The sequence below is a fragment of the Thermophilibacter provencensis genome (assembly GCF_900128445.1).
GTDB lineage: Bacteria > Actinomycetota > Coriobacteriia > Coriobacteriales > Atopobiaceae > Thermophilibacter > Thermophilibacter provencensis.
Map to the genome: position 1 here is coordinate 574,177 of NZ_LT671417.1, position 57,157 is coordinate 631,333.

Annotated in this window: 50 protein-coding genes, 2 tRNA genes and 1 other RNA gene (2 of these 53 running past the window's edge); 35 read left to right on the forward strand and 18 right to left on the reverse strand. The window is 65.1% G+C overall.

All coding sequences use genetic code 11. The annotated features are described in order from the left end of the window. The 3 genes from BQ7391_RS02520 to BQ7391_RS02530 all read right to left on the reverse strand — a co-directional run. Positions 1-745 carry the 5' portion of an alpha/beta hydrolase gene (locus BQ7391_RS02520; protein WP_075279161.1) on the reverse strand. Its footprint begins 119 nt before the window's first position, so the window shows 745 of its 864 coding nt (coding positions 1-745); its start codon is at positions 743-745; its stop codon lies off the left edge, out of view. Between the two features lie 57 nt (positions 746-802). After that, positions 803-1,657 carry an alpha/beta hydrolase gene (locus BQ7391_RS02525; RefSeq protein WP_075279162.1) on the reverse strand — a complete coding sequence of 285 codons (855 nt, stop codon included), beginning with the start codon at positions 1,655-1,657 and terminating at the stop codon, positions 803-805. Positions 1,658-1,858: 201 nt separating this feature from the next. After that, entirely contained in the window at positions 1,859-2,581 is a 723-nt protein-coding gene (locus tag BQ7391_RS02530; RefSeq protein WP_075279163.1) for a UTRA domain-containing protein, read from the reverse strand. 210 nt (positions 2,582-2,791) lie between these two features. Between BQ7391_RS02530 and treP the strand changes: the two genes are divergently transcribed. After that, positions 2,792-4,768: a PTS system trehalose-specific EIIBC component gene (gene treP / locus BQ7391_RS02535; protein ID WP_075279164.1), complete on the forward strand. Its 1,977-nt coding sequence runs from the start codon at positions 2,792-2,794 to the stop codon at positions 4,766-4,768. A gap of 46 nt (positions 4,769-4,814) precedes the next feature. Beyond that, the gene (locus BQ7391_RS02540) at positions 4,815-6,500 is read left to right on the forward strand and encodes an alpha,alpha-phosphotrehalase (protein WP_075279165.1); all 1,686 of its coding nucleotides are present in this window, start codon (positions 4,815-4,817) and stop codon (positions 6,498-6,500) included. A 119-nt stretch (positions 6,501-6,619) separates the two neighbouring features. Here the strand turns inward: BQ7391_RS02540 and BQ7391_RS02545 are convergent, their stop codons facing one another. Further along, positions 6,620-7,177, reverse strand: coding sequence for a YcxB family protein (locus tag BQ7391_RS02545; RefSeq protein WP_075279166.1), 558 nt, complete (start codon positions 7,175-7,177; stop codon positions 6,620-6,622). A gap of 316 nt (positions 7,178-7,493) precedes the next feature. Continuing rightward, positions 7,494-9,308 carry an adenine deaminase gene (ade, locus tag BQ7391_RS02550; protein ID WP_075279167.1) on the reverse strand — a complete coding sequence of 605 codons (1,815 nt, stop codon included), beginning with the start codon at positions 9,306-9,308 and terminating at the stop codon, positions 7,494-7,496. 287 nt (positions 9,309-9,595) lie between these two features. Here ade and ffs point away from each other — a divergent pair. Continuing rightward, an RNA gene (gene ffs, locus BQ7391_RS02555) (signal recognition particle sRNA small type) lies at positions 9,596-9,691 on the forward strand. A gap of 80 nt (positions 9,692-9,771) precedes the next feature. Here the strand turns inward: ffs and BQ7391_RS02560 are convergent. Further along, positions 9,772-9,861: transfer RNA gene (locus BQ7391_RS02560), tRNA-Ser, on the reverse strand. A gap of 61 nt (positions 9,862-9,922) precedes the next feature. Here BQ7391_RS02560 and tadA point away from each other — a divergent pair. After that, positions 9,923-10,408: a tRNA adenosine(34) deaminase TadA gene (tadA, locus tag BQ7391_RS02565; protein WP_075279168.1), complete on the forward strand. Its 486-nt coding sequence runs from the start codon at positions 9,923-9,925 to the stop codon at positions 10,406-10,408. Here the strand turns inward: tadA and BQ7391_RS02570 are convergent. Beyond that, positions 10,405-11,196, reverse strand: a complete 792-nt coding sequence (locus tag BQ7391_RS02570; protein ID WP_075279169.1) for a DeoR/GlpR family DNA-binding transcription regulator — start codon at positions 11,194-11,196, stop codon at positions 10,405-10,407. The two genes, tadA and BQ7391_RS02570, sit on opposite strands and share 4 nt — an antisense overlap. Before the next feature lie 226 nt (positions 11,197-11,422). On the opposite strand from BQ7391_RS02570, the gene BQ7391_RS02575 reads away from it, so the two are divergent. The 6 genes from BQ7391_RS02575 to BQ7391_RS02600 all read left to right on the forward strand — a co-directional run bounded on the left by BQ7391_RS02575 (position 11,423) and on the right by BQ7391_RS02600 (position 15,818). Further along, entirely contained in the window at positions 11,423-12,151 is a 729-nt protein-coding gene (locus tag BQ7391_RS02575; RefSeq protein WP_075279170.1) for a class II aldolase/adducin family protein, read from the forward strand. Further along, positions 12,152-12,610, forward strand: coding sequence for a PTS sugar transporter subunit IIA (locus BQ7391_RS02580; RefSeq protein ID WP_075279171.1), 459 nt, complete (start codon positions 12,152-12,154; stop codon positions 12,608-12,610). It abuts the gene before it with no gap. Positions 12,611-12,663: 53 nt separating this feature from the next. After that, on the forward strand, positions 12,664-12,966 hold the full coding sequence (locus BQ7391_RS02585) for a PTS sugar transporter subunit IIB (RefSeq protein WP_075279172.1): 303 nt from the start codon (positions 12,664-12,666) through the stop codon (positions 12,964-12,966). Between the two features lie 79 nt (positions 12,967-13,045). Further along, positions 13,046-14,482 (forward strand): PTS galactitol transporter subunit IIC, encoded by a 1,437-nt coding sequence (locus BQ7391_RS02590; protein ID WP_083662054.1) that lies wholly within the window; start codon positions 13,046-13,048, stop codon positions 14,480-14,482. 116 nt (positions 14,483-14,598) lie between these two features. Next, positions 14,599-15,273, forward strand: coding sequence for a class II aldolase/adducin family protein (locus BQ7391_RS02595; RefSeq protein ID WP_075279173.1), 675 nt, complete (start codon positions 14,599-14,601; stop codon positions 15,271-15,273). 23 nt (positions 15,274-15,296) lie between these two features. After that, positions 15,297-15,818, forward strand: a complete 522-nt coding sequence (locus BQ7391_RS02600) for a YcxB family protein (RefSeq protein WP_159437342.1) — start codon at positions 15,297-15,299, stop codon at positions 15,816-15,818. 75 nt (positions 15,819-15,893) lie between these two features. Here BQ7391_RS02600 and BQ7391_RS02605 read toward each other — a convergent pair whose 3' ends face one another. The 3 genes from BQ7391_RS02605 to BQ7391_RS02615 all read right to left on the reverse strand — a co-directional run bounded on the left by BQ7391_RS02605 (position 15,894) and on the right by BQ7391_RS02615 (position 20,156). Beyond that, complete coding sequence (locus tag BQ7391_RS02605; RefSeq protein ID WP_075279175.1) at positions 15,894-17,444, reverse strand: L-lactate permease; 1,551 nt, start codon at positions 17,442-17,444, stop codon at positions 15,894-15,896. Positions 17,445-17,546: 102 nt separating this feature from the next. Then, entirely contained in the window at positions 17,547-18,809 is a 1,263-nt protein-coding gene (locus BQ7391_RS02610; protein WP_075279176.1) for a class I SAM-dependent rRNA methyltransferase, read from the reverse strand. 84 nt (positions 18,810-18,893) lie between these two features. Then, complete coding sequence (locus BQ7391_RS02615; protein WP_075279177.1) at positions 18,894-20,156, reverse strand: DEAD/DEAH box helicase; 1,263 nt, start codon at positions 20,154-20,156, stop codon at positions 18,894-18,896. Between the two features lie 73 nt (positions 20,157-20,229). Here BQ7391_RS02615 and BQ7391_RS02620 point away from each other — a divergent pair, with 73 nt between their 5' ends. The 5 genes from BQ7391_RS02620 (at position 20,230) to BQ7391_RS02640 (ending at position 25,387) form a co-directional block, all read left to right on the forward strand. Continuing rightward, a complete protein-coding gene (locus tag BQ7391_RS02620) occupies positions 20,230-21,204 on the forward strand; it encodes a homoserine O-succinyltransferase (RefSeq protein ID WP_075279178.1) in 975 nt (324 codons plus the stop codon). Between the two features lie 315 nt (positions 21,205-21,519). Then, positions 21,520-21,960, forward strand: a complete 441-nt coding sequence (locus tag BQ7391_RS02625; RefSeq protein ID WP_075279179.1) for a helix-turn-helix domain-containing protein — start codon at positions 21,520-21,522, stop codon at positions 21,958-21,960. Positions 21,961-22,077: 117 nt separating this feature from the next. Next, positions 22,078-23,661 (forward strand): serine/threonine protein kinase, encoded by a 1,584-nt coding sequence (locus tag BQ7391_RS02630; protein WP_075279180.1) that lies wholly within the window; start codon positions 22,078-22,080, stop codon positions 23,659-23,661. A 109-nt stretch (positions 23,662-23,770) separates the two neighbouring features. Further along, complete coding sequence (locus BQ7391_RS02635; RefSeq protein ID WP_075279181.1) at positions 23,771-24,304, forward strand: hypothetical protein; 534 nt, start codon at positions 23,771-23,773, stop codon at positions 24,302-24,304. Between the two features lie 27 nt (positions 24,305-24,331). Further along, entirely contained in the window at positions 24,332-25,387 is a 1,056-nt protein-coding gene (locus tag BQ7391_RS02640; protein WP_075279182.1) for a DUF6591 domain-containing protein, read from the forward strand. Positions 25,388-25,389: 2 nt separating this feature from the next. On the opposite strand, the gene BQ7391_RS02645 is transcribed toward BQ7391_RS02640, so the two are convergent. Continuing rightward, complete coding sequence (locus tag BQ7391_RS02645; RefSeq protein WP_075279183.1) at positions 25,390-25,605, reverse strand: helix-turn-helix domain-containing protein; 216 nt, start codon at positions 25,603-25,605, stop codon at positions 25,390-25,392. 246 nt (positions 25,606-25,851) lie between these two features. On the opposite strand from BQ7391_RS02645, the gene BQ7391_RS02650 reads away from it, so the two are divergent. Next, on the forward strand, positions 25,852-26,958 hold the full coding sequence (locus BQ7391_RS02650; RefSeq protein WP_159437343.1) for a DUF4839 domain-containing protein: 1,107 nt from the start codon (positions 25,852-25,854) through the stop codon (positions 26,956-26,958). Between the two features lie 477 nt (positions 26,959-27,435). On the opposite strand, the gene BQ7391_RS02655 is transcribed toward BQ7391_RS02650, so the two are convergent. Further along, positions 27,436-30,015 (reverse strand): FAD-dependent oxidoreductase, encoded by a 2,580-nt coding sequence (locus tag BQ7391_RS02655; protein ID WP_075279185.1) that lies wholly within the window; start codon positions 30,013-30,015, stop codon positions 27,436-27,438. 142 nt (positions 30,016-30,157) lie between these two features. Between BQ7391_RS02655 and BQ7391_RS02660 the strand changes: the two genes are divergently transcribed. The 11 genes from BQ7391_RS02660 (at position 30,158) to BQ7391_RS12315 (ending at position 42,045) form a co-directional block, all read left to right on the forward strand. Beyond that, complete coding sequence (locus BQ7391_RS02660; RefSeq protein WP_075279186.1) at positions 30,158-30,955, forward strand: Cof-type HAD-IIB family hydrolase; 798 nt, start codon at positions 30,158-30,160, stop codon at positions 30,953-30,955. 43 nt (positions 30,956-30,998) lie between these two features. After that, positions 30,999-31,361, forward strand: coding sequence for a NifB/NifX family molybdenum-iron cluster-binding protein (locus BQ7391_RS02665; protein ID WP_075279187.1), 363 nt, complete (start codon positions 30,999-31,001; stop codon positions 31,359-31,361). 1 nt (position 31,362) lies between these two features. Continuing rightward, a complete protein-coding gene (locus tag BQ7391_RS02670; RefSeq protein WP_075279188.1) occupies positions 31,363-32,046 on the forward strand; it encodes a hypothetical protein in 684 nt (227 codons plus the stop codon). 77 nt (positions 32,047-32,123) lie between these two features. Further along, the gene (yfcE, locus tag BQ7391_RS02675) at positions 32,124-32,672 is read left to right on the forward strand and encodes a phosphodiesterase (RefSeq protein ID WP_075279189.1); all 549 of its coding nucleotides are present in this window, start codon (positions 32,124-32,126) and stop codon (positions 32,670-32,672) included. Positions 32,673-32,847: 175 nt separating this feature from the next. Next, on the forward strand, positions 32,848-34,749 hold the full coding sequence (gene dnaK, locus BQ7391_RS02680; RefSeq protein ID WP_075279190.1) for a molecular chaperone DnaK: 1,902 nt from the start codon (positions 32,848-32,850) through the stop codon (positions 34,747-34,749). A 75-nt stretch (positions 34,750-34,824) separates the two neighbouring features. Further along, positions 34,825-35,607, forward strand: coding sequence for a nucleotide exchange factor GrpE (grpE, locus tag BQ7391_RS02685; protein WP_235858606.1), 783 nt, complete (start codon positions 34,825-34,827; stop codon positions 35,605-35,607). A gap of 114 nt (positions 35,608-35,721) precedes the next feature. Beyond that, complete coding sequence (locus BQ7391_RS02690) at positions 35,722-36,687, forward strand: DnaJ C-terminal domain-containing protein (RefSeq protein WP_075279191.1); 966 nt, start codon at positions 35,722-35,724, stop codon at positions 36,685-36,687. A 70-nt stretch (positions 36,688-36,757) separates the two neighbouring features. Next, on the forward strand, positions 36,758-37,150 hold the full coding sequence (locus BQ7391_RS02695; protein ID WP_075280845.1) for a heat shock protein transcriptional repressor HspR: 393 nt from the start codon (positions 36,758-36,760) through the stop codon (positions 37,148-37,150). Positions 37,151-37,444: 294 nt separating this feature from the next. Next, entirely contained in the window at positions 37,445-40,081 is a 2,637-nt protein-coding gene (clpB, locus tag BQ7391_RS02700; protein ID WP_075279192.1) for an ATP-dependent chaperone ClpB, read from the forward strand. Positions 40,082-40,251: 170 nt separating this feature from the next. Then, positions 40,252-41,895: a PASTA domain-containing protein gene (locus BQ7391_RS02705; protein WP_075279193.1), complete on the forward strand. Its 1,644-nt coding sequence runs from the start codon at positions 40,252-40,254 to the stop codon at positions 41,893-41,895. A 6-nt stretch (positions 41,896-41,901) separates the two neighbouring features. After that, positions 41,902-42,045, forward strand: coding sequence for a hypothetical protein (locus BQ7391_RS12315; protein WP_159437344.1), 144 nt, complete (start codon positions 41,902-41,904; stop codon positions 42,043-42,045). 107 nt (positions 42,046-42,152) lie between these two features. Here the strand turns inward: BQ7391_RS12315 and BQ7391_RS02710 are convergent, their stop codons facing one another. Then, entirely contained in the window at positions 42,153-42,599 is a 447-nt protein-coding gene (locus tag BQ7391_RS02710; RefSeq protein ID WP_075279194.1) for a hypothetical protein, read from the reverse strand. 269 nt (positions 42,600-42,868) lie between these two features. Between BQ7391_RS02710 and BQ7391_RS02715 the strand changes: the two genes are divergently transcribed. Next, on the forward strand, positions 42,869-43,297 hold the full coding sequence (locus BQ7391_RS02715) for an Hsp20/alpha crystallin family protein (protein ID WP_075279195.1): 429 nt from the start codon (positions 42,869-42,871) through the stop codon (positions 43,295-43,297). 170 nt (positions 43,298-43,467) lie between these two features. On the opposite strand, the gene BQ7391_RS02720 is transcribed toward BQ7391_RS02715, so the two are convergent. Further along, complete coding sequence (locus BQ7391_RS02720; RefSeq protein WP_075279196.1) at positions 43,468-44,544, reverse strand: M24 family metallopeptidase; 1,077 nt, start codon at positions 44,542-44,544, stop codon at positions 43,468-43,470. A 164-nt stretch (positions 44,545-44,708) separates the two neighbouring features. Between BQ7391_RS02720 and BQ7391_RS02725 the strand changes: the two genes are divergently transcribed. The 3 genes from BQ7391_RS02725 (at position 44,709) to BQ7391_RS02735 (ending at position 45,989) form a co-directional block, all read left to right on the forward strand. Next, positions 44,709-45,005, forward strand: a complete 297-nt coding sequence (locus BQ7391_RS02725) for a Veg family protein (RefSeq protein ID WP_075279197.1) — start codon at positions 44,709-44,711, stop codon at positions 45,003-45,005. A 12-nt stretch (positions 45,006-45,017) separates the two neighbouring features. Then, on the forward strand, positions 45,018-45,935 hold the full coding sequence (locus tag BQ7391_RS02730) for a 4-(cytidine 5'-diphospho)-2-C-methyl-D-erythritol kinase (protein ID WP_083662057.1): 918 nt from the start codon (positions 45,018-45,020) through the stop codon (positions 45,933-45,935). Then, positions 45,913-45,989, forward strand: a tRNA-Pro gene (locus BQ7391_RS02735). The genes BQ7391_RS02730 and BQ7391_RS02735 overlap by 23 nt, the downstream gene beginning before the upstream one ends. A 226-nt stretch (positions 45,990-46,215) precedes the next feature. On the opposite strand, the gene BQ7391_RS02740 is transcribed toward BQ7391_RS02735, so the two are convergent. From BQ7391_RS02740 to BQ7391_RS02750, 3 genes are all read right to left on the reverse strand, one after another. Beyond that, a complete protein-coding gene (locus BQ7391_RS02740) occupies positions 46,216-48,228 on the reverse strand; it encodes an InlB B-repeat-containing protein (RefSeq protein ID WP_075279198.1) in 2,013 nt (670 codons plus the stop codon). 89 nt (positions 48,229-48,317) lie between these two features. Next, positions 48,318-49,184 (reverse strand): HAD family hydrolase, encoded by an 867-nt coding sequence (locus BQ7391_RS02745; protein WP_235858607.1) that lies wholly within the window; start codon positions 49,182-49,184, stop codon positions 48,318-48,320. 235 nt (positions 49,185-49,419) lie between these two features. Further along, positions 49,420-50,268: a spermidine synthase gene (locus BQ7391_RS02750; protein WP_159437345.1), complete on the reverse strand. Its 849-nt coding sequence runs from the start codon at positions 50,266-50,268 to the stop codon at positions 49,420-49,422. A gap of 118 nt (positions 50,269-50,386) precedes the next feature. Here BQ7391_RS02750 and tatA point away from each other — a divergent pair, with 118 nt between their 5' ends. The 3 genes from tatA to lysS all read left to right on the forward strand — a co-directional run bounded on the left by tatA (position 50,387) and on the right by lysS (position 53,526). Next, positions 50,387-50,710 carry a twin-arginine translocase TatA/TatE family subunit gene (gene tatA / locus BQ7391_RS02755; protein WP_075279199.1) on the forward strand — a complete coding sequence of 108 codons (324 nt, stop codon included), beginning with the start codon at positions 50,387-50,389 and terminating at the stop codon, positions 50,708-50,710. 27 nt (positions 50,711-50,737) lie between these two features. Further along, the gene (greA, locus tag BQ7391_RS02760) at positions 50,738-51,217 is read left to right on the forward strand and encodes a transcription elongation factor GreA (protein ID WP_075279200.1); all 480 of its coding nucleotides are present in this window, start codon (positions 50,738-50,740) and stop codon (positions 51,215-51,217) included. 89 nt (positions 51,218-51,306) lie between these two features. Continuing rightward, entirely contained in the window at positions 51,307-53,526 is a 2,220-nt protein-coding gene (gene lysS / locus BQ7391_RS02765) for a lysine--tRNA ligase (protein WP_075279201.1), read from the forward strand. Between the two features lie 240 nt (positions 53,527-53,766). Here the strand turns inward: lysS and BQ7391_RS02770 are convergent, their stop codons facing one another. Next, entirely contained in the window at positions 53,767-54,873 is a 1,107-nt protein-coding gene (locus BQ7391_RS02770) for a hypothetical protein (protein ID WP_075279202.1), read from the reverse strand. 605 nt (positions 54,874-55,478) lie between these two features. Between BQ7391_RS02770 and BQ7391_RS02775 the strand changes: the two genes are divergently transcribed. Then, a protein-coding gene (locus tag BQ7391_RS02775) for an ATP-dependent Clp protease ATP-binding subunit (protein WP_075279203.1) crosses the window boundary here: on the forward strand, positions 55,479-57,157 show its 5' portion. It continues 901 nt past the right edge of the window; only the first 1,679 of its 2,580 coding nucleotides appear in the window; the start codon lies at positions 55,479-55,481; its stop codon lies beyond the right edge, outside the window.

A 57,157-nucleotide genomic window follows, 5' to 3' on the forward strand; every position in this document is an offset into this window, starting at 1 on the left:
ACGGCCACTCGTGCGCGCCTATCTCCGGCTCCCAGTAGGTGACGTCAAAGTTGGCGTCACGCAGCAGGTGAACGAGGTCGCGGTTGTTCTGGCAGAGGTTGTCGTGCAGGCCGCACGCGGCGTAGAAGCGCGGCTTGGGCAGCTCGGGGTCTTGCCGGAACTTGTCGATGAGCGCCACGTAGTCCTTGTCAGACCCGATCACGGTGTCGAGGTCGCCGAAGAAGCGCTCGTAGTACTTGCGCTTGCGCGGGGAGTGCGAGTCCACGGCCTCGAGCACGCGGTCGCGCATGAACGCGCCGGAGAGGATGACGATGTTGCCAAACCGGTCGGGGCGCAGCAGGCCGTTGATGAGCGCGGTGTAGGCGCCGATTGAGATGCCTGCGAGCGCGGTGTCCTCGCGCTTGGTGGAGAGCGGGAAGAGACGGCGCGTAAAGTCCACCAGCTCCTCGCTGATGAACTTGCCGTGCCACTCGTTTATCTCGGGCTTGTTGAGATAAAGCCCGTCCTCGCCCGAGGGGAGGATGAGGGCGACGTCGCGCGCCTCGGCCGTCTCGACCACGTGCGTGCGGTCAATCCAGTCGACGTCCTGTCCGAAGAGCCCGTGCAGCAGATACATTGTCCGGTATGGCCCACGACGCTTCTTCGCGAGCTTGTCGCCGTCCATCTTGTCGGCGGGAATCACCGCCGTGAGCACGACGTTGCGCTGAAGATAGTGAGAGTAGAAGTCGACTCTGAGCAGTGCCATCCCGAGTCCCTCCCTGCGCGGTCGGATTAGATGGAGTCCCGACTCCGCCGCATGACGCTAGAGGAGCCAGTCGAGCGCCTGCGGCAGGGCTGCGTTCCAGAAGTCCCAGTCGTGGCCGCCCGCCATCTCATGATACGTGACCTCAAGACCGGTGTCGCGCATGCGACCTGCCAGCATCCGGTTAGCTTCGGCGAGCGGGTCCTGGTTGCCGCAGGACATGTAGATGCGCGGGCGGGGACGATCGCAGTAGACGAGGTCCGCCGCCAGGCGCGCCGGGTCCTTGTCGCTTCCGCGCACCTCGTCGAGCTTGCCGAAGGTGTGCTCGAGGAAGGGGCGGGACAGGAAGAAGAGGTCGTCGGAGATGATCTGGTCGAACCCGTCGATGATCATTGCGGAGGAGAGGGCCACGATGGAGCCGAAGGTCTCGCAGTACCTAAGGCCGTTGCGCAGGGCGCCGTACGCGCCCATCGAGATGCCGCCGATGAAGGTGTCCTCGCGGCGGTCTGAGAGCGGGAACATCCGCCGCGCCACCTCGACGAGCTCCTGACCAACAAAGCGACCGTAGTAGTCATGCGTCTCGGGCTGGTCCAGGTAGAACGCGTTGTATCCGGAGGGCATGACCACGGCGATGCCGTGGCTCTCGGCCCAGTGGCGGATGCGCGTCTCTGAGATCCAGTCGGCGTGGTTGCCGGAGATGCCATGAAGCAGGAAGAGCGTCTTGAAGGGCTCCTTCTTGGGCGGGTAGGGCATGCGCTCCCACGCGCCGTCCTGAGCCTCGACCGTCTTCTCGGCGTGGCGCAGGTTGGAGTTGACGGCGTAGGCGGCGCCCTGGTCGTCGAAGGGAAGGATGACCTCAAGCGTGGTGGTGCGCATGAGGCTCGAGGAGAAGTAGTCAACGCTGATGAGGGCCATGGGGCCTCCTTGTTGTGGGTTAGCGTAACCACGCAAGTATAGCGTGCCGACGGCCGTGTGGGCGGTGCAGGGGGGCGTGCGAAGGGGACGGCGTGCAAAGGGGACAGGCACTTTTGCACGGAACCGTGCAAAAGTGCCTGTCCCCTTTGCACGCCGTCCCCTTCGCACGCCGCCTGTCCCCCTTGCACGCGACTGCGGTGGTCACACCCGCTGGCGGACGGCGGTGTCGCGGAAGCAGAAGTGGTCCGGCCGGTGCCTGGACTGCGTCCACTCGATGAGGACCCCCTGGGAGTCAAAGGTCTGGCTCGAGACAACGGCGAGGTAGTCGATGTCGTCGAGGTCGAGGAGCGCACGGTCCTTCTCGCTGGCGCGCTCCACGGTGATGGTTCGCTTGCTCATGGCGATCGCTATCCCGAGGGTCTTCTCGATGTGGTCGTAGATCGACCTGCGCGCGACCTCGACGGTGATGCCCGGAATCGAGGAGGTGCGGAAGTAGCTGTGGTCGAGGATGAGCGCCTCGCCGCCGATATGGCGCACGCGGATGACGTAGGTGAGCTCGTCGCCCGCGGAGAAGCCCGTGAGCCCGGCCAGCCGGTCGTCGACGACGACCTGCTCCACGCGCGCCACCTCCGTCCGCGTGTCAAGGTGAGCGCGTTCCCCCGCCTCGCGGAAGGACTCTATCCCTCCCACCGTGAATGAGGTTCGCTCCTGCGGCTGGTAGACGACGCGCACCCCCTTGCCGTGGACCGGCTGTACGTAGCCCTGCTCGCGAAGCAGTCCCAGGGAGCGGCGCAGCGTATTGTGCGAGCAGCCGAAGGCCGCCGTGAGCTCCGCCTCTGACGGGAGGAACGACTGAAAGGGGAACTCCCCTCGCTCGATGCTGTCCCGAATCTCCCGGAATATGACGTCATAGCGCGCCTTCATAACCCCTCCTCCTCATGTGCTGTACATCTTATTCAAATAAGAATTCTGTCGCAAAACGAGCCGTTTACGGACATTCTTCAACCGTTCACCGTCGATGTCAAACTTATTCAAATAAGTAGTGAGACACTGACCATGAACTTATTCAAATAAGTTTATGCGCCTGGGGGCGCACGCGGAAGGTCGGGTAAGGTTACCAAGAGGAGGTAGCTTATGGGCAAGTACACAGAGGACGCCGGGAGGCTCCTCGACCTCGTGGGAGGCAAGGGGAACATCTCCGCCGTCACCCACTGCATGACGCGCATGCGCTTCGTGCTGGTGGACCCGGGCAAGGCCGACGCCGAGGCCATTGAGGAGCTGCCGAGCGCGAAGGGCACCTTCACACAGGCGGGGCAGTTCCAAGTCATCATCGGGAACGACGTCGCCGACTTCTACCAGGAGTTCACCGCGATCTCCGGCATCGAGGGGGTCTCCAAGGAGGCCGCGGGCGCCAACCAGAACCCGCTCCAGCGCGCCATGGGCATCCTCGGCGAGATTTTTGCCCCCATCATCCCTGTCCTCATCTGTGGCGGTCTCATCCTCGGCTTCCGCAACATCATCGGCGAGGTCAACTTCTTCACCGACGCGGGGGCCTTCGACCTCCAGCACGGCACCAAGTCGATCGCCGACATGTGGACGTTCTGGAACGGCATGTACAACTTCCTGTGGGTCATCGGCGAGGCCGTCTTCCACATGCTGCCCGTGGGGATCTGCTGGTCGGTCACGCGCAAGATGGGAACCACCCAGATCCTCGGCATCGTCCTCGGACTGACGCTCGTCTCGCCGCAGCTGCTCAACGGCTTCTCCGTGGCCACCGCCACCGCCGAGGACATCGCGGCGCACACCTATGACTTCGGCTTCCACTCCTTCCTCGGGACCGGCTACCAGGGCCAGGTCATCGCCTCGCTCATGGCGGCCTTCGTGCTGGTGTGGCTCGAGAAGTTCTTCACCCGGGTCACGCCTGAGATCGTCCGCATGATCGTCGTGCCGTTCATGTCGCTCGTGCCGGCCGTCTTCATCGCGCACCTGGTCGTGGGCCCCATCGGCTGGGCCATCGGCAACGCGATCGCCGAGGTGGTCAACTGGGGCCTCTCCTCTGACGTCCGCGTGCTCTTTGCCGCGCTCTTCGGCGCCGTGTACGCCCCGCTCGTCATGACCGGCCTGCACCACATGACAAACGCCATCGACACCCAGCTCGTGAACCAGCTCGGCTACACCACGCTCTGGCCCATGATCGCGCTCTCCAACATCGCGCAGGGCTCCGCGGTCCTTGCCATGACGGTGCTCCAGCGCCGCAACGAGCGCGCCGAGCAGGTCAACATTCCCGCCTGCATCTCGTGCTACCTCGGCGTCACCGAGCCCGCGCTCTTCGGCGTCAACCTCAAGTACAAGTTCCCGCTGGTCTGCGGCATGATCGGCTCGGCCTGCGCCGCCATGGTCTGCACGGGCTTCGGCGTCCAGGCGCTCTCCATCGGCGTCGGCGGCCTGCCGGGCATCCTCTCGATCGTCTTCAACTTCTGGGGGATCTTCGCGGCGTGCATGCTCATCGCCATCGTGGTCCCGTTCGCGCTCACCTACTTCGTGGGGATGCGCCAGCTTGGCGAGAAGGACCGCGGCGTTGTGACCGCGGCCGCCCCCGCCAAGGCTCCCGAGGCCGCCGCGCCCGCCCCGTCTGCCGCCGCCACTGACCGCGTCCTTCTCGCCCCGCTCTCCGGGACGGTGCGCCCCATCACCGAGATGCCCGACCCGGTCTTCTCCAGCAAGGCCATGGGCGACGGCCTGGCCATCGAGCCCGCCGCCGGGGCGGATACCGTTGTCGGGCCCGCCGACGCCACCGTTGTCGCCACGATGCCCGGCTCCAACCATGCGATCGGCCTCGTGCTCGATGACGGCATGGAGCTTCTTGTCCACGTGGGCGTGGACACTGTCGAGATGGGCGGAGACGGCTTTGCCTGTCTCGTTGAGCAGGGCCAGCGCGTGAGCGCCGGCCAGCCGCTCATGACCTTCTCCGCCGAGAAGATACGCGCGGCGGGGTATCCCACCGCCGTCGCCTTCGTGGTGACGGGCGAGGGCTCCGCTACCGGCCTTGCGCTGCTCGACGGCATGGATGCCGAGGCCGGCGTTACGACCGTCGCCACCTATCGCGCCTGACGCGGCGCGCCACCGTTCAGGCCCTACGTTGAGAGGAGGCTGCCGGATGGCAGCGATCGAGAAGGACTTCCGCAGGAGCGTGGTCTACCAGATCTACGTTAAGAGCTTCTGTGACAGCGACGGCGACGGCGTGGGTGACCTGCCTGGCATTACGGGCAAGCTCGACTACCTGGCTCGGCTGGGCGTGGACTACCTGTGGCTGACGCCGTTCTACCCCTCGCCCCAGCGTGACGGCGGCTACGACATCTCGGACTATCGCGCCGTCGATCCCGTGTATGGCACGATGGACGACTTTGACGAGCTCGTCGCACAGGCCCACAAGCGCGAGATCGGCATCATGCTCGATATGGTGCTCTGCCACACCTCCTGCGATCACGAGTGGTTCCAGCATGCCCTTGCCGGGGACGAGCGGTATCGCGCGTACTACATCCTGCGCGACGGGCGGGGCTCCTCCGGCCCGGGCGACCCCGGGCAGCCACCCACCAACTGGGACTGCGCCTTCGGGGGCAGCGCCTGGAAGTGGGAGCCGCGCCTCGGCAAGTGGTACCTCCACCTGCACGACGTGAGCCAGCCCGATCTTGACTGGACCAATCCCGAGGTGCGCGAGGCGTGCGCCGCCGTGGTGCGCTTCTGGAAGGAGCGCGGCGTGGACGGGTTCCGCTTCGACGTGGTGAACCTCATATCCAAGCCGGAGGTCTTTGAGGACGACCTCTCCGGCCGGGGGCGGAGCCTCTTCTCAGACGGGCCCCACGTGCACGAGTATCTGCGCGAGCTCGTGGCGCGCGCGGGGATTGACGGCATGATGACCGTGGGGGAGATGGCCTCGACCACGCTGGAGAACTGCGTGCGCTACACGCGGCCGGAGGACCACGAGCTCTCCATGAGCTTCAGCTTCCACCATCTTAAGGTCGACTACGCCGCCGGCAAGAAGTGGGAGCTCGCAGAGCCCGACATCGGGCAGCTGCGCTCGATTTTCCGCACGTGGCAGGAGGGCATGCAGGCCGGGGGCGGCTGGAACGCGCTTTTCTGGGACAACCATGACCAGCCGCGCGCGGTGACACGTTTCGGCGGTCGCGCGGGCGTGGGAGAGCGTGGGGGCAGCTGGGAGCGCGTGGGGAAGATGCTTGCCGTCTGCGACTTCCTCATGAAGGGGACTCCCTACGTCTATCAGGGGGACGAGCTCGGAATGGTCAACCCCGGCTACGACTCCATCGAGCAGCTCCGCGACGTGGAGAGCCGCAACTACTACCAGATCATGCTCGAGATGGGAAAGGGCCCCGCAGAGGCGCTGCACGTGGTGAACGAGCGCTCGCGCGACAACGGCCGCACGCCCATGCAGTGGAGCTCCGCCCCGGCCGCGGGCTTCACCTCGGGGGAGCCGTGGATTGGGATCCCGGCGTCGGCGAGGCTCGTAAACGCCGAGGCCGAGGTGGGCGTCGAGGGGTCGATGTTCGAGTTCTACCGCTCGCTCGTCAAGCTGCGGCACGCGTCCGACGTGATCGCGACGGGGGAGGTTCGCTTCCTCGATGCCGGGGAGGAGGCGCCCAAGGTCATCGCGTACGAGCGCACGCTCGGCGACGAGCGGCTGGTGGTGGCGTGCTCCTTCTCCGACGCGCCGTGCCGGCTCGCGGACCTAGGGGTCGAGAAGTACGAGGTTGTTCTCGGCAACTACGACGATGCGCCCGCGCCCGGCGCGCTGCGCCCCTATGAGGCCGTTGTCTGGCGCAGCTAAATCGTGTAGGCGCGCGAGGCGTGCAAAGGCGTGCAAAGGGGACAGGCACTTTAGCACGGTGTGCCGTGCGAAAGTGCCTGTCCCCTTTGCACGCCTCGTGCGCCCCTGCCAGGTCGTGCTTATCGCTGGTCTTCGAGGAAGCGGATGAGGTCGCGATAGCGGTTCTCGCTCAGGCAGCGACGGGGGATGTAGACGTAGCGCCTGCGGCCGAAGCTCGCGAGGAGGCACTCATCGGTGGCGCTCACCCACTTGAGGTCGGAGAGCGGGTAGGTTGTCGAGCTGCCGAGGTTGGTCTGCACGTGGACCGCGTCGTCGCAGACGACCACGTGCCTGCGCTCGTTGGGGCCCTCGAGCGCGAGGCTGCCCCGGCGGGCGAGGCGCAGCTGGATGGTGTTCCAGTTGGCCCAGACGTAAAGCAGGGCAAACGCGATGACGGCCAGCACGATGAGCAGAGCGTTGTTGTCCCGGAAGTTCCAGGCGCAGAACACGAGGATCAGCAGGGACGCAAGGTTGACGAAGGTCAGGTACTGCTTGGTGCGCGGGTGGATGCGCTCGGCGGCGCGCGCCAGGACAAGCTCGTTGTAGTCGTACGTCATGGAGGCTCGGACGTTCTCAAAGGCGTCGTCGCTGAACTCGCTTTGCTCACTCCGGCGCCGAACGGCGGACTTCTTTGCCATGCTCACTCCTTTGGGTCGGTGCACCCGATACATCCTATCGCGGCTGTGGAGGTCTTGTCGGCGAGATGTGCTTCGTCGGTGAATATGACCGTTCACCGCAATGTTGCCTCGGTGACGCAACGCATTGGGAATGATATACGCCGTGCAGGGAGCGACGGCACGACGGATTGACGTCCGTGCCGACGCACTGTGTGAGCGTAATTGCTAGGCAGCTGCCAAAAGTGGGGGCCCGGGGCGCGTACGATGCGCCGACGGGCCCTCGTCTATGTGTGTCGGCGGGGCGACATGACGGTTGACCCTGTCACCTTTGTCAGGTCTACTCCACGAGCAGGCTCTCCATCTCGAAGGTGAGGCAGTTCACGTAGCCGCGGTTGGTGAGGCGCAGCTCGGGGACGCACGCGAGCGACATCACGCCCATCGTCATGAAGGGCGAGGGCATCGTGCAGCCCATCTGCTCCCATGCCCTTCTCGCCCCCGCGACCTTCTCGGCGACGACCTCGACGCGCTCGGTGCTCATGAGGCCGCACACGGGCAGCTCCACGAGGGCGAGCACCTTTCCGTCCGCCACCGCGACCTCGCCCCCGCCGCACTCCGCGAGCGTGCGCGCCGCAAGCGCCATGTCCTCGTCGTTGTCGCCCATGACGAGCAGGTTGTGAGCGTCGTGGGAGACGGTCTGCGCGAGCGCCCCGTGGATGCCAAAGCCCGTGACGAAGCCCTGGGAGCGCGTTCCCGCCTCTCCGTGGTGGCGGTCGAAGACGCAGACCTTGAGGATGTCGTGCCCGGGGTCTGCGAGCAGCGCCCCGTCGCGCACGGGCACCTCCACGACGATGTCGCGTGTGAGGGTGTCGCCTGGCTCGATGCCCATGGCGCGCACGCGCGCGGTGCCGTCCGCGCGGCCGCAGGCGTCAAAGCGGAACGTCTCGGGCGTGGGAACGAAGCCGAGTCTCATGGTGTGCGTCATGAAGTCGGGCCACTCGTAGGGCGAGGGCGAGAAGAGGGCGCGGCCGTCCTCGGCCACCAGCTCGCCGTCAATGAAGACCTTACGCGCATGGAAGCCCTCGAGGTCGTCGAGAAGAACGATGTCGGCGCACTTGCCCGGCGTGATCGAGCCCATATCGTGCGCAAGCCCGAAGTACTGCGCGCAGTTGATCGTGGCCATCTGGAGGGCGGTAACCGGGTCGAGCCCAAGCTCGACGGCCGTCCGCAGGATGCGGTCCATGTGGCCCTCGTCCACGAGGGTGTGCGGGTGGTTGTCGTCGGAACAGAGCAGGCACAGGCGCGTGTCAACGCCGCTCGCCACGAGCTGCGGGAGATAGCCGGGCAGGTTGAGCCAGGCCGAGCCCTGGCGCAGCTGCACGTACATGCCCAGGCGGAGCTTTGCGAGCACCTCGTCAAAGCCACCGGACTCGTGACAGGAGGAGACGCCGGCGGCGACGTAGGCGTTGAGGCCGCGGTCTCGGTCGGGGGAGGGGAAGTGCCCGGTGACAACGCGGTCAGCCTTGAGCGTCTCACGCACTTCATCAATCGCGTTCTTCTCGCCCGCAAGGATGCCGGGGAAGTTCATCATCTCCCCGAGGCCGACGACGTTATCCCACGCCATGCTGTCCGCGATGTCCGCCGCGGTGATCTCGGCGCCGGTGTCCTCCACGCCCGTCACGGCCGGCACGCAGGACGGCGGGGTCATCATGGCCTTGAGCGGCGTGCGGCGGGCGTCATCGAACATAGCGCGGACGCCCTCCATGCCGGCAACGTTTCCGACCTCGTGCGGGTCGCAGAAGATGCCGGTGGTCCCGTGCGGCACGACGGCGCGCGCGTATTCGGCCGGGCCGATCATGGCACTCTCGATGTGGATGTGGCTGTCCATGAGGCCGGGGGCGGCGTAGAGGCCGCGCGCGTCCACGACCTGCGTGTCGGGACCGATGCAGTGCTCGGCCGTGTGCTCGCCCAGGCCGAGGTAGGCCACGCGTCCGCGCGCGATGGCAATGTCGGTGTCCGGAAGAACCTCGTGCGTGGTTACGCTCACGAGGTTAGCGTGGCGAATCACGAGGTCGGCGGGACGTGCGCCCTGCGCTACGCGTACGAGCTCGTCGTTGCACTCCCAGAGAGGGGTCTTGCAGAAGTTGTTGCGCATGGGGCCTCCTTGCGATCGGGTTGTGACAAGGGTAGCGCGCCGTCGGGCGGGGATGGCGGCCCATCGGCGGGCGGTTATGGGTCTGGTACCCCGGTCAGCTGCGCATAACCCGACAAATCGGAGGATTATTCCGGTGAAATAGTCAGGTTATGCGCAGCCTGGGACTGCGTGGGTGGCGCCAGGGGAGGGTGTGACGGCGGTGGGCAAACGCGGAGAGCGTTTGCGGCGGGCGAGGCGGCCGCCCTCATGCGCCGCGCGAGCTTCTGCTACACTCATGGGGAGCGCGTTCGATGGGTTCGGGTGACGCAACACCTCGAACCTGGTCAGGGCCGGGAGGCAGCAGCCATAAGGGGCCTCTGGCGGGCACCCGTTCCCATCGAGCGCGCTTGGGCGCCTTGGGCTGCGGCCCGGGGCGCCTTTTGCGTTTCTGAACGTGTGGAAGGCTCGTCAGGGAGAAAGAAGGCGGAGGAGGAGGGATTCGAACCCTCGGAACGGGGGTTACCCGCTCGACGGTTTTCAAGACCGCTGCAATCAACCACTCTGCCACTCCTCCGAGTGTGCGAGCACTAGTATCCTACCCCATGTGGGGAAGATGCGGACGCGAGGGACAAAAGATGGGCGCTGGCGAGAAGGACCTGGGGCCGGATGAGTCCTATATGGGCATGGCCCTCGAGGAGGCCGAGCTGGCCGCTGCCGAGGGCGAGGTGCCCATCGGCGCCGTGGTGGTGTGCGATGGGCGCGTGGTGGCGCGTGCGCACAACCGGCGAGAGGCCGACGCCGACCCGTCTGCCCATGCCGAGTTCTCCGCGATGGTCGCCGCCGCGCGCGAGCTGGGCCGTTGGCGCCTCACGGGCTGCACCGTCTACGTGACGCTTGAGCCATGCCTCATGTGCGCGGGGCTCATGGTGAATGCCCGAATCGACCGCTGCGTGTACGGCGCTTCGGACCCCAAGGGGGGAGCGCTCGGCACGCTTTACGACGTGAGCCATGACCCGCGGCTCAACCATGAGTTCGAGGTTACGGGCGGAGTGCGTGCGGAGGAGGCGGCCAGTCAGCTGAGGGGCTTCTTCCGCGCCCGTCGCGCGGCATCTAAACGCTAGTGCATCGCCGGTGCTGGGCCATTAACTGCGTTGCCGCAGATGATGTCACAGCCGACCTGCTCGACTTTCTCATACCACGCATCGTCGAGCGGGCGGTCGGTAACGATGGCCGTGAGCTCGTCGAACCCGCTGATTCTGACGAACGAGGTCTGGCCGAATTTCGTGTGGTCTGCGACGAGGTAGCGGCGATCGGAGTGCTCGATCATAAGGTGTCGAATGAGCGCCCACTGGTCGGTGGACTCAGTGACTCCGTTGGTCAGGGAGAGCGAGCGGCACGAGATGAACGCCTTGTCCACAAAGTACTCGCGCAGCGTCTTGAGAGCGATGGTCCCATAGAAGGACTGCTCGGTTACCGAGAACTCACCGCCCACGCTTACGAGCCGTATGTTCTCGCTCTTTGAGAACAGGCTTATGATCATGAGGTTGTTGGTGACTACGGTTACGTGCATGTCTGCGATGGCGCGTGCGATGTAGTAGCAGGTGGTCGAGTTGTCCAGGAAGATGGCGTCGCCATTGCTGATGAGTTGCTCGCAGAGCGCGGCGATCTCCTCTTTTTCCTGCTTGTAGGCATTTTTTCTGATCTCGGCGTCGACGAGGTTCTCAACGCCGGACTGGATGAAGGCGCCGCCGTAGGTGCGGATGAGGACCCCCTCCTTCTCCAGGTACTTGAGGTCGCGTCGGATTGTCTCGTCGGTGACCGAGAAGAGCTTGGCAAGAGCTGCGACCGACGCGCTCTTCTTCTCGAGGATGATCTCGCGAATTCTCTGCTTGCGCTCAGCTGCCAGCATAGCGTCTCCAACCTTCTAGCAACTCGATGCTCTGCCTATCATATCCGACGTCTATCGCCTTCTGTCCGGTTTCTTGCAGAACAGCGTTAAACCGCTCACAAGTCAAATGCTACCACTCAAACAATCAACACGATTATAGACACAATCCAAATTGACACAGTAAAAATCAACGATATAGTCAGACAAACCAACACGAACTAATGAAAAACAACAAAGCGAGGTATTCATGAGAGAGGGCGAAGCCGGCGAGGCAATTGTCGGCGCGGGGCGACGTCTGTGCGACGGGGGCTATGTGGTCTCCAACGACGGCAACATCAGCGTGCGACTTGATGACGGGAGCATTCTTATCACGCCATCCGGCGTCTCGAAGGGCGCGCTCAGCCCTGACGAGCTAGTCAGGTTGAGCCTGGAGGGCGAGGTGCTCGCACGAGGGGTCCGTGTCCCCAGCAGCGAGTCAAAGATGCATCTTCGCGTTTACCGGGAGGACCCGTCGGTGGGCGCGGTGGTCCACGCTCATCCTATCTATGCGACATCTTACGCCATAGCGGGCATTCCCCTTGACGACCCGATTCTTTCGGAGGCGATGATTCAGGTGGGCGCTGTCCCTGTTGCAGGGTACGCAAAACCTGGGACGGAGGGCGTACCAGAAAGTGTCGCCCCCTTCGTGCGCGACTACGGAGCGGTTCTTCTTGCCAACCACGGTGCCCTCACATGGGGAGCGTCACTCGATGAGGCGCTGGCCCACATGGAGGTGCTCGAGAACTATGCCCACATCAGCTACATCGTTCGGCAGCTCGGAGGGGGCCGGGGCCTGAGTGAGGCCCAGGTCGCTGAGATGGCGGACGTGCGGGCGGGCTTTGGCCTGCCTCCCGTCAGGATGCCAAGGGGCTTGTCCGTGACGGGAAACGTTAGGCACGTGATGCCTAGGACCAGCGGCGCGGAAGAGGAGAGGTAGATGGTACTCAAGAAAGAGCTAATTGCGGTGGGGGAGTCCTTCTCGTCTCGGGAGGAGGCGCTGCTGACCATCGCCAACCGTTTTGTCGATGCGGGATACGCAAGGGGCAGCTACCCGCAGGCGATTATCGAGAGAGAGCGCGTGTTTCCTACGGGGCTTCCGGCAGAGGCATTTGACATTGCCATCTCGCACTGCGACAGCGAGCACGTACTTGAGAGCGCAATTGGTGTATCTGTGCTCGAGAGGCCCGTAGAGTTCTGCATGATGGGCAACCTGAGCGACGAGCCGCTTCACCCCATAATAATTTTTATGCTTGCAATTAAAGATCCAAAGTGTCAAGTTCCTACACTTCAAAAGATGATGGAAGTTATCCAAAACAAGCACCTGCTTGAGCAGCTGCGGGGCGCGGCGAGTGAGGAGGAGGTGTTTGACCTTCTGGCCCCAGCGCTCAAGAACTGACGCGACAAGTAAGGAAACGGAAGGCAAGCGGATAGAGGGCAAGGAGAGGAACAATGGCCACTAAGATACGGATTCTTTCGGTCTGTGGGTCGGGCGTGGTGACGAGCCACATGGTCGCCAACAAGCTCGTCGAGATGTTCGAGGACGAGGGCTACAGCGTGGACACTGACGAGTGCAACCCCAGTGAGCTCGACGGCTACCTCATGCGCGGTGACTATGACTTCATTGCGTACTCGAGCCCCATCGGTGACCCCAAGGGTACTCCCGCGTTCAGCGCCATGGGTCTCATTACTGGTCTTGGTGAGGATGAGTTCAAGGAAGAAGCTCTCGGGGCTCTCCGTCGAGCGGGCAAGTAGAACGGCGGCGGAAACCAGAATCTAGGGCGAGCGTCGCAACTAGCGAGAGGCGGCGCCGTTCATTAAAGAAGGAGATGACATGGAAGGGTTTCTCAGCGCGCTGAACATGTTCTTTACAACGTTCCAAGCAGCGGTTTTCGTACCGATCTTTATCTTCATTATTGCGGTGGCAATGGGAGTCAAGCCGAAGAAGGCGTTCTTTTCGGCGCTCTCTGCCGGAGTGGGACTCCAGGGCTTCTCTCTGGTAATTGGGTCGTATAGCCCGATTCTCTCGCCGATTATCGACAACATGATTAACAGCGTGGGGATCAATCTGCCCATTGTCGATCTTGGCTGGCAAACGACGTCGATTATCGCTTACTCTTACCAAGTAGGTATGATTTACATTGCCGTTGCTATCGCGCTTCAAGTTATCCTTTACTTGGTCAGATACACAACGGTTTTCCAGGCGGGCGATCTTTGGAATAACTACTCGTACTTTGCTTGGGGCTCTTGCCTCTTCGTCCTGACTGGCAACTTCTGGCTTTCAATGGCGTGCATGGTCGTTCAGCAGCTCTACACGCTCCTTTGTACGGAGATTATCGCCAAGCGCTGGTCGACGTACTACGGGTACCCCAACTGCACTATTGCCTCTCTGCACACGGCCACCGTAGGCATCTTTGCTGTGCCGCTCAACGTGCTGCTTGACAAACTCGGTCTCTATAAGATCAATGCTGATCCTGTGACGCTGCGCCAGAAGCTCGGCTTCATTGGTGAGCCGATGACCTTGGGCCTGTTCCTCGGTCTCTTCATCGGCATCATCGGTGACTTCAACAAGCTGGGCGAGCTCGCCACTTGGGGTGAGATTACTACTTGCGGCATTGCCACTGCTGCCGTCATGGCGGTTTTCCCCAAGGTGTCCGGCATCTTTGCCGGGTCCTTCTCGGCAATTACTGAGGCTGGCAAGAAGAAGATGAAGGCTGCCGGCACCGCCGACCGCGAGTGGTACCTTGCAGTAAACGACGCCACTGGTTACGGTGAGGCGGCAACGCTCATCACTGGCATCCTGCTCATGCCCACAACGCTCATCGTCTCTTTCATCCTTCCTGGCAACCTCGTCCTGCCCATGCTCGATCTTGTTGCAATCCCATATATCATTCAGCCCTTCGTTGCATGCTCCAACGGGAACATTCTCAAGTCGTTCATCGGCGGCCTGCTGTTTATGATTGCCAACCTCTACATGTGCACGCTCACGGGCGCGGCGTTCACTGAGGTTGCCGTCTCTACCGGCATTGACCTTCAGGGAGCGACGATGATCACCTCACTGGTCATTCTCGGCCAGCCGGTCGGCGCGGTGATTTTCCTCGCCTTTCTGACCCAAAATCCCATCGTGATTGGTGCGGTCATCGTTGTGTATGTCGTGGCATATGTCCTAGTGCACAAAAACATGGACGCCATTCACGAGTTCATCGAGAACAGCGCGCTCAACCATGCTGTGGGTAGGGTTGCATCGACTGAGGTCGAGCCCAGGGGCTAGGAGGAAGAATCGCGTGGCGGGACGCTGGGTTCTTGGGTCGAGCTGCGGTTTGCATTTCGATTCGGCGTCCCGCTCCGCGTAGAGCCGCTCACGCAAACGAAGAATGGAGAAGGATTATGGTGCGGGACGGAAGGGTGAGAAGCGACTATAAGACCCTCGTCAAGGAGGCGGGCGCCCGAATGCTGGACAGCGGGCTTACCGTTGCCACATGGGGTAACGTCAGCTTCTGTGACCGCGAGAACGGCCTGCTTTACATTACGCCAAGTGGGATGGACTACCACCAGATTGTCGAGGATGACATCTGCGTGTTCGATATGTCGGGAAATCATATCGAGGGCAATCGGCGCCCTTCGATTGAGCTCAAGATGCACTTGGGGGTTCTCAATGCACGGCAGGAGGCGGCGGCGTGCGTCCACACGCATCCAATCTTCTCGACGGTTTTTTCCACTGCAGGCGAGAATATTCCCATTGACGTGCACGATGAGGCTGCTCAAGCGCTCGGCGACACGATTAGGTGCTGTCGCACGTACGCGTTGCCCGGCACCGAGGAGTTGGCAGAGTGCGCGCGCGAGGCGCTCGGCGAGCATGCCAACGCCTGCATGTTGAGGAACCACGGCCTCGTGTGCATCGGTAAGGACATGGAGGCGGCATTCAAGGTGTCGACGGTGGTTGAGATGGTGAGTGAGATTCTTTGGCGAGTTAGGGCGATGGGGCGCGACTACGTTCCCATATCGATGGATAACGTCGTGGCCATGCAGGAGTTCGTCAAGACCGGTTACGGTCAGTATTAGACGTATGAGGTGACGAGCGGATGATGCCAGAGAGCTATGCGTTTTCGTTTAGGGTGGACGCTGAGACATTCAGAAGAGCGCTCTACTTTAATACGTTCTTTAAGCAGCGCCTGCAAGTGGTGCTTGTCGCCATTATGTGGCTGATCGGCGCCGGCATTGCTGTGGCTGGATTGGCGTTGCACCATGAGCTCTCTAATGTGATGTGGCTTTGTGGCACCGTACTTCTCGTTACCCTCCCGCTGCTGATCTTTTCCTGCGAACACGGCTATCGGCAGTATCGGGACTCTGGTCTGGCGTCCAAGTGCAGGCGTATGAGCCTGAGCGACTGCTGGCTCAAGCTTGGAGTTTCTGGCGTCCCCGATTCGGAAAAGCTCGAGTGGAGACAGGTCTCTTCGGCATTTGAGCTTTCCGACATGTTCATCATTTACCGCGACGCCAACCTTATGGTTGTGCTTCCAAAATCCAGCATGACCTCAGCTGAGGAAGATGGAGTCAGAGGGGTTCTTGCATACCGCCTTGGGAAAGCGTTCCACAACCGGACGTAGGCGAGGGGGTGAGGAGGGGCCGTTCCTTCCCCCCTCTGCCCGTCGCCCGGCGGAACGGCTTGCCGCTAGCTGACGCTACAGCACGAGTGACCCCACGTATACAAGAATCGCCATGGCGATGGCAAAGCCGAAGGCGTACTTGGCAATCTTGCCAAGGATTTCGCCGTCCTTGCCCACGAGCCCGCAGGCGGCGCAGCCGATGGCGATGTTCTGCGGGGAGAGCATCTTGCCCGCGGAGACGCCAAGAGAGTTGGAGGCGACGAGCCAGGTGGGGTCGACGCCGATGGACTGCGCGGCGCTGAGCTGCACGTTGCCGAAGAGGACCTCGCTCGAGGTGCCGGAGCCGGTGACAAAGGTTCCAAGCGCGCCGAGCAGCGGCGCGACGAGCGGGTAGAAGCCACCGAGCGTGCCCACGAAGAACGCCGCGATGCTTGCGATCATGCCGGAGTAGCCCATGATCTTGGCGCAGGCAAGCACGCCGAGCATGGTGAGGATGGTCTTGCCCATCTGCCTGCACGTGTCGAGGAGCACCTGCAGCAGCTCACGCACGCTGCATCCCTGAATGAGGCCGCCAACGATACCGCAGACGATGATGATCACGCCCGGGGTGTCGATCCAGGTGAAGGTGAGGGTTGCCGTGGGGTCGCCCGCGTAGATGTTGACCGTTGTGGCAATGGACGAAAGCGGCTCGTAGATGGCGGGAACGAGCTGGCTTGTGAGCAGGAGCGCGACGAGGATGAGGATGAACGGGGACCAGGCGAGAAGAATCTGCAGCGCCGGGCCGCCAAAGCCCTCGTAGTGATGAACGTTGGTGAGCCGGTACTCGTCGGGCGCCTCCCCGCCGCGCAGGGTGAGCGCAAAGAGGAACGTCGCCACGAGGGAGCATGTTGCCGCAACCACATCGGCGAGGGTGGGGCCCACGAACTGAGCGGCGGCGATCATGGGAAGCCCGAAGGAGAGGCCCGCGACAAGTGCGGCGGGCAGCGCGCCCCTGAGCGCCCTGGGTCCGCCCCCGACGAGCATGACCATGAGAATCGGGCAGGCGATGACGAAGGGGAGGACCTGGACCGCCTGCGTGAAGGCGAGCTGGAACGCGTCGATGCCCGTGATGGAGGCGAGCGTGGTGGTGGGGATGCCGATGGAGCCGAACATCGTTGGCACGCCGTTGGCGATCAGGCACGCGAGAATCGCGGTCACGGGCGAGACGCCGAGCGCCACAAGCATGCTCGCAGGGATGGCAACTGCGGTGCCGAAGCCCGCCATGCCCTCGAGAAATCCGCCGAAGCACCAGGCGATGAGCAGCGTGAGGATGCGCCTGTCGTCGGAGACCGAGCAAAGCATGGCCTTGATGGTCTCCATGCCGCTTGTGTGAACGGTAACGTTGTAGGTGAACACGGCGGCTATGATCACGATGACGATGGGCCAGATTGCCATAGCAAAGCCCTCGAGAGCTGCCGTCGCCATGTTGATGGGCGTCATCCCCCACCCGAGCATCGCGCAGGCGGCGGCGACGACGAGCGCGCCGAGGCTTGCCACGTATGCCTCCATGTGCAGCCCGCACAGCGCGATGACAAGCCAGATGATGGGGGCGAGTGCGAGGACAAACATGCCAAAGAGCTCGAGCATTGCAACTCCCGTGGTCGCGCGTCAGTCAATCAGCATATAAATGTAGCACTCGACGGGCGACGACCCGGGACCGATTTCAGATATGTTCGCCGACGGGGGGCCCTACACCACCTGAAAGACGAAGAAGTCCAGGTAGTGGCTTTCGGGGAAACCCCAGAGGATGGGGTGATCGGGCGCCTGCTGACGCTCCTCAACCTGCTTGAGCTGTACGTTTGCCTGATGTGCGGCCTCGGCGATCGCCTTGGCGAGAAGGTCGCGCGTCATGAAGTGGGAGCAGCTGCAGGTGGCGAGGTAGCCACCGCGGGGCAGCAGGCGCAGGGCCTCGAAATTGATCTCCCGGTAGCCGCGCGCAGCGTGCGAGACGGTGCCGCGGCTCTTGGTGAATGCCGGCGGGTCCAGCACGATGAGGTCGAACGGGCCGCCCTCCTCGCGCAGCCGGGCGCGGTTCCGGGCGAGCTCGGGCAGGTAGTCGAGGACGTTCGCGCAGGTGAAGTCCATGCGGCCATCTAGGCCGTTGAGGCGGGCGTTCTCGTGCGCGAGTTCGATCGCGGTCTCACTCACGTCGACGCACCGCACGAACTCCGCGCCACCCGCCGCCGCGTTCAGGCCAAAGGGGCCCACGTGGCAGAAGCAGTCGAGCACGCGCCGGCCGGCCGCAGCCTGGCGCACGGCGCGGCGGTTGTACTTCTGGTCGAGGAAGAAGCCGGTCTTTTGGCTGTTCTCCAGGTCAAGATTAAAGCGCAGACCGTTCTCGCGCACCATAAGGCGCGCGGTCTCCGGTGCGGGCAGCCCGTCCCACCAGCCCTTGTACTGCGGCAGCCCCTCCTTGGCGCGCGCGGCGCCATCGTTGCGCTCATAGACGGCGTCGATCTTCTCGCCGTCCGCGGCGAGGGCGTCTACGAGCGCGCGATACACGACGGGGCGCAGGCGCTCCATGCCCACGGTGCCCACCTGCGTTACCAGCACGTTCTCGTAGCGGTCGGCCACGAGGCCCGGCAGACCGTCGGCCTCGGAGAAGACCACGCGGCAGCAGGTGGTGTCCGGCTCGGCGCCGGGCAGGCCGCGACCTCCCAGGGTCGTGCGGCGGTGCTGCCAGGCCCACGCGATGCGGCGCGCCCAGAAGGCGTCGTCAAAGCGGTCGTTGGCGTTGCGGCTCACGATGCGCACGCGAATCTTTGACTCCTGGGAGAGCAGTCCAGCGCCCTGCCACGTGCCGTTCTCCTCGAAGACGTCCACGATCGAGCCGTTTTCCGCGCGCTCTGCGGTGATGACCTCGCCCTCGAAGACCCACGGGTGACCACCGGCGAGCGATCGCGCCGCCTTGCGGGTGACTGTGACGCGCGGGTACGGACGCGCCTGCTTCATACGTCCTCCTGTATGTGAATTGGGGACAGTCCCCAATTCACATAAATGATTTGTGCAAATTGGGGACTGTCCCCAATTTGCAGGCTAGTAGTGACGGCCGTAGCGGCCACCGGCGATGCCGCGGCCGCGGCTGCGCGAGCCGGCGAACATCGTGCGCGTGGACCGCTTGGTCGGGCGGTCTGCCTGCGGGACGATGCGTCCGGAGTCATAGGTGAAGCCGTCGAGGTCCCACACCGGCACGAGCTTCTTGGTGAAGTACTCGATCTCGCGCAGGGGGCTGATCTCGTCCGGCGCCACGAAGGTGTAGGCGTGGCCGGTGGCGCCCGCGCGGCCCGTGCGGCCGATGCGGTGGACGTAGTCCTCGGGGTCCATGGGGACGTCGAAGTTCACCACGGCGTCGATGCCGGAGACGTCGATGCCACGGCTCATGACGTCGGTTGCTACAAGGACCTGGACCTTGCCCTCGCGGAACCTCTCGAGCGCGCGCTCGCGGGCCTTCTGCGGACGGTCGGCGTGCATAACGTCGACCTTGACGCCGGCGGCCTTGAGCGTCTTGGAGACGTCGTCCACGCGGTGCTTGGTGCGGCAGAAGACCAGCACGCGCTCGGGCTTCTCCCCCGCTGCGCCGCCGGTGTCCAGGAGGGCGCGCAGAAGCTCGGTCTTCTGGCCCTGGGTGATTGGGCAGAGGTGCTCCTCCACGGTGTCCGCGGTCTCTCCGACGCGGGCGATCTCCACGGTGGCGGGGTCGGTGAGCAGCGCGTCGATGGTGGACTTGATCGACGGCGGGATGGTGGCCGAGAAGAGCAGCGTCTGGTGCTCGGCGGGCAGCGCGTGCATGATGCGGCGCACGCTCGGCCAGAAGCCCATGTCCAGCATGCGGTCCGCCTCGTCGAGCACAAGGACCTTGACCTGCCTCAGGCTCACGTGGTTGTGCTCCATCAGGTCGATGAGGCGTCCGGGGGTGGCGACGAGCAGGTCGCAGCCGCGCTCGAGCTCCTTGATCTGGCGGTCGAACTTGGCGCCGCCCATGACGATGACCGCACGCTGGCCGGTCTTCTCGCATACCACGGAGACGACCTTCTCGATCTGAGCCGCGAGCTCGCGCGTGGGCGTGACCACGAGCGCGTGCGGGCCCTTGCCCTTGGCGCCGGCCACGAGCTGCAGTGCGGGCAGCGCGAAGGCCGCGGTCTTGCCCGTGCCCGTCTGAGCGGAGGCCACGATGTCACGGCCTGTGAGGACCACGGGGATGGCCTGCTCTTGGACGGGGGTGGGGGTGGTGAAGCCGAGGGCGTCCACCCCGGCGAGAATCTGCTCGTTTAGCCCGAGCTCGGCGAATGTAGTAGTCATGGGGCTAAGTATAAAGCATGGGCGGCTTGGCGTGGGTATACTGGACAGGTTAAGCCGCAGAAACGGAGTCCGCATGCCCATCAACATCCCCGACGGCCTGCCCGCCAAGACCATCCTCCAGCAGGAGCGCATCTTTGCGCTTGAGGAGGAGGTGGCCAGCCACCAGGAGATCCGCCCGCTGCGCGTGGCGATCTTGAACCTCATGCCCACCAAGATCGAGACCGAGACCCAGATCCTGCGCCTCATCTCCAAGTCCCCGCTGCAGGTGAGCTGCGATTTCATGCGCGTCTCCACCCACGAGTCCACGCACGTCTCGCAGGACCACCTGGTCAAGTTCTACGACACGTTCGACTCTTTCCGCGATAAGAACTACGACGGCCTGATCATCACTGGCGCGCCCGTGGAGCACCTCGAGTACGAGGAGGTCGACTACTGGGACGAGTTCTGCAAGATCGTGGACTGGAGCCAGGAGCACGTGTTCTCGACGATGTTTTTGTGCTGGGGCGCGCTGGGCGCCCTCTGGCACCTCTACCAGATTCCCAAGCGCCAGCTCGGCGCCAAGCTCTTCGGCGTCTTCAAGCAGCGCCTCTGTGACGAGTACAGCTTCCTCACCAACGGCTTTGACGAGGTGCACTACATGCCGCACAGCCGTCACGCTGCCATCGACACCGGCGAGCTGGCCAAGCACCCCGAGCTCTGCACGCTCTCCGAGGGCTTCACGAGCGGCCCGTCACTGCTGGCTACGCGCGACTTCCACGAGGTCTATGTGACCGGCCACTTTGAGTACGGCCGTGACACCCTTGCCGATGAGTTCTGGCGCGACTTCCACAGGGGCCTCCCCATCCGCGTGCCTGAGAACTACTTCCCGGACGACGACCCCGAGAAGCAGCCGCTCTTCACCTGGCGCGCGCACGCCAACCTGCTGTATCGCAACTGGCTCAACTGGGTCTACCAGATGACGCCGTATGACCTGGACGAGATTCCGGCCGCGATTGCCGATCTGCGCGCGCGGAGCACGGCCGCGACCGGTCACGTGGACAAGTTTTAGGCGGCTTTTGGGGCCGCTCCTTCTGCAGTTGGCGGGATAGTGCGAAACAATCGGCGCTCCGTCTGCAATCAGCGGGATAGTGCGAAGGGTTTTCAGCGGGGTGCCGAGTAGGCGCCTCGCCGTTTCCTGCGAAAACGCGGATGTCGAGTGGCCGAAATCGCCTGCTTGAGCAAAAATGCCTTCACACTATCCCGCTGACTGCACGTCCGCTGGTCGATATTTCGCACTATCCCGCTCATTGCAAGCACACGCTCCGCGCATCATGATGGTGGACGGGGAGGGCCTCGTCCCGTCGTACGAGAAAGGTGATGCGCCATGTCCAATGAGCGTCTGACAGAGGAGCTGCTTGAGCGCCTGCTGGCGTCGTCGACGCCGGAGGCCTATCTCGACGAGGGCCTGACCGTCGACCGCGAGCTTCCCGACTACCTCTTCCAGCTGCTTGGCGAGAAGGGCATGAAGCGCTCCGAGGTGGTGCGCGCCTCGGGCCTCAACAGCACGTTCGTCTACGACGTCTTCAACGGCGACAGCCGCCTTGGGCGCGACAAGGCCATCATGCTGGCACTTGGCATGGGGTGTACCCTGCGGGAGGCCCAGCGGCTGCTGCGCCTTGATGGCGTCTCCGAGCTCTGGGCGAAGAACCGTCGCGACGCCGTGATCATCTGGTGCGTGGAACACGGCTATAGCCGAACTCAGACGGATGACGAGCTGTACCGCCTAGGCGAGAAGACCCTGCTGGGCACCGGCCCGCTCCGTTAGCCGCCGGCGCGCCAGACGCACGCCGCTCATTCAGTTGCGAACTGAGGAATCAGTCCATGACTGAATATAACCTTTGCTATTGTTGGCTGAGTGTGGGGACGAGCGGATGGCGCTGAGGTGAACGACGAGCAGGTCATGCATGCCATGGGCATAGACGACGCATATCACGTGGAGCGCGTGCTTGCCAGCGGAGCCGGTGGCACAACGGAGCTCGTGACCTTGGACGGGTCCGGCCCGTTTGTTCGGAAGCGCATCCCCGCCAAGCTGGCGCGCCGCGGCGTGTGGGCGACGCTCGCAGAGTGCGACTCGGCCCGCCTGCCACGCGTCGAGGCAACCTACGAGATGCCCCGAGAGTTCGTTGTGGTGTGCGACTACGTTCCAGGAGAGAATCTCGAGCAGATGGTCGCCTCCCGCGGGCATCTTGACGAGAAAGGCGCGCTGCAGATTGTGGCCCAGCTTTGCGAGGCGGTCGGCGCCCTTCACGCGCGCGGGATCATCCACCGCGACATCTCGCCCGCGAACGTAATCGTGGCCGCGGACGGCGCGCACCTCATCGACCTGGGGATTGCTCGCTTTAGGGTGGAGGGCGCCACGCGCGATACCACTCAGCTTGGCACGTACGGATTTGCGTCTCCCGAGCAGTATGGTTTTGCCCAGACCGACGCCCGGTCGGACGTCTACTCGCTTGGCCGCATGCTCGGCTACCTGCTCACAGGCGTCATGCCGGCAGAGGGCGAGAAGTACGAGGCCGCGCTCGAGGACGACTCTCTGATCTCGCCGGACCTGCGTGCGGTCATCCAGCGCGCAAGTGCGATGGAGCCGAGCGCGCGCTACCAGAGCGCCGAGGCCTTTGCGGCGGCGCTGAACGGCAAGGAGGTTGCCGAGCCAGAGCCGCCTGCCGACTCGGTGGAGCCGCCGGCGTTTGAGCCTGCGCCGCGGATGCGCAACTGGGTGAAGGTTCTTCTCGCCGTGATGGCGGCCGTGGCGTTCGTGGCTGCGGTGGCAATTCTCCTGACGCAGACGTTCGGGGCTGGCGAGAAGGGCGTGGACGCTCCGCCCACGGACGAGCCTGCGGCGAGCGTGACCACGGATGACGCGCCCGCCGGGGGCGACGCGCCCGCGACTGAGGCCGTTGACCTCGAGATTGTCGAATCCGGGTGGTCAGTGGACTCGCAGGGCTACGTGCATTACGCGGTCGGGCTGCGAAACAACGGGGACGCCACTATTGATAACCCCGGGTATACGGTGACTGGTCGCGATGAATCTGGAAGAGTGGTCTTCTCTGACGAGCAGCGTGTTTTTGCTGTTCCGGCTGGTGAGACGATCTATTTTGGGTCGTTGACCGGAAACGGCACCGCGCCGACCTCCGTTGACTTTTCTCTCATGGGCGTCGATCAGGATCAGATCAGGCCCGAGATGGACGTACCCGTCTTCTCCGTACTCGACGCCGGCATCGTCGAGGGCACCCTCGGGGGCTTTAGCGTCGTGGGAGAGATTGAGACTGAGCACGCGGGCGATGAGAGCATCGGCATGGGTGACGCTCTGGTTGCCGTGGTTCTCCGCGATGCGGGCGGCAACATCGTTTATGGCGCGCTGACCTTTGTGGGACGTCCTGACGAGGGCGAGTCGACCCCGTTTGAGATTAACGTCGCCGATGACGTGGATTACGCGACATATGAGGTGTACACGCAGGCGTGGTAAGGCGCGGCGGTTCGGCTGCCTTGACCGTTCACGTAATTCAGTTGGCAACTGAGGAATTGCTTCAGCCCTCCTTTCAGAATGGGCGTCAACCTTCTGAAAGGAGTTTGGAATGGGCGCGAAGAACGTGGAGACGAAACGCGTTGCGGTTATCGCGACGATTATCGCGGCGGCTCTGTTAGTAGTGGCGTTCTTCCTGCCGTATGCGGCAGGAACGCAGGAGTTCCGCGATGGACTGGACTTAATGTCCGCCAATCCCTACTCCGAGACTCTGGGCATGAGTAATGAGGATCTCACCGACATCTCGCTCTTCGAGTACGCGCAAATCTACGGCTCGTCTATTGATCTTGGTATGGGCGAGACGTTTGCGATGGTTTACGTTCCGCTGACGGTGGCGCCGGCGGTGCTCGGCGCGCTGACGCTGCTGTTCGCGCTGCTGCGCAAGCCGATTCCCGCGATTGTGTTCTCTGTGTTTACGGTGGCCATGACGCTCCTTTTGAGTTGGGACTTCGAGGACCGCGGCGTTATCCCCAGCGACAGCTACGACTGGGGCGTCGCGAAGTGGGTGTATCTGCTGGCGGGCATTGTTGTGGTTGCATGCGCGGTGTGGCAAATCGTGCTGCGCAGGCAGTCAAAGAAGGCATAGGGAGCTCGAGCAAGAGGAGTGGCAGTCATGAAGCGGATAATTCGGACCTTGTGCGCAGCTGCAATGGTTGTGACGCTTGCGGCATGCGGTGGCGGCGGTGATGGCGGGGAACCCGCTCCCCAGCAAGCTCCCTCGAGCGAATCCGAGAGCACTGCTCCAGCAAATAGCCTCGAGGAGATAATCCAACGCGCCCAGGCTGACTTCGTCGAAACAAGTCAGAAGCTGCTTGACGAGCAGGAGAAGGTGTTCTCTGAGGTTGGAGACGGCTACGAGGACTACCTTGCCAACATCGACATGATTCAGGCGTGGTACGAACTGTCCATTAGCGAGACGGAGGCACTTGGCGAGCGCGCTGTCGAGTATGGGCGCGAATACTACAAGGCGGTTGTCGACAACGTTGACGTGACGGACGATCGCGAGCTCGACAAGGCGACCGAGGAGTTCTACGACACCGTTTATGAGGACGCGTACGACGATTATTACGACGCCATCTACGAGGATGCATACGATGAAATGTATGACACGTACTACGATGGCATTATTCATGATGCGTACGACACGACCCCGTACGACGAGTGGTCAGATACGTCCAGCGATGCATATGAGGCGTACTCTGACGCTCGAAGTGACGTCTATGAGGCAATTTCCGACGGCCGTTCCGATGTGTACAGCGACTACTCCGATGTGCGTAGCGCTTTTTACTCAAATGACTTTGATGTAGAGGGAATCTTTGCCCCCGTACAGACGAATGAGGGGGGCAAGGAGAGTGATGCGGCAGAACCCGTGGCTGATTCCTCTGAAGACGGTGCTGTGGATGCCTCGGCTGTTGATCCGACGTTCAAGGAGACAATGGACGGGTATGAGGCGTTCTTCGGCGAGTACGTCGAATTCATGAGGGCATATGAGGCTGACCCCACTTCGGTTGAGCTCATTGGACAGTACTCAGATTTGATGACAAGGTATACGGAGACCATAAACGCGCTGGGGGAGATCGACGAAGACTCCCTGACGCCGGCCGATGCCGCATATTATGCCGAAGTGACTGCGCGCATATATGAGATGTTGGCCGAGGTTGGACAATAGGGCTAGCAGTCGATTAGGCTGCGCGCCGGGACATCAAGAGCTTTTGCGATGCGGATAAGGACGTCAATGCCAACGTCAGCCGTTCCTGTCTCGATTTTCCAGAGATAGGAACGGCTCGTGCCCGACATGAGCGCGAGCTGTCGCTGAGATATGCCGCACCGGGTGCGCTCGGCGCGTATTCGGGCACCGATGGCCCGCTTCTCTTCCGCATTGTCCATGCGGGAAAGGATAGAAGCGGTACCATTGGCTCATGCTCTCTATAGAGAGCCGATTCATACGGATGAATGGAGCGAATGTTGTCTAGCTTCGGGTATCGGGCCATTCGTGGCCTGTCATGCATGCTCCTTACGGCGGCCATGGCCCTATCTCTTATTGGCTGCTCGGAAGGTCAGGCGGAGGCAGAGTCCAACCGAGGGGATGAATCAAGCGTATCCATTACCGTTGAGTGCGAGTCAAATATCTTATTGAGCAAGTACGACATTGCCGTTTATGTTGACGCGGACTCTTTGGGGACTCTTGACCATGGGACAACCAAGACATTTGAGGCGACCCTGGCCGACGGGGACCATGAGCTGAGATTCGCAAAAGAAGATGACGGAAACGTTGATGGATCGGTGGGGATATCCATCAACGGTGATACGTCGCTCAAATATCGAGTTAAGTGCACCTCTTCCCAAGTAGAGATTGAGCAGATTGATTCGGTTTCCCCGCCGATTTCGTCCGACGAGGCATCGGCGAAATATCACGATGAGCTCTATCGCGCATTCGAAGACGCGGGATTCACCAATATAAGAGAAGAAGAGTTGCGTGATTTGACGCCGGACCAAAGTGGCAAGAACTGGCTTGTGGGGAGCATCTCCATTGGGGGCGTGGAGAGCTTCAGCGTGCAGGATGCGTTTGCCGCTGATGATGAGGTCGTAATTAGCTATCACGTTCTCGCGGACCTCAATCCTCCCGCCTCTTCTGATGAGCTTGAAGGAATGGGCTACGAAAACGTTGTTGAGCTGTTTGAGGGCGCCGGATTCATCAATGTGACGACTGCGTTGACGAGTGCTTCCGGAGTTGGCGGAACGGTCTCCTCCGTGAAGATCGGAGGCGTTCTCGGGTCATCTGACTTCACAACAAGTGATTCATTCTCCTTTGACGCGGGAGTTGAGATTACGTATTACGAAGGCGCTTCAACATCGGACGAGCCGACGCAGCCCTCTACCGAGGAGGTCCCCGAAGAGGACCTCAGCTCGCTGCTCTCCTCAAGCGATACTGATGCCAGTTGGTTTAGCTCTGCGTATCGGGGCAGGACCATCACCTTTGATGGCTGGGTTGCCAACATGGTGAACCACGAAAACTATGACACCCGTTACGACGTACTTATCCTCGCAGGAGATAACGGCGTAAGTCCAATGACAGGGCCAAACTTCAGACTCACAGACGTGAACTTCTATGACATGAACGTGACAAACGCTGACTCGCTCCGCGGAGGCGACAATATCACCATTACTGCAATCGTCGGCGAGTACAACTCAACAGCGGACTGGCTTGAGCTTGACCCGGTGTCTATTTCGGTTCGTTAAGGAGCCCATGATGTATTGCCCAAGTGTTGAGGGCCTTCGAAGTCGATTGTGCAGAACTCGATTCTGCCTTTGAGGCTATGCGCCGGCAGTGTCAATGCGGCCTGAGTCGCCCATAGAGCGACTCAGGCCGCATTGGACGGAAGATGATATTTGCCAGCCCGGCCAATTCGAGCCCAAAAAGCTTGGCGGCTATACACGAGTGGCTCTCCGATCTCCCGGAGCGCCACACGGACGGCGGCGATCTTGACGACGCGACGAACATGGCTGCAGAGGGTTCGGGCTCGTAATCAAGCCCTTTATCGGGAACGGCCGCGCGCGTTGGGACAACGCTCGGCGCATCGGTTTCGGAGAGCGTTCAAGAGTCGCTCCCTCGGTGGACATTGATCCCTAGAGTTCCAGTCGACGAAAATGCGGCCGGGCCCGAACACTCACGTCCGGGCCCGGCCGATGTGCAAAAGTGACTGTCCCTTTTGCACGCTAGCAGGTGGCGCCGCCGATGATGGTCTTGCTGAGGATGGCGTCCTTGTCGATGGGCGCGGTCAGCAGCTTGTCCTGCACGTAGTCAAAGCCGAGGCGCGCCACGGTGTCGGCAAAGCGCTCGCCGCTTAGGCCCCCGTCGCGGAAGAAGAGGATCGCGCGCTCCACGAGGTCCATGACCTCGTCCTCGCTGGTGAAGATCTTGTCAAGCGCTCGGCCGTGCGCGACCTTCTTGCCCCAGCGCCCGCCAATGTAGACCTTATAGCCCGTAAGCCCCTCGGTAACGGCGCCGAACGGGCACGCGCCCACGCAGCGGCCGCAGTGGTTGCACGCGGATTCGTCGATGGTGATCTTGCCGTCCGGCCCGATCTGCGCGTCGCCCATCGGGCATGTCTTCACGACCTGGCAGACCTTGCAGGCGCGGCACTTCTCGAGGTCGACCTGCGGCACGCGCTGGCCAACAATTCCCAGGTCGTTGAGGTCGGGCTTGACGCACATGTTGGGGCAGCCGCCCACGGCGATCTTGAACTTGTGCGGCAGGTCCACGCCGTGATAGCCCACGTAGAAGCGCTCGTGCAGCTTCTCGGAGAGGTCGAAGGTGTCGATGAGGCCGTACTGGCAGGTGGTTCCCTTGCAGCTCACCACCGGGCGCACCTTGGAGCCGGTGCCGCCGGCGTCCAGGCCGCGGTCCTGGAGAAAGCCGATGCACGCGTCGATGCTGTCGTACTTCACGCCCTGGATCTCCAGCGTGAGGCGCGTGGTCATCGTGACCTCGCCGGAGCCAAAGCGCTCGGCGGCCTCGGCCACGGCGCGCTGCTCGTCTACCGTGATCTTGCCGTTGCGCGTGATCACGCGGATGTTGAAGACGTCGTCGTAGCGCTTGTCCAGCAGGCAGCCCAGGCCCTTGAGGCGCTTGATCTCGGCGGCGGGGAGCTTCTTGCCCGCCGGGCGAGGCACGCGGACCTCGTTGAACGTCACGCCGCCCTCGAGCACGCGCGTCGCTGTGTATCCGGCGGCCTTGAGGCGGTTCTGCGCAAAGTAGCCGCGCTTGCCCTTGGCGCACACCAGCAGGAGCTTCTCGCCCTTCTCGTGACCGGGCAGCCCGTCCGGGCCGATTCTGGTGAGGTCCACCCACTCCGCGCCGGGAATCGTGGGCGCGGGCAGCACGTCGATGACGTGGTAGTCTGCGGCGGCGCCGGCGGCGTACTCGGCCGGGGTGAAGCTCTCGAGCTCGCCGGCGAGCTTGTTCTCCAGGATGTAGCCCGTTGTGACCAGCGGGTGAATGGCGGTCGAGAAGGGCGGCGCATAGGAGAGGTCCATCAGGTCCAGGTCCTCCACGCGCGCCTTCTGGTAGAGCGCGGTCACGACGACGTCCACGACCTTGTCCACGGCGCCGGCGCCCAGCACCTGCACTCCGAGCAGGCGGTGCGTTGCGCGGTCCGCGAGGAGCTTCACGCAGAAGCTCGAGGAGCCGGGGTAGTAGTGGGCCTTGTCGTCCACTACGGAAACCACGCTCACCGGGTCAAAGCCCGCCTCGCGCGCCGCGGTCTCGGTGAGTCCGGTGCGGCCGCCGTTCAGCGTGGGCAGCAGGCGCACCACGCCGGTGCCGAGCGCGCCGGGGTAGGGGGTCGGCGTGCCCGTGAGCGTGCGGGCGATTGCGCGGCCGGCGATGTTGGCCGTGGACCCCATGGCGCTCCAGAACGGGCGGCCGGTGATGGCGTTCTTGACCTCGGCGCAGTCTCCGGCGGCGTAGACGTCCTCCAGGTTGGTGGCACCGAACTCGTCCACGACCACGCAGCCCTTGTCGAGCGCGATTCCGGAGCCCTCGAGCCACGCGGTGTTGGGCCTGATGCCAATGGAGAGAATCACGAGGTCCGCCGGCAGCGTCCCCGCGCCGGTCTCCACGCCCTCGACCCTGCCGCTGCCCGTGATGGCCTTGAGCGGGCATGACGTCATGACGCGCATGCCGGCGGCCTTGAGCTGGCGCTGAGCGAAGCCGGCCATCTCGGGGTCAAAGACGTTGGGCAGAATCTGCGGCAGCGCATCGATCACGGTGACGGAGAGGCCGCGTGCGAGCAGGTTCTCGGCCACCTCCAGGCCGATGAAGCCGGCGCCCACGATCACTGCGCGGCGCGCCCCGGCGTCGGCGTAGTCACGGATCGCCTCGGCGTCGTCGGGCGTGCGCACGGTGAAGACGCCGGGTAGGTCGGTTCCGGGGATGCCTGCGGGCACGAGCGGCGATGCGCCGGTGGCAATGACCAGCCTGTCGTAGGGCTCGGCGTGCTCGGAGCCGTCCTTCTCGCGAACCGTAACCTCGTGCGCGGCGGCGTCAAGCGCCACGGCCTCCACGCCCGCGCGCACCTCCGCGCCGGTGAGCCCCTCATAGGCGGCCGGCGTGTTGACGATGAGCTCGCCGCGCGTCTGGATGCCCCCTCCGATGTAGTACGGCAGGCCGCAGCCGGCGTAGCTGATGTCCTCGCTCTTGGTCACAACCACGACCTCGGCCGAGCGGTCGCACCGCTTGAGCTTGGCCGCGACCTTGGTTCCGGCGGCCACGCCGCCTACGATCAGGTACCTCATGGCGTTCCTCTCCGTTGGCGCCGCCCCTCGCGGCGCACATTCCCATGGTAGGACCGCGCATCGAGGTTTTTATCGGCAATCGGCGAGGAGCACGCTCAACTCGGCCTATCATGCTGCTCAGGCGAGAAGAACGGGAGGTCCCATGCCCCGCACGGCAGTTTTCAGCGACATCGACGGAACGTTGCTCAACTCCGCCCATCAGGTGACGACGCGCACGCGCGACGCCATCCGCGCGGTGCAGGCGGCGGGCGTGCCCTTTGTCATCGTGACGGCCCGCGGTGTCTCAGGGACCTATCCGCTCCTCGAGCAGCAGGACATCTCATGCACGGTGGTCACCTACAGCGGCGGCGTCATCATGGACGAGGGGCGCAACGTCATCCACCACCACGGGCTCACGCGCGCGCAGGCCCAGGAGGTCGTCGACTTTGCCGAGGCCGAGGGGCTGGACATGACCTGGAGCGCCTACTCCTTCGAGGACTGGGTGGCGCCCGACCGCGCCGACCCGCGCCTGCTCCAGGAGGAGCGCATCGTGATGGCCGAGGCGCGCGAGGGCACCATCGCCTCCATAGGGCGCGACGAGGTGCAGAAGATCCTCTGCCTCTGCACGCCCGGCAGCACCAAGGAGGTCGAACGCCGCCTCAAGGGGCGCTTCCCCGAGTTTGCCATCGCCATCTCCTCAGAGACCCTCATCGAGGTCATGCCCGCCGGGTCGAGTAAGGCGGGCGCGGTCCACACCCTCTGCGATCTCTGGGGGATTGATCCGGCCGACGCCCTCGCGTTCGGAGACAACTACAATGACCTTCCCATGCTCGACGCTGTCGGCCACGGCTACCTCATGGGCAACGCGCCGGCGGAGCTCCTGGCCCGCGCATCGCTCGTCGCCCCCACAAACGACGAGGACGGCGTGGCCCGCGTGCTCGAGCGCCTTGGCCTCATATGACAAAGGTGACAGGGTCAACTGTCACAAACGAAAGGAGAACCCCATGAAGGTTGCCATTCCTACCCTGGGCAAGGGCGGTCTGGACTGCGAGCGCTCCGGCCACTTTGGCCACTGCGACTGCTTCACCGTGGTCGACGTGCGGGATGGCGAGGTCGGCGACGTGACCGTCATCGACAACCCGCCCCACGAGGAGGGCGGCTGCATGCGCCCCGTGGCGCTTCTTGCCCAGAACGGCATCGACGCCATCGTGGCCGCGGGCATGGGCATGCGCCCGATGATGGGCTTTGCGCAGGCCGGCATCACCGTCTTCTTTGAGAACCAGACCCCGGGTGTCGGCGACGTCGCGCAGATGGCCGCCGCCGGCACGCTCCCCGTCATGGGCGAGGAGCACGCCTGCCACCACTAGCGTGCCCCGTGCCCTGGTCATAGCCGGCTGCCTTTCCGGCGAGAAGGACGACGCGGGCGTGGCCGCGCTCGTGGACGGGCTTGCGTCGGCGGTCGGCGCCGACATGACGCTGAGGGCGCGAACGGGCGGCAGGCTCGTGGGCCAGGCCCTGCCGGACGTGCTGGCCGATCTGCGCTCCGGAGGCGTGCGCCGCGCCCTTGTGGTTACGACGCATGTGGCGGATGGCCGGCTGCAGCGCGCGGCGGCGTCGGCGGTGCGCGACGCCGCGCCCGGCTTTGAGTCGCTGGGCCTCGCGCCCCCCTTGCTTGCGGGCGAGAGGGACCATGCGGCCGTTGCCGCGGCGCTCGACGAGGCCCTGCCCGCGCGTCCCGGTCGAGTCGTGGCCCTTGCCGGGCACCGCGGGCCGGAGTGCGAGGCCGCGCTTGCCGGCATCGAGGGCGCCCTTCGGGAGCGCGGGCGCGGCGACGTGCTCGTGGATGCTCCGGAGCGCCTGGTCGCGCGTCTGGAGGGGTCGGACCCCAAGGTCCTTCTCGGCCCGTTTTTGATGGCGCTCGGCCACCACGCGCGCCACGAGGTGCTGGGCGAGCTTGCGCGGAGCCTCTCGGCGGACGTCTGGCCCCACGCCCTCGCCGAGCTGTCCGCCATCCGGCGTCTCGTAATCAGCCATGCCATGAGCAGCCTGTGAATTGGGGACAGTCCCCAATTCACATAAATCATTTGTGCAAATTGGGGACTGTCCCCAATTGACAGAAAGGACCGACCATGAAGCTCGTCATTGCCTCTGACATCCACGGCGCCGCCGATGCCTGCGCGCGGCTCATGTCTGCCATCGAGGCGGAGTCCCCTGACCGCGTGGTCCTTCTCGGCGACCTGCTCTATCACGGGCCGCGCAACGACCTGCCCAGGGACTACGCGCCCAAGCGCGTCATCGAGATGCTCAACTCCATCGCGGACCGCGTGATCGCCGTGCGCGGCAACTGCGAGGCCGAGGTCGACCAGATGGTCCTCGCGTTCCCCTGCATGGCGGACCACAACGTTCTTCTTGACCCCGGGGCGGAGGGCGGCCCCTACACGCTCTTCCTCACTCACGGCCACGTCTACGGTCCCGGCTACCACAACAGTGTGGACTCCTGGCCCGTGCTTCCGCCGCGCTCTGCGCTGGTCTACGGCCACACTCACATCAAGGTCAGCGAGAAGGACGCGGAGCACGGCGCCTGGGTCTTCAATCCCGGGTCGGCGGGCATCCCCAAGGACGGATCGGCCAGCTATGGCGTCTACGAGAGCGGGCGCTTTGAGCATCGGATGCTGTAGGTGCCCCCTTTGCTCTCCTGACCCCTCAACAACGTGCTTTAAAAAATCTCATGTGTAGAGACTTAGATTATGTATAGAATCGAGGCGCAGAGGGGATAAACTCAACCGTACAGACGGGAAACAGGCGAGCGGGTCCGCGCGGGGCGCGGGCCCCACGCAGGAAAAGGAGAGCATCATGGGCAAGATTCTCGGTATCGACCTTGGTACCACCAACTCCGCGATGGCGGTCCTCGAGGGCGGCGAGCCCACGATCATCGTCAACGCCGAGGGCGACCGCACCACCCCGTCCGTCGTGGGCTTCCGCTCCGACGGCGACCGCATCGTCGGCAAGGCGGCCAAGAACCAGGCCGTCACCAACCCCACCAACACGGTCTTCTCGATCAAGCGCTTCATGGGCCGTCGCTACGACGAGGTCGGCTCAGAGCTCAAGACCGTCCCGTACAAGGTCAAGAGCGGCACCGGCTCGCGTGCGGTCGTTGAGATCGACGGCGAGGACTTCACCCCCGAGCAGATCAGCGCCATGATCCTCTCCAAGATGAAGGCCGATGCCGAGAAGTACCTCGGCGAGCCCGTCACCGATGCCGTCATCACCGTCCCGGCCTACTTCAACGACGCGCAGCGCCAGGCCACCAAGGACGCGGGCAAGATCGCCGGCCTCAACGTCCAGCGCATCGTCAACGAGCCCACGGCCGCCGCGCTCGCGTACGGCCTCGACAAGAAGGGCATCGACCAGAAGGTCCTGGTCTTCGACCTGGGCGGCGGCACCTTCGACGTGTCGCTCCTCGACCTCGCCGACGGCGTCGTGGAGGTCCTTGCCACCAACGGCGACAACCACCTCGGCGGCGATGACTGGGACCAGCGTGTCATCGACTGGCTTGCCGACAAGTTCCAGTCCGACAACGGCATCGACCTGCGCAAGGACCCCATGGCCCTGCAGCGCCTGAAGGAGGCCGCGGAGAACGCCAAGAAGGAGCTCTCCTCCGCCCAGCAGGCCCAGATCAACCTGCCGTTCATCACCGCTGACGCCACCGGCCCCAAGCACCTCGACTACACGCTGACCCGCGCCGAGTTCGAGCGCATCACCCGCGACCTGCTCGACCGCTGCAAGGGCCCCGTCACCAAGGCCCTGCACGACGCCAACCTGCAGCTCTCCGAGGTCAACGAGGTCATCCTCGTCGGCGGCTCCAGCCGCATGCCCGCCGTCCAGGAGCTCGTCAAGCAGATGACCGGCAAGCAGCCCAACATGTCCGTGAACCCGGACGAGGTCGTGGCCGACGGCGCCGCCGTCCAGGGCGGCGTCCTCACCGGCGACGTCTCGGGCATCCTGCTGCTCGACGTCACGCCGCTGTCCCTGGGCGTCGAGACCATGGGCGGCGTCATGACCAAGATGATCGACCGCAACACCACGATCCCCACGTCCAAGACCGAGATCTACTCCACGGCCGCCGACAACCAGACGTCCGTCGAGATCAACGTCCTGCAGGGCGAGCGTGAGATGGCCGCGGACAACAAGTCCCTCGGCAAGTTCAACCTGACCGGCATCCCGGCCGCCCGCCGCGGCGTGCCGCAGATCGAGGTCACCTTCGACATCGACGCCAACGGCATCGTGAAGGTCACCGCCAAGGACAAGGCCACCGGCAAGAGCCAGCAGATCACCATCTCCGGCTCCACCGCCCTCTCCGATGACGAGGTCGACCGCATGGTCAAGGACGCCGAGGCCCACGCCGAGGAGGACAAGAAGCACAAGGACGAGATCGAGGTCCGCAACCAGGTCGACTCGCTTGCCTACAGCACCGAGCAGACCCTCAAGGACCTGGGCGACAAGGTCCCGGCCGACCAGAAGAAGGCCGCCGAGGATGCCGTGGCCGAGGCCAAGAAGGCCCTCGACGGCACCGACGTGGACGCCATCCGCGCCGCGGGCGACAAGCTCCAGGAGGTTGGCCACAAGCTCGCCGAGGTCGTCTACTCCGCCACGCAGGACGAGGCGGCCCAGGGCGGCGCGGGCGCGCAGGGCGGTTCGGCCAACGATGTCGTCGACGCCGACTACGAGGTCGTGGATGACGACAAGAACAACTAGTTCACGGGCCGTACGTAACAGATTGGGAACGGGGGCGGCCACGGCTACGCGGCCGCCCCTCGTGCAAAGAGGACCGTGCAAAAGGGACAGGCACTTTTGCACGCCGAACAGTTCGAGGAGGGTGACGTGAAGGTGCCCATCGAGGTAGAGGACGAGAAGAACGAGGCCATGGAGCCGGAGGACGTCGAGCCGGAGCCGGAGGACGTCGAGCCGGAGGCCTCCGAGGCGGACATGGATTCGGACGAGGAGCGCGCTCGCGTGGAGGCCGCCATCCGCGCCGGCGAGGAGGCTGCCGAGCGCGAGCTTGCCGCCGATGCGAGCAAGATCCGCGAGGAGCGCGACGAGCTGCAGAAGAAGCTCGCCGACGTTGAGGACCAGATCGAGGCCGCCAAGAAGGAGGCCTCCGAGGCCACGGAGCGCATGCTGCGCCTCCAGGCCGACTGGGACAACTATCGCCGTCGCACCGCCGCCGAGCGGCTTGCCGAGAAGGAGCGTGCGGCGGAGAAGCTGGTCACCGACCTGCTGCCGGTGATCGACGACATCGAGCGCGCCATCGAGCACGCCGGCGTCACCGAGGGCGACACGCAGTTCCAGCAGTTCGTTGACGGCGTCTCCGCGGTTCACGCCAAGATGCTCGGCGTGCTCGAGAAGGAGGGCGTCGAGCCCATCGACCCGGCGGGCGAGCCGTTCGAGCCGCTCGCGCACCAGGCCGTCGGCCGCGTCGAGGACAAGGACGCCTATGACGAGACCGTGGCCCAGGTCTATCAGAAGGGCTACAGGATGGGCGACAAGGTCATCCGCACCGCCATGGTGACGGTGACCTACGGCGGCCCCAAGCGCCCCGCCGAGGAGGAGTAACGTCGCCAGCGTGCAAAGGGGACAGTCGCTTTTGCACGCGCGCGGATTGGTTGGACGGCGCGCAAAGGTGACTGTCCCCTTTGCACGCCCTATCAGGAGGGAGGCTCGTGCAGGATGGCAACTAAGCGAAGCTACTATGACGTTCTGGGCGTGAAGCGCGACGCCTCTGATGACGAGATCAAGAAGGCGTTCCGCAAGCTGGCGGCCAAGTACCACCCGGACGCCGGCGGCGACGAGCAGAAGTTCAAGGAGGTCAGCGAGGCCTACACCACGCTCTCTGACCCCAAGAAGCGCCGCGAGTACGATCAGATGCTCATGTTCGGCGGCATCCCGGGGGCCGACTTTGGCGGCTCGGGCGGCCGTGGGCGCTACACCTACACCACCAACGTGGGCGGCGACTGGTCCGACATATTTGACAACATGCGCGGCGGCGACGGCGGCTTTGGCGGTTTCGACTTCTCGTCGATCTTCGGCGGGGCCGCGGGCCGCGCCGCCAACCGCCCCGTCAAGGGCAGCGACCTCACCATGTCCGTGGACGTCACCGCCGAGGAGGCCTTCCGCGGCGCCACGCGCAAGGCCACCTACCGCGTGCCCTCCACGGGCGAGGAGCAGACGCTCACCATCAAGATCCCGGCCGGCGCCGTGGACGGCGGCAAGCTCCGCTACCGCGGGCGCGGCGAGTACGGCGCCAACGGCGGCGACCGCGGCGACCTCGTGATCACCACGCACGTGGCCGAGCACCCGATCTTCAAGCGCGACGGTGCGGACGTGCGGATGGACCTTCCCATCAGCATGTACGAGGCCGCGCTCGGAGCCACCGTGGAGGTCCCCACGCCCGACGGCACCGAGGTGCGCCTCAAGGTCCCGGCCGGCACGCAGGACGGCAAGACCTTCCGCTTCCGCGACCTGGGCGCCCCCAACGTCAAGCGCAAGGGGACGCGCGGCGCGCTCTACGTGACGGTGCGCGTGAAGGTCCCGACGCTCGTCACCAAGAAGGAGCGCGATGCGCTCGAGGCGCTGCGCGACGCCGATACGCGCGACTATCGCGAGGAGGTCAAGCGCTATGGCACGCAGCACTAGCGAGGAGCGCGGCCGGGGGGTCGGTCCGGAGCGCGGTCGGGAGGGCCGCGACCGCGACAAGCCCCTCTACATGATCAGCGTTGCCGCCGAGCTCACGGGCATGCACCCGCAGACCCTGCGCGTCTACGAGCAGAAGGGCCTCGTCACGCCCGGGCGCTCGCGCGGCAACACGCGTCTCTACTCGCAGTCCGACATCGACCGGCTGAACCTCATCTCCAAGCTCACCGATGAGGGCATCAACCTCGCTGGCGTTGTGCGCATCCTCGACATGCGCGAACGCATGCTCGCGCGCGAGGACGAGCTTGAGGAGCTGCGCCGGCGTGTTCGCGAGCTCGAGGACGAGGTCCACGAGTTTCGCATGCAGGAGAAGATCACGGCGCTCGCCCGCTACGACAGCGCGGGCAGCCCCGAGCAGGTCATGAGGCGCCTGCTGCTTAACGGCGCCCCGGACCCTGAGAAATAGGATAAATTCGCCTTCCACCGGGTTGCCGCGCCGTTCGGGAGTGCCGCCTGAGGCGGTCATCGACGTGCCCGGGTGGCAGAAAGGTGGCCGGACGTTGCTTCGCAGTGCACAGCATTGTCCCTCCGCACCGCCAAATCGCATGTATCCCGATGCCCTTCCGCCCCGTTCTTCTCGACAGCCCTTCGGCATGCGCGCAGAGAAAATCTATCATGTAGAGACTTAGATTTGCGTATACGCCCCAGCTGGCGCGGGAACAATAGTCGTTGATGAACAACGACCCAGAAGGGGGCAACCATGAGACTCGACAAGTGGGCCGTCACGGCCCAGGAGGCGCTTCAGGCCTCCATCGGCATCGCCACCGATGCCAACGCTGGGCAGCTCATGCCCATCCACCTGCTCAAGGCGCTGCTCAGCTCCGGCGAGCACAACCTGCGCGCCATCATCGAGCGCGTGGGCGCGGACCCGGCCGGCATCGAGTCCCAGGTGGACCAGGCCATCGCGCGCCAGCCGCGCGTCACCGGCGATGCCAGCCAGATGGGGATGGGCGACGCCCTCGTCCGCGTGACCAACGCGGCGGAGAAGCTCGCCACCAAGATGGGGGACTCCTACGTCACCACCGAGCACCTGCTCTGCGCGCTCGCCGACGCCAAGGACGAGGCCGGCTCCATCCTCAAGGCCGCCGGCGTCACTTCCAAGCGCGTCGAGGAGGCATACAACGACCTGCGCGGGGATGAGCGCGTGACCAGCCAGGACTCCAAGCCGGAGTTCGAGGCGCTCGAGAAGTACGGCCGCAACGTGACGGACCTCGCGCGCCAGGGCAAGCTCGACCCGATCATCGGCCGCGTGGAGGAGATTCGCCGCACCATCCAGGTGCTCAGCCGCCGTACCAAGAACAACCCCGTGCTCATCGGCGAGCCCGGCGTGGGCAAGACCGCCATCGTGGAGGGCCTCGCGCAGCGCATCGTCAACGGCGACGTGCCGTCCACCCTGCGCGACAAGGAGCTCATCGAGCTTGACATGTCCGCGCTCGTGGCGGGCGCCAAGTACCGCGGCGAGTTCGAGGACCGCCTGAAGTCCGTGCTCAAGGAGGTCGAGAAGTCCGACGGCCGGATCATCCTCTTCATCGACGAGCTCCACACCATCGTGGGCGCTGGTGCCACGGAGGGCTCCATGGACGCCGGCAACATCCTGAAGCCCGCCCTCGCGCGCGGCACGCTGCACGCCATCGGCGCCACCACGCTGGACGAGTACCGCAAGTACATCGAGAAGGACGCGGCCCTCGCGCGACGCTTCCAGACCGTCATGGTCTCCGAGCCCACCGTCGAGGACACGATCTCCATCCTGCGTGGCATCAAGGACCGCTACGAGCAGCACCACCGCGTCCGTATCACGGACTCCGCGCTGGTCAGCGCCGCCGACCTCTCCAACCGCTACATCTCTGACCGGTTCCTGCCGGACAAGGCCATCGACCTCGTCGACGAGGCGGCGAGCCGCCTGCGCATGGAGCTCGACTCCATGCCGGCCGACATCGACGCCGTGGACCGCCAGCTCACGCAGATGCAGATCGAGGAGCAGGCCCTCATGAAGGAGGAGGACGCCGCCAGCAAGGAGCGCCTCGAGACCCTGCGCGGCGAGATCGCCACCACGCGCGAGAAGCTCGACGGCATGAAGGCGAAGTGGGAGAACGAGAAGGGCGCCATCGACCGCGTGCAGGACCTCAAGTCCAAGATCGAGGACGCGCGCGTGGAGATGGAGCGCGTGACCCGCGAGGGCAACCTCGCGCGCGCCTCCGAGCTGCGCTACTCCACGATCCCGAGTCTCCAGCACGAGTACGACGAGGCCGAGGCCGCGCTCACCGCGCGCCAGGAGGAGGGGGGACTCCTCAAGGAGGAGGTTACCTCGGAGGAGATCGCGGAGGTCGTGAGCTCCTGGACCGGCGTGCCCGTCTCAAAGATGATGCAGGGCGAGATGGACAAGCTCAAGAACCTGGAGAGCGAGCTGCACAAGCGCGTCGTGGGCCAGGACGAGGCCGTCTCCGCCGTGGCCGCGGCCGTGCGTCGCAGCCGCGCGGGCCTCTCCGACCCCAACCGCCCCATCGGCAGCTTCTTCTTCCTCGGCCCCACCGGCGTGGGCAAGACGGAGCTCGCCAAGGCGCTCGCGGAGAACCTCTTCGACGACGAGCGGGCGCTCGTGCGCATCGACATGTCCGAGTACATGGAGAAGTTCAGCGTCCAGCGCCTCATCGGCGCGCCTCCCGGATACGTGGGCTACGACGAGGGCGGACAGCTCACCGAGGCCGTGCGCCGTCGCCCGTACTCCGTGATCCTCCTGGACGAGATGGAGAAGGCGCACCCTGACGTCTTCAACATCCTGCTGCAGGTCCTGGATGACGGCCGCCTCACCGACGGCCAGGGGCGCGTGGTGAGCTTCAAGAACACGATCATCATCATGACGTCCAACGTGGGCAGCCAGTTCATCGCTGGCGCCAACGCGGCGAGCGACCCGGACGAGGTCCAGCGCGAGGTCAACAACGCCCTGCGCCAGACTTTCAAGCCGGAGTTCCTGAACCGCATCGACGACGTGGTGGTCTTCCACGCCCTCGGCCTTGAGGACATCGAGAAGATCGTCGACATTCAGCTGCGCGACGTGCGCGACCGGCTCGGCCGTGACCGCATCCAGCTCGTGCTGACGCCTGCGGCCAAGCAGTCGCTCGCCCTCGACGGCCTCGACCCGGTCTACGGCGCGCGCCCGCTCAAGCGACTCATCCAGCGGCAGGTGGTGGACTCGGTGGCCAATCTCATCATCGGTGGCGAGCTCAGCGAGGGCGACACGGTCCGCGTTGACGTGGGTCCCGACGACCGCCTCTTCGCGGCGCGCGACGATGCGTCGAGCCACGACGGCGAGCCCCTCGAGCCCGACTCCGTGGAGTAGCGCCCGCCAGCGTCGGTCGCCGACAGCCTGACAAAGGTGACAGGGTCAACTGTCATGATTTTCATGACAGTTGACCCTGTCACCTTTGTCAGGCCTTAGTCGGGCCCTGTCGCCCTTGTCGGCCTTTGATTTACGATAGAGGCACCACTCATCGACAGGTTGGGGACGACATGGCACAGGACGAGAAGAACCCTCTGGGCGAGACCGTGGCGATGCCGCCCGACTCCGACCCAGGCGCCACGCAGCTTGCGGACGCGGCGCCGACGCGCCGCGTCGCATCAGAGGCCCTGCCAACGATCGTGCTGCCCTCCGAGAAGGACGCGCCCAAGCAGCCCGCCGAGGCGGGTGACGGCATCGACGCCCTCGGCGACCCGTACTTCTCGCCCGTCGTGCCAAACGACCTCACGGAGGCGCGCGTTCCCGTCTCCATCCCGTCCCCGGTTCAGAGCCTGCCCGAGCGCAAGCGCCGTCTGCCGCGCTGGGCGGTGGCCCTCATCGTCGTGGTCCTTCTCGCCTGCGCGGGCGGTGTTGCGTACTACACCTACGACCAAGAGCTATGGGGCGGCAAGACCATTCCCCGCGTCGTCGGCCTCACGCAGGAGGAGGCGACGCGCGCCCTCGAGAACCTCGGCTTTGTCGTGAGCGTGGAGTCCGTCGCGGCGGATGACGGGTTTGGCGTCGTGCGGGCGTGCAGCCCGTCGGAGGGCCAGCGCGTCGACCCCGCAGATGGCGCCACCATCTCCGTGGCAAGCCAGCGCACCATACCCCAGATCGTGGGAATGGACGTCGAGTCCGCCCATCAGGCTCTTCTGGACGCGGGCGCGGAGAACGTCACGCTCTCGTACCAGAACTCAGACCAGCCCGCCGGGACGGTTCTGGCCGTGAGCCCCGAGGAGGGAAGCGCGTTCGTCTCGTCCGACCCCATCACCGTGACCGTGGCGCGGGCGTTCACCGTCCCGGCGCTCGAGGGGATGTCCCTCTCAGACGCTCAGGCCCAGCTCGAGGCAGGCGGCCTGACCTCGTCCGTCATCTACGTCGAGTCCGATGCGGAGAAGAACACCGTGGTGAGCCTCGACCCGCCCGCGGGAACCGAGGTCGCGGCAGGCGCAACCATCACCTTGGCGGTGGCGACGCCCATGCCCAGCGAGCCCTATGACCTGATGGGGTATCTCGAGGCGGCGCCCCAGGCGCTCTCCGCGTACCTTGCGGATGCGGGATACACGCTCGACTACGGCGAGATCTACGCCTCGGGCGGCAACGCGCACGTCGCCTATACGGGTGCCTCGGGCGACCTCATCCAGATAACCAACGAGCCCGAGACCGCCCATTACGCGGGCGGATCCCAGGCCGACGTGCTCGCGCGCGGCGCGGGGGTGGGCGGCGTGCGCTATGCGTTCTCTGCGGAGACCCTGCCCGAGGGCGGCGCGACCGAGAGCGAGTCGGGCATCCGTGCCGTCATGGAGGCATGCGGGCTCGAGGGCCTGCTCGACACCTGCACGGAGGGCGATATCGTCGCACCCATACCGGAGGAGGAGCCCCAGGAGCCTACGGAGCCCGAGGATCCCGCGGATGAGGGTGGCGCCGGCGAGGACAATGCCTCGGCGGGGGAGTCCACGGAGCCCGCCCATCACTTCATCTGCGGCTATGGCCGGCAGGGTGACTACACGTGGGCGGTCATCATCGGCGGCTACGAGGGGTCCACGCGCGTGGTGGCGCTCGCAGCGCCGACGGCGCACTTCTCTTCCGTCGACCTCTCGAGCTTTGGCGGGAGCGTCTGCGACTACATTGCCTACATCGACCAATATACGGGGTGATGCGTCATGGATGACAAGAAAAAGGGCGAGAAGGACGTCGAGCGGGACGAGTTCGTGCGCGCGGAAAACGAGGACGACGACGGGTACGACCCCTATTCCGACCGGAGGCCGGACCCCGAGCCGCTCTTCGAGCGCGACCCCTGGTCGTAGGGCCGGACCCGACGGAGGCGACCTGACAAAGGTGACAGGGTCAACTGTCATGTTTTTCATGACAGTTGACCCTGTCACCTTTGTCAGGTCGCCCCTGTCGGGCTGCGTTAGCTCGTGGCGCCCCAGTTGGTTTGCATGTAGCCCCAGAGGAAGTAGACGACCACCGCAAGAACGAAGAGGACGACGATGAGGGCAATGGCGGTCTTAATGCGGGTCTTGCGTTCGCGAGAGACGAAGATGTCGCGTCGCCCCTTGGGAATCTCGAGGTACTGACCATAGTGAAGGTCGCGGCGAAGCTGCTGCCCGTCGGCGCGAGAACGGCGATACCCCCGTCCCGAGAACGCCCCGCCGCCTATCGTGTACCCGGAGTCGTGGGCTATCTGGGCGGGCTCATCCTCCTCGTTGGCAAAGTCGTCGATGGGTTCTACGCTGCGGTGAGCGGGCCTCTGGCGGACGTAGGGCGTACGCGCCACCCGCTCAGGCGCCTTCTGCGTGGCTCCGGAAGGCTCGCCGGTGACATCGGCGAGGTCATCGCACTCATTATCGTTGGTCATGTGTGCTCCCGTTAGCAGTCATGAACAGCAATGCACACATCATACGGCAGGGCGGCCGCGCGCCGCTCGAGGTCGAGAAGACTTCTAAAACTGTAAGAATCCCAAGCAGCTCCGACCGAAATATCTAAGTCATCAACGCTTAGATATGGTGAGTATATGACGCTGAGAAAAGTTTCCATCGAGCGTATAGAAATCGAGGCAAGGGGAACAAATAGCAATGTACAGCAAGGGCGCCAAGGCGGCGCCCGCATCACAAGGGAGTGATTATCATGGCACTGGTTCCTTACGATCGTTATTCTCGCGCTCTTCGCAACTGGCCGTTCGACGCGCTGGACAACTTCTTCGACGCGCCCTTCGCGCCGCTCTCCTCGACCGCCGCGGGCTTCAAGATGAACGTCGAGGACGCGGGCGACAAGTACGTCGTCTCCGCTGAGCTCCCCGGAGTCAAGCGTGAGGAGATCGACGTTGAGCTCAACGAGGGTCGCCTCTCCATCTCCGTCGAGCGCAAGGAGTCCGATGAGGAGAAGGGCAAGAACTACCTCTACAAGGAGACCGGCGAGTGGAGCGCCACGCGTGGCGTCTATCTCAAGGACGCGGCCGTTGCCGGCCTGACCGCCAAGCTCGAGGGTGGCGTCCTCACCGTGAACGTCCCCAAGCAGCAGGAGAAGGCCAACGCCACCAAGGTCTCCATCGACTAGCTCGTTCGGGCGAGATGACGCGTCGGGCCGGAACCGATGGGTTCCGGCCCGTTTTTTGACGGAGCCCGGTAAAGGATGACAAAGGTGACAGGGTCTGACAAAGGTGACAGGGTCAACTGTCATGAAAATCATGACAGTTGACCCTGTCACCTTTGTCATCACCGCGCCCGTCAGGCCAGGACGGTGATGCCCTTGGGGTAGCTGTTGAGGACCTCGCAGCCGTCCTCGGTCACGATGACCAGGTCCTCGATGCGGACGCCCATGTCACCGGGCAGATAGATGCCCGGCTCGATGGAGAAGCATTGTCCGGGCTGCACCGGCTCGTCATGTGTGGAGCTGACGTCTCCCGGCTCATGGTCGACGAGCCCAATCTGGTGCCCGAGGCGGTGCGTGAACGCCTGGCCCCATCCCGCGTCCTCTATGACGCGCCGCGCCGTGAGGTCAATCTCGGCAAAGGTGACCCCGGGCCGCACGATCTTCTCGGCCTCCTCGTTCGCGCGCCGCACCGCGTCGTAGACCGCCCGCTGATGCTCGGTGGGCTTGGCGGAGAAGAACGTGCGCGTCATGTCGGAGCAATACCAGTCGCGCTTGCACCCCACGTCAAAGAGGACCATGTCGCCCGGAGCGAACGGCGTGTCGTCAGGCTCGTGGTGAGGATCGGCGGCATGGTCGCCAAAGCTCACGATGGGAGAGAAGGAGTGTCCCTGCGCCCCGAGGCGGCGATACTCGCCGAGCAGCCCGTCGGCGATCTGGCGCTCGGTCACGCCGGGGCGCACCTGGTCGACGAGCCACGCCATCGCCTCGTCGTTCGTGCGCGACGCGGCGCGCATGAGCTCGCGCTCGCGAGCGTCCTTGATCGAACGCGCGTCGTCCACGGCGTCGGACGCGAGGACGAAGCGCGAGGCGGCCCCGGCCTCCATGAGGGGCACGAGCCAGCGGGCGGCGAGCTCCTTGTCCACCCCGAGCGGACGGTCGTGCATGGTGGCCTGTGCCACCAGGGAAACGGGGTCGTCGGTGTCGGAGAACTCGACCACGCGCGCTCCGCATCCAGACGCGTCTGGGAAGAGGCGGTTCGCAAAGAGCGTCGGCACGCCCTCTGCGGGGACATAGAGGGCGAGGAAGCGCTCGTAGGGCTCGGTGTAGTAGCCGCAGAGCCACCAGATGGAGAGCGGGTCCACCACGAGCATCTGATCGACGGTTCTTCTCGCGAGGTTTTCTCTCACGCGTGCGAGGCGGCTCTCGTCCATTGTGTCTCCTTCGGCCGTGGGTGCAGTCCTCCTGCCATGGTACGCCGTCGTCATGTGGCGGCATCGTGGCGTCCACCGGGCAGTTTGTTGCTTGCGTGAAGTCAGAGTAAGATAGAACTTCGCTCATTCTGGGCATTTTGCCCATGAGACGAATGGAGGCATCCATGGAGAACGACATTCCTCCCGTTAACCGGGTTGACGAGATTCGTGAGGAGCTTGGCAGGCTTGAGGGCAAGCGCCTCAAGGTGAAGGCGAACATGGGCCGCTCCCGTATCGTGGAGCGCGCCGGCACGCTCGTGCACGCGCACCCCTCGCTCTTCGTCGTCGAGGTGGAGGAGCGCCGCGGTCGCACCTCTCGCCAGTCCTATCAGTACGTCGACGTGCTCACTGGCACCGTGGAGCTCTACGACACGGAGACCGGCGAGCGCCTCTTCGACTTCGTCGAATCCTTCTCGGAGTAGGCCCGGCGCACGATGGCGGGCGCAGTCGTCGTCACGACCCCCTGCAAGGTCAACCTGCATCTCGGCGTCCATCGCGAGAAGGACGAACGCGGGTATCACCGCGTTGACTCCGTGATGGTGCCGGTCGACCTGTGCGACGTGGTGACGGTCGAGAGGGCGCCCGCCCTGAGCGTACGGTTTGAGCCCTCGCTTGAGGTCGCTCCCGAGAGGACGGGCGTCTGGAAGGCGGCCGTCCTCCTCGCCGAGGCGCTGGGCCGGCAGCCCGGCGTCTCCGTGTCAGTGACCTGTCACATTCCCGAGCGCGCGGGGCTCGGGGGATCCTCGGCGGATGCGGGCGCCGCGATTCGCGCCCTCTGCGAGCTCTGGGGGGTAGAGCCGCTCGACCCGCGAGTCGTTGCGGTGGCGCGTCGCGTCGGGGCAGACGTGGCGTTCTTCCTCTGCCCCGAGCCGGGGCTCTATGGAGGCGCGGGAGACGTCCTCGAGCGGACCTTCCCCGCGCTCGAGGTGCCCATCGCGCTGGTGATGCCCCGCGAGGAGGGCGGCTCAACGGTTGCCGCCTACGCGGAGTTCGACCGTGCCGGCGCAAGGCCCGGCGGCTACGACGACCTCTGCTCCGCGCTTGACGCGAGCGATGTCTCCTCGGTCGCCGCTCGCCTTCATAACAACCTCGCGCCTGCGGCACGCGCCCTGTGTCCGGAGTCGGGCGAGGTCGAGGCGTGGCTTCGCGGGCGGCCGGGCGTCCTTGCGGCGCAGATAACGGGCTCGGGCACCTGCTCGTTTGCGCTCTGCGAGAGCGTCGCCGCGGCGGAGGCCGCCTGCGCCGAGGCGCGTCGGAAGGGCTGGCGTGCCTGGGCGACAAAAACTGGTTGGCTCGCGGGAGAAAGTCTGCTAGAATACTCCCCTGCTACGGGTTGTGGCTCAGCTTGGTAGAGCGCTCGGTTCGGGACCGAGAGGTCGCTGGTTCGAATCCAGTCAACCCGACCACGTAGATGCAGGGCCGTCGGCGATACGCCGGCGGCCCTTTTGCGTGCGCTGGGGCGAGAAGGGCGCGCGGCCTGCCGTCGGCGCATCCCCGGGCGTCGCGCAACATCGTCGCACGCCACAAAAAGAGTGACAGGTTTCGAACGGATGGGGCCGCAAATGCGGCCTCGTTTGTTCGAAACCTGTCACTCACGAATGGCGGACTGACGGGGCCCGCGCCGCTGGCGACTTAGGAGCGCCGCTCGCGGACGATCAGGATGGAGCCGACGGCGACGAGGGGAATCGCCGCGCCGAGCAGGAAGAGGGGGACATTGGTGGTGGCGTCGCCGGTTTCAGGGATGCCGGCCCTCTGCCGCGCGGAGGCCTTCTTCGTGCCGGACTTCTCGGAAGTGGGGTCGCCGCCACGGACGCCGTTCTTCTCGCCCTGCGGAGAGGTGGACGAGCCGTCCTTCCCGTCCTGCTGGCCCGAGGTGCCCGGGTCCTTATCGACGGGCTTCCACTGGGCATAGAGGGTGAGGTCGTGGTTGGCGTAGGGGAGCGAGAGGTGCGCGCCCGCGTCGTAGGCGGTTCCCGTCCCGTCGGCCTTGGTGTTCCAGCCGACGAACGCAAACCCCTCGCGCGTGGGCTCCTGCGAAGACACCGCAGTCTCGAGGGTCGCCGCCGCGGCGCGGCTCTCCTCCGTCGCGGGGGCGCCGGTGCCGCCATTGGCGTCGTACGCTATCCGATAGTCGCCCATCACCGTGACGGAGGCGGCGCGAGAGGTCTCGTAGTCCCCGCCCGAGGCGGCGTTCCCGCTGGGGTGGTGGTAGAACCGGACCGCATAGACGCCAGGCAGCGTGGTGTCCACGTTGTGCTCGACGCGCGCGTGCGTGGTGTCGTCGAGGCTTACCTGGCTTCCGGCGTGGTCGACCATGCTCACGAGGCTGTCGCTGGGCTGCCACGCGTCGCCGACGGACAGCTCGAGGTCGCGCGTCTGGATGGTGGGGCGCAGGCGCACATGCACGCTGCCGATTCTGATGCCGTCGGCGTTGACGCCGTCCAGGATGGCCTTGCTGCCGTCGGGGTTGACGATGTCGGCCTCGGCGGCCGCCTTGCGGTAGCGATACTCCTGCATGAGGTCGTCGGACGGGTCGTCGTCCACGCTGAGGACCCAGTCGGGAAGTCCGGGGTACACCACGGCCGAGCTGCCGGCGCCCACCGACCAGCCGAGGTCCTTGATGGCGTCGCGAATGCGGCGCAGGTCGATGGTGTAGACGCTGCCCGAGTACATGCTCTGGTTGTCGTCGGGGCTGTGCCGGTCGAGATAGTTGATGTTGTCGATGTGGAAGTCCTCCAGAGAGACCTCCGGAATGGCCTCCTGGACCTCAGCGGGGACGGGGGTGAACGTTCCGGAGAGGGGACTGCCGTCAGGCAGGAGGGTGACGCCGAGGTACTTCCCTCCGCCGGAGAAGAGGTCGACCGTCTTGCCGTCGGCGTCCTTCTCGGTCAGCTGCTCCGCGAAGCGCAGGAACGTGCTGGCGCCGGTGTTGCGGCCCTCGAGCGTCGAGCTGCTCCAGAGCCCTACCCGGGCAAAGCCGTGTCCGTAGAGAACCTCGCGGCTCCGGTTGGTCAGCTCGAGCGGCAGCGTGATGGTCACGGTCTCCGACGGCTGGATGGAGCCGCTCAGCGCGATGGTCTTGAGGTCGGCCCAGGAGTTGGCGCCGGCATAGGCGCCCGCGGCGTCGCCGAGGGACACGAGCTCCGTGGAGCCGGAGTCCGCGGAGAGCTTCGCGAAGAGCTCGGTGTCGGGGGCGGTCGTCTCGATGGTCGCCGGGCCGGAGAGCCTCACCACGGGGCGGTCGTTCCCGCCTCCGCCCGCGTAGTCCCCGTAGGGCGTGGTGACGCGCGCGTTTATGGAGATAGGGGCGTCAGTGGGGTTGGTGACGACGATGACCGCCCTCAGGTTGCGCACGAGGTCGACGTCGGCGACCGACTTGTCCATGCGATTGACGTCCGTATCGCTCACGTAGGCGTAGTTGGACGTCTGGCCGGAGTCATCGGTGTAGTAGAGCGCGTACGTGACGCCGGTCTCCGCGGTGACCGGCTCGGCGTTGACGCGGGAGCCGCCCCCAGACTTAGTGCCCGTGTAGAAGCTGTCGGTGCTCAGGGCCTGCGCGTTCAGCGGCGCCAGTGAGAACGCCAGGGTGGCGCAGATTGCGACGAGCGCACTGATGACGTGCGCCCGCCTGTTGGTGCGGTGCATGTTTTCCTCCGTTTTGGTCGCGGTTGACAGTGTGATTCGCCCACTGTCGCCGAGCGACGCAACGTGATGTCAAACCGGATTTCTTGCCGTCAGCCTGCGCGGTTCAGACGTCCCTCTCGCCGGCAGGTCATCAGCATGTGACGGGAGACGGCGTGGTGCGCGCAGCTGCCAATCACGTGGCCCGCGGCGCGCTTGGCCGCCTCGCTCGCCCCCTTCGGGGCGTAGGAGTGCGAGAAGCGCTCGAGCATGGCAAGGTCGTTGCCGCCGTCGCCGTAGACGGCCACGTCGCTCTCGACGATGCCGAGGTGCCCCGCGAGCCAGGCCACGGCCTCGCCCTTGTTAACGCGCGCGTCGGTGAGCTCGAAGAGGTCGCCGTCGAAGGAGGCGTTCACGATTGAGCTCGCGTGGTCGGCCACGAAGCCGTTCAGTTCGCGGTGAAGCGCCTCGTCGGCGACGCGGAAGTTGACCTTGCAGATCGGGCGCGCGAGCACATCGGCGTCCGTCTGGTCGAAGTGGGTGTCGGGGGCGGGCGGTCGCCGGCGCAGCCGGTGCGCGATGAGCCTGCCGAGCAGGCCGGGGGACGGGCGCAACCCCGCGAGGAAGCTCTCTCGCGTGCCCCGGACATAGGTGCCGTCCTCGGCGATGCAGTTGAAGGACACCCCGGGAAACGCAGCGAGGAGCTCCTCGAGCGCCTGCGGGCTGAAGCGCGAGAAGCGCAGCAGCTCGCCGCGCGCGTCGCAGATAAGCGCGCCGTTCGCGGAGACGGTTTCGAGCGGAAGGTCGCCAAAGCCGAGCGCCGAGGCGCGGCGCACGGCCCGTCCGGTCGCGAGCGCCACGTGGCGGCCCGCGTCAAGCACGCGCCTAAGCTGCAGGAGGATGGCGCGGTCCGTCTGGTGGAGCGCGTTGAAGAGCGTCCCGTCGAGGTCGCTGGCAAAGAGTCTGATCAGGGGTCCCACCTCCCACGGCGATACAGGAGGCAGTATATCGCCCCGTCGCCCCCACATTGGGGATGTCGCCGCTCATCCGCGCGGACCTGCCACTCGCCCAAGGCGACGCAAAGCTGACGCGGCGCGTCGTTTTTTCTCGCTTTTTGAGTTTGCTCGCGCAAACGTCAAATGGGACGCGAGGAGGATGGAGGCGTGAGGGCGGGGGCCGAGAGGGCCCGAGAAGGGCGAGGGGTCGAGAAGGCCCCTACTGCACCCTCACGGTGCCCTCGAGCACGGTGACCTCTGCATCGCTCGCCACGACCACGTTGTTCCCGGGCTTCTCCGTCCGGTCCGGCCACTCCGGCACGTAGCCCACGTGAGCGAACTTGCGGCCAAACGCCTGCTCGACCTCGCGTAGCGTGCGCGCCCCGCGGCCCTCGCAGGCGCAGCGAACGTTGGCGAGGTAGACGCCGTCCTCGGCGAGGTGCTCTCGTACCACCCGCGCGCCCTCGTCGGTGGTGAGCGGCCCGAGCGGGCGCCTGCCCGAGAACGCGTCATTGACAATCACGTCGTAGGGATTCGCGGCGGCGCGGATGAACCCCCAGGCGTCATCGTTTACCAGGCGAATGCGCCCGTCCTTCTCGGCGCCCGTCTCCTCGAGGCAGGCGTCTAGGAAGAACTGCCCGCGCGCCAGCGCCGTGATGGCGGGGTCGACCTCGACCACGTCAACGCGTGCTGCGGGCGCGTACGCGGCAAGATACTTGGGGAGCGAGTACCCGCCGCCGCCCATGACCATAACGCGCAGTGGCCGGTCGGGGGAGCACCCCCGCGCGCGCACCAGCCCCTCGATGATGGAGGCCATCGCGCGGTGATACTCGCAGGCAAGCTCAAAGCGCAGGTCGTGGGGGATGTAGCTCACGGACTGGAACGTTCCGTTGACGTTGAGCAGGCGCACGGGCGTCTTGTCCTCGGTCAGGGAGTCAAAGACAAGCGTGAGGCCAAATTTGGTCCGCAGCACGCTCACGCCGCGCCGGCGCAGCCCCCAGAGCAGGACGAGCAGCACTATCGTGCAGACGACGGTCAGAATGAGGAGGGCGTAGACGAGCTCTCTCAATATGGGCCCCTTTTCGCGTTTTAGAGATTGTGAGTAGCGCGTAACGTCGGCTATACTAGCTGATGCTGTATTGGGCCTGGGGCCCGTCTGAGACAACGCACCGGAAGGACACTTCATCATGATTCTTGGCATGGGGCCGCTTGAGATCGTCATCATCCTCGTCATCGTGCTGGTCATCTTTGGGCCCAAGAACCTCCCCAAGATCGGCAGCGCCCTTGGCAAGACCGTCAAGAACGTCCGCGAGGGCATGGAAGAGGGCAAGGACGAGAAGGACGAGAGCCCGATTGAGTCCCATGACGACTCCGTCGAGGTCATCGAGGACGAGGACGACGCCGACGCCCCCGAGACCGCTGCCGACGACGCGGTGTTCTGCTCCAAGTGCGGTGCCAAGAACGCGGCTGACGCCGGCTTCTGCTCCAAGTGCGGCAACAAGCTCAACTAGTGGCACGCGGCAGGTAGGGAGCAGCGCATGGACAGCACCAAGAAGATCGAGCTCACCTCCGAGGGCCGTCAGAAGCTCGTTGACGAGCTCGCGTACCGCGAGGGCGAGAAGCACGACGAGATCGTCGAGCGCATTAAGGAGGCCCGCGGCTTCGGCGACCTCTCAGAGAACTCCGAGTACGACGCGGCCAAGGAGGAGGAGGCGCGCAACGCCGCGCGCATCAACGAGATCCGCCAGATCCTCTCCGTGGCCACGGTCGTCGAGGCCGGCTCCGCGCACGACCTCACGGTCTCGATCGGCACCACCGTCGAGCTGAAGGACGAGAAGGGCAAGACGTCCACCTTCACCATCGTGGGCACCACCGAGACCAACTCCCTCGAGCACAAGATTTCCAACGAGTCCCCCGTGGGCAGCGCCCTGGTGGGCCACCGCGAGGGCGACGAGGTCGAGGTCGTCGCGCCGTCCGGCAAGACGAGGAAGTACGTCATCACGGGGATTTCCCGCTAGGTCGGCGCTTCCTCTCCGACAAGCAGCAAGCGTGGCGCCCCGTGTCTGCGTATCGCAGGTGCGGGGCGCTTCTATCTGAAAGGGACAACATGGCAGAGAACACCGCCGCGGGCATCGCCGCAACCGACGAGCGCGCGATGCGCCGCGCCCGCCGCCAGGCGCTCATCGACGCGGGCGTGAACCCGTACCCCATCACCTCCGAGGTCACGGCGCATGCCGCCGAGCTTGAGGCCCAGTACGCCGACCTTGCGGACGGTGCGGACACCGAGGACGTGGTGAGCGTCGCCGGTCGCATCCGGGCGCTGCGCAAGCAGGGCAAGGCCGCCTTCATCGTGCTCGAGGACGTGAGCGGCTCCATCCAGCTCTTCTGCCGCCACGACGTTCTCGGTGACGAGGCCTGGGGCCTTCTCGGCAAGCTTGACCTCGGAGACATCCTGGGCGCGACGGGCGCCGTCATGCGCACGCGTCGCGGCCAGCTCTCCGTCTCGCCCACGGCGCTCACCGTGCTCTCCAAGTCCCTTCGCCCGCTGCCCGAGAAGTTCCACGGCCTCACGGACCGCGAGGTGCGCTACCGCCAGCGCTACGTCGACCTCATCATGAACCCCGAGGTCCGCGACGTCTTCCGCAAGCGCAGCCGGATCGTCTCCCTCATCCGCCGCTTCATGGAGTCGGACGGCTACATGGAGGTCGAGACGCCGATGATGCACGCCATCCTCGGCGGCGCAAACGCCAAGCCGTTCGTGACGCACTTCAACGCCCTCGATCGAGACTTCTATCTGCGCATCGCCACCGAGCTGCCGCTCAAGCGCCTCATCGTGGGCGGCCTCGAGCGCGTCTTTGAGATCGGCCGGAACTTCCGCAACGAGGGCATGGACCTCACGCACAACCCCGAGTTCACCTCGATGGAGGCCTACTGCGCCTATGGCGACCTCTCCACGATGAAGACGCTCTCCCAGGACCTCTTCAAGATGATCGCGCGCGAGGTCTGCGGGTGCGAGGAAGGTCACGAGGTCATCACCTACCAGGGGCAGGAGATCGACATGTCCGGCACCTGGGCGAGCCGCCCGCTCTCGGAGATCGCCTCTGAGTGCGTGGGCGAGGAGCTCACGATGGACACCCCCATCGAGCACCTGCGCGAGATCTGCGAGAAGAACGGGATTGAGGTTCAGCCCAGCTGGGGCGCCGGCAAGCTCCTCTTTGAGCTCTACGACGAGCTGGGCGAGAAGACCATCGTCAACCCCACCTTCGTGTGCGACTACCCGGAGGAGGTCTCCCCGCTCTCCAAGCGCAAGGCAGAGGACCCGCGTCTTACCGACCGCTTTGAGCTGGTTATCGCCGGCCACGAGTACGCCAACGCCTTCTCCGAGCTCAACGACCCCGTCGACCAGGCCGGCCGCTTTGCCGAGCAGGTTGCCGCCAAGGGCATGGGCGACGACGAGGCCATGGGCTACGACTACGACTACGTGCGTGCCCTCGAGTACGGCATGCCTCCGGCGGGCGGCATAGGCTACGGCATCGATCGCATGGTCATGCTCTTCTGCGACCAGCCCGCGATTCGCGACGTGCTGCTCTTCCCGGCGATGAAGCCCGAGGCCATCACGCGTGCGGACATCGAGGCTCAGGTCGCGGGCGTGGTGACTGACAACGCTGCCGCGTCCGTGGATGCCATCGCCGCCGACAGCGAGAAGGTGGCGGCGGCGACTGCCGAGGCCCCGGCGGCGCTCGTCGCCGGAATAGACCGAGAGGCCGCGCTCGCGCTTCTCGCCGAGCACAATCACGAGGAGTTCCACCTCGAGCACGGCCAGACCGTCGGCGGCGTGATGCGCGTCTTCGCCGAGGAGATGGATCCCGACAACGCGGACTTCTGGGAGGTCGTGGGCATTCTGCACGACCTCGACTGGGAGGAGCATGCCGACGACCCGGCCAACCACACGGTCTACGCCGCCGAGCTGCTGCGCGCGGCGGGCGCCTCCGAACCCCTGATTCGTGCCATCCAGTCGCACAACTCCGACAACAACCCCGAGCTGCCTGCGCCCGAGCTCCCCATGGAGAAGGTCCTCTTTGCCGTGGACGAGCTCACGGGCCTCATCGGCGCGGCCGTGATTATGCGGCCGAGCAAGTCCGTCATGGACTTCGAGGTGAAGTCGCTCAAGAAGAAGTTCAAGGACAAGCGCTTTGCTGCCGGCTGCGACCGCGACGTCATCCGTAAGGGCGCCGAGCTCTGCGGCTGGGAGCTCGACGAGCTTTTCTCGCGCACCATCGACGCGATGAAGGCCATCGCGCCGGACCGCGACACGTTTGGCAAGTAACGGCCTGAGCTCCTTCTCAACTATCTGCGCCCCATGGCCGCACTCGCGAATGCCCTCCGCAAGTGCGGCCATGGGGCGGACTGCATGAGGGCACTCGTGCAATGTCTGCCGGGGTTTGGCCGCATTCGCGTTCTTATCGTCGCGAGTGCGGCCGCACTTCTGGAGGGTGCGCGAGTGCGGCCGCACTTCTGGAGGGTGCTTGCGGGCGCACCTAGGCGCGGCGCCCCTACGCCTCCCGGTCTACCACGTAGGCTTCTCGCTTGGGACGGCGGGTAGCATCTGGCTCAGAAGGACAATGCGCGCCTGTCGGGCGTCTGGGTTGCTGAGCGTCTTCCGAACTCTGCGCTCAAACGCGGGGCCCTCCGTGCGCGCAAGGGAGTGAGCGATGAGGGCAAGGTAGGCGTCGAGGGCCTGGATTGTTCTCACGTTCTTGTAGCTGGCGGGAAACACGGAGATTCCGCATGCCTGGTAGTCGCGGATGCGCCTCTGGTCCTCCTCAAATCCCTTCTCGCTAATGTGGTCCTTGCCGTTGTACTCCGAGGCCGTGCGCTGCCCGCTCCAGTGAAAGTCCGGGCGCATCTGCCTGTGCTCGACGAGGCCGAGCACTTCTGGGGGCCATTCGATGGGGACATTCTCCTGAAAGGGCGGAAATTCGACGCCGCCCATCCGTGCGGGCAGTTTGTAGGCAAACGAGAGCAGCGTCTCCTCCGGCGACCCGGCACCAGACTGCACGAGCGCGGCTGCCCTTCTGGCGCGCTTGATGCCCCTGATGCCGCGCGCCTCCTCAAGAAACGCGATGATGCCCTCGGGCGTTGCGATGGGCGGGAGCTCGAAGGCGCAAGGGCCGTGCGCGGGGTCGACGGGGTCGCGGGCGTATGAGCCGCATGCCTCCATGGGGAATGTCAACAGACGGTAGAACGCCGCGGCGCTGGTGAGCGCCCCGAGCTCCACCTGCCGGCTGAGCTGCTGCTCAACTCGTACGAGGCTGAGCCCAGCCGATTCGACAAAGAGGCGCAGCGGCTCACTTCCCGCGCACGGCCATGGCTCGCCCGACGTCCGAAGCACCTCGAGAAACGTGTTCTCGGGAAGGTCCGCGAGCAGCGCGCGAGACCGGACGCCATGCGCCCCGCTGCGATTGCCTCGCGAGAAAAACGTGAGGCTGAGGGGCGTGCCCGGCTGCACCGGAATCACCTCCTCCGGAAGGGCGAGCCTCAGCGCAGGAACGTCAAGGATTCCTGGCGCGAGCTCGCGGTGCGCGTTTCCCGCGGGCTCGAGGGCCAGGTCGGGGCTGGCGCGGGCGAGACGGGTGAGCTTGAGCGAGTCGGTCCCGGCAAGAAAAACGTTCATGGGCACACCTCCGGTCGCAGGGGGTGGCCCAGCATAGCGAGTGCGGGGTTCCGGGGTGCTCGCATACTCCTCTCCGCGCTCGCGCGCCACTCTGACGAGGTGGGCTGATCACGCGGCAGAAGGGCAGGCAGCGGCTCTGGGAGAAACGGTGCGTCGATGATGCCCGTTTCGGGCGGGACGCTGCTGCATCGCAAAATCCCTACACGGGTGCGGGTGAGGGCAAGCCGCCCTTTAGCGCCCTCCTGCGGATGCCCTCCGCAAGCTCCCCTCCCGTGGCCGCTCCCCAAGTGCGGCCGCACCCCGCAAGCCCCCTCTTCAAGTGCGGCCGCACTCGCGACATATTTCACGTGAGTGCGGGCAATATGTGGGGTAATCTCCGCGAGTGCCCGTTTGGGGGCCGCGATTTGACCGCACTCGCGAGTGCCCTGGCGGGGAGTGCCCCGGCGGGGACGCGCCGCAAGAGTGCCCAGCGGAAACGCGCGGCGGGCACCCCCGCAGCACGCGTCAACATCACGAGAAGAACGTCGCGTCGCTTATCGCGTTTGCGCTGGGCGTGTGGTGGGTACAAACTATAACCGTGAAACGACCATGGGAGGGAACCCTCTATGTTTGAGAAGTTTACCGACAAGGCGCGCAAGGTGATGAGCCTCGCGCAGGAGGAGGCGCGCGGCCTCGGCCAGATGTACGTTGGCACCGAGCACCTGCTTCTGGCCCTCATCAAGGAGGGCGAGGGCGTAGCGGCCCAGGCGCTCGCCAAGCTCGACGTCACCTATGACGAGGCGCTCTCCACGGTGCGCGACCTCACGCCCAGCGAGACCGAGCCCGTGCCCGGCGGCCACATTCCCTTCACGCCGCGCGCGAAGCGCGTGCTCGAGGGGGCGTACCGCGAGACGATGACCCACGGCCAGATGTACATCTCGACCGAGCACCTGCTGCTCGGCATCGTGTCCGAGGGCAACGGCCGAGCGATGGACGCCCTGCGCCAGATGGGCGTCTCTGCCGATGCGGTGCGCAATGCCGTGAACGAGCTCGCCTCGAAGTCTTCCGAGGGCGCCCAGCCCGCCACCGCCGACGTGCGGATGGCCGGCTTCGGCGGGCCCGGCCCGCAGCAGCAGGGGGAGGAGGGCTCGGTTCTGGAGCAGTACGGGCGCAACCTCACCAAGCTTGCCGCGGATGACCGTCTTGACCCGGTGATCGGCCGCGACCGCGAGATCGAGCGCGTCATGCAGGTCCTCGCGCGTCGCCAGAAGAACAATCCGCTCATCCTGGGCGACCCGGGCGTGGGCAAGACCGCCATCGTCGAGGGGCTCGCGCAGCTCATCGCCGGCGGCAACGTGCCGGACATCCTGCGCGGCAAGCAGATCTGGACGCTCGACCTCGCGAGCCTCGTCGCCGGCTCCAAGTACCGCGGCGAGTTCGAGGAGCGCATGAAGAAGGTCGTGAGGGAGCTTCAGGACTCCAAGGAGGACATCCTCTTCATCGACGAGATCCACACCGTGATCGGCGCGGGCTCGGCGGAGGGCTCCATCGACGCGGCCTCCATCTTGAAGCCGCCCCTCTCGCGTGGCGAGATTCAGGTCATCGGTGCCACCACGGCCGAGGAGTACCGCAAGCACGTGGAGAAGGACTCCGCCTTCGAGCGGCGCTTCCAGCCGGTGAATATCGGCGAGCCGAGCCCCGAGGATGCGATCAAGATCATCGAGGGCCTGAAGGAGCGCTACGAGAAGCACCACCACGTCCGCTACACGGACGCTGCCATGAAGGCTGCCGTGACCCTCTCGAGCCGCTACGTGCAGGATCGCTTCCTCCCCGACAAGGCCATCGACGTGCTCGACGAGGCGGGCGCCCGTACGCGCGTGCACAAGATGGCGCTGCCGCCCGAGATCGCCCAGACCGACGCCGACCTCGCGCGCGTGCGCGACGAGAAGTCCGCCGCGGCCGCGGCCCAGGAGTTTGAGGAGGCGGCTCGCCTGCGCGACGAGGAGAAGGCGCTCGTGGCCCGCCGCGACGAGCTCGAGGCCAAGTGGCGCGAGGAGCTGGCCGCCAACGTGGTGACCGTCGACGAGGACGACATCGCCGACGTGGTCTCCACGATGACCGGCGTGCCCGTCTCGAGCCTTACCGAGGCCGAGGCCTCCAAGCTCCTGCGCTGCGAGGACGTGCTCCACGAGCGCGTCGTGGGCCAGGACGAGGCCGTGACCAAGGTCGCCAAGGCCATCCGGCGGAGCCGCAGTCCCCTCAAGGATCCGCGCCGTCCCGGCGGCTCGTTCATCTTCCTCGGCCC

Bases quoted from the DNA above. Each gene is read 5' to 3' on its own strand.
- BQ7391_RS12315 (WP_159437344.1), top strand. From the start codon at position 41,902: ATGGATGACAAGAAAAAGGGCGAGAAGGACGTCGAGCGGGACGAGTTC.
- BQ7391_RS02740 (WP_075279198.1), bottom strand. From the start codon at position 48,228: ATGCACCGCACCAACAGGCGGGCGCACGTCATCAGTGCGCTCGTCGCA.
- BQ7391_RS02610 (WP_075279176.1), bottom strand. From the start codon at position 18,809: ATGAAGCAGGCGCGTCCGTACCCGCGCGTCACAGTCACCCGCAAGGCG.
- BQ7391_RS02715 (WP_075279195.1), top strand. From the start codon at position 42,869: ATGGCACTGGTTCCTTACGATCGTTATTCTCGCGCTCTTCGCAACTGG.
- BQ7391_RS02690 (WP_075279191.1), top strand. From the start codon at position 35,722: ATGGCAACTAAGCGAAGCTACTATGACGTTCTGGGCGTGAAGCGCGAC.
- BQ7391_RS02605 (WP_075279175.1), bottom strand. From the start codon at position 17,444: ATGCTCGAGCTCTTTGGCATGTTTGTCCTCGCACTCGCCCCCATCATC.
- BQ7391_RS02570 (WP_075279169.1), bottom strand. From the start codon at position 11,196: ATGCTGGCAGCTGAGCGCAAGCAGAGAATTCGCGAGATCATCCTCGAG.
- BQ7391_RS02575 (WP_075279170.1), top strand. From the start codon at position 11,423: ATGAGAGAGGGCGAAGCCGGCGAGGCAATTGTCGGCGCGGGGCGACGT.
- BQ7391_RS02615 (WP_075279177.1), bottom strand. From the start codon at position 20,156: ATGACTACTACATTCGCCGAGCTCGGGCTAAACGAGCAGATTCTCGCC.
- BQ7391_RS02725 (WP_075279197.1), top strand. From the start codon at position 44,709: ATGGAGAACGACATTCCTCCCGTTAACCGGGTTGACGAGATTCGTGAG.
- BQ7391_RS02545 (WP_075279166.1), bottom strand. From the start codon at position 7,177: ATGGCAAAGAAGTCCGCCGTTCGGCGCCGGAGTGAGCAAAGCGAGTTC.
- lysS (WP_075279201.1), top strand. From the start codon at position 51,307: ATGGCAGAGAACACCGCCGCGGGCATCGCCGCAACCGACGAGCGCGCG.
- BQ7391_RS02525 (WP_075279162.1), bottom strand. From the start codon at position 1,657: ATGGCCCTCATCAGCGTTGACTACTTCTCCTCGAGCCTCATGCGCACC.
- ade (WP_075279167.1), bottom strand. From the start codon at position 9,308: ATGCGCAACAACTTCTGCAAGACCCCTCTCTGGGAGTGCAACGACGAG.
- BQ7391_RS02585 (WP_075279172.1), top strand. From the start codon at position 12,664: ATGGCCACTAAGATACGGATTCTTTCGGTCTGTGGGTCGGGCGTGGTG.
- tadA (WP_075279168.1), top strand. From the start codon at position 9,923: ATGGGCGCTGGCGAGAAGGACCTGGGGCCGGATGAGTCCTATATGGGC.
- BQ7391_RS02580 (WP_075279171.1), top strand. From the start codon at position 12,152: ATGGTACTCAAGAAAGAGCTAATTGCGGTGGGGGAGTCCTTCTCGTCT.
- BQ7391_RS02620 (WP_075279178.1), top strand. From the start codon at position 20,230: ATGCCCATCAACATCCCCGACGGCCTGCCCGCCAAGACCATCCTCCAG.
- yfcE (WP_075279189.1), top strand. From the start codon at position 32,124: ATGAAGCTCGTCATTGCCTCTGACATCCACGGCGCCGCCGATGCCTGC.
- BQ7391_RS02645 (WP_075279183.1), bottom strand. From the start codon at position 25,605: ATGGACAATGCGGAAGAGAAGCGGGCCATCGGTGCCCGAATACGCGCC.
- dnaK (WP_075279190.1), top strand. From the start codon at position 32,848: ATGGGCAAGATTCTCGGTATCGACCTTGGTACCACCAACTCCGCGATG.
- BQ7391_RS02660 (WP_075279186.1), top strand. From the start codon at position 30,158: ATGCCCCGCACGGCAGTTTTCAGCGACATCGACGGAACGTTGCTCAAC.
- treP (WP_075279164.1), top strand. From the start codon at position 2,792: ATGGGCAAGTACACAGAGGACGCCGGGAGGCTCCTCGACCTCGTGGGA.
- BQ7391_RS02710 (WP_075279194.1), bottom strand. From the start codon at position 42,599: ATGACCAACGATAATGAGTGCGATGACCTCGCCGATGTCACCGGCGAG.
- BQ7391_RS02635 (WP_075279181.1), top strand. From the start codon at position 23,771: ATGGGCGCGAAGAACGTGGAGACGAAACGCGTTGCGGTTATCGCGACG.
- BQ7391_RS02655 (WP_075279185.1), bottom strand. From the start codon at position 30,015: ATGAGGTACCTGATCGTAGGCGGCGTGGCCGCCGGAACCAAGGTCGCG.
- BQ7391_RS02705 (WP_075279193.1), top strand. From the start codon at position 40,252: ATGGCACAGGACGAGAAGAACCCTCTGGGCGAGACCGTGGCGATGCCG.
- BQ7391_RS02625 (WP_075279179.1), top strand. From the start codon at position 21,520: ATGTCCAATGAGCGTCTGACAGAGGAGCTGCTTGAGCGCCTGCTGGCG.
- BQ7391_RS02595 (WP_075279173.1), top strand. From the start codon at position 14,599: ATGGTGCGGGACGGAAGGGTGAGAAGCGACTATAAGACCCTCGTCAAG.
- BQ7391_RS02640 (WP_075279182.1), top strand. From the start codon at position 24,332: ATGAAGCGGATAATTCGGACCTTGTGCGCAGCTGCAATGGTTGTGACG.
- BQ7391_RS02720 (WP_075279196.1), bottom strand. From the start codon at position 44,544: ATGGACGAGAGCCGCCTCGCACGCGTGAGAGAAAACCTCGCGAGAAGA.
- BQ7391_RS02665 (WP_075279187.1), top strand. From the start codon at position 30,999: ATGAAGGTTGCCATTCCTACCCTGGGCAAGGGCGGTCTGGACTGCGAG.
- BQ7391_RS02530 (WP_075279163.1), bottom strand. From the start codon at position 2,581: ATGAAGGCGCGCTATGACGTCATATTCCGGGAGATTCGGGACAGCATC.
- tatA (WP_075279199.1), top strand. From the start codon at position 50,387: ATGATTCTTGGCATGGGGCCGCTTGAGATCGTCATCATCCTCGTCATC.
- BQ7391_RS02695 (WP_075280845.1), top strand. From the start codon at position 36,758: ATGATCAGCGTTGCCGCCGAGCTCACGGGCATGCACCCGCAGACCCTG.
- BQ7391_RS02540 (WP_075279165.1), top strand. From the start codon at position 4,815: ATGGCAGCGATCGAGAAGGACTTCCGCAGGAGCGTGGTCTACCAGATC.
- BQ7391_RS02590 (WP_083662054.1), top strand. From the start codon at position 13,046: ATGGAAGGGTTTCTCAGCGCGCTGAACATGTTCTTTACAACGTTCCAA.
- BQ7391_RS02770 (WP_075279202.1), bottom strand. From the start codon at position 54,873: ATGAACGTTTTTCTTGCCGGGACCGACTCGCTCAAGCTCACCCGTCTC.
- BQ7391_RS02730 (WP_083662057.1), top strand. From the start codon at position 45,018: ATGGCGGGCGCAGTCGTCGTCACGACCCCCTGCAAGGTCAACCTGCAT.
- clpB (WP_075279192.1), top strand. From the start codon at position 37,445: ATGAGACTCGACAAGTGGGCCGTCACGGCCCAGGAGGCGCTTCAGGCC.
- greA (WP_075279200.1), top strand. From the start codon at position 50,738: ATGGACAGCACCAAGAAGATCGAGCTCACCTCCGAGGGCCGTCAGAAG.
- BQ7391_RS02600 (WP_159437342.1), top strand. From the start codon at position 15,297: ATGCCAGAGAGCTATGCGTTTTCGTTTAGGGTGGACGCTGAGACATTC.